Origin of the sequence: Promicromonospora sp. NPDC057138 (assembly GCF_042670845.1) — a bacterium.
GTDB lineage: Bacteria > Actinomycetota > Actinomycetes > Actinomycetales > Cellulomonadaceae > Promicromonospora.
In genome coordinates, this window is the sequence record NZ_JBHUUX010000001.1 from 111,309 (window position 1) to 168,979 (window position 57,671).

General features: G+C 69.5%; 50 protein-coding genes, 2 tRNA genes and 1 pseudogene (1 of these 53 only partly in view). 24 read left to right on the top strand and 29 right to left on the bottom strand.

The features are described 5' to 3' along the window. Nucleotides 1-238: 238 nt before the first annotated feature. Genes ACFT2C_RS00520 through pknB form a run of 7 tightly spaced genes read left to right on the top strand, consistent with a single transcriptional unit; the run spans nucleotide 239 to nucleotide 9,807 of the window. A complete protein-coding gene (locus tag ACFT2C_RS00520) occupies nucleotides 239-955 on the top strand; it encodes a DUF3662 and FHA domain-containing protein (RefSeq protein WP_020017306.1) in 717 nt (238 codons plus the stop codon). A gap of 10 nt (nucleotides 956-965) precedes the next feature. Next, nucleotides 966-1,454 (top strand): FHA domain-containing protein, encoded by a 489-nt coding sequence (locus ACFT2C_RS00525; protein ID WP_377205050.1) that lies wholly within the window; start codon nucleotides 966-968, stop codon nucleotides 1,452-1,454. Between the two features lie 7 nt (nucleotides 1,455-1,461). Beyond that, complete coding sequence (locus ACFT2C_RS00530; protein ID WP_377205051.1) at nucleotides 1,462-2,997, top strand: PP2C family protein-serine/threonine phosphatase; 1,536 nt, start codon at nucleotides 1,462-1,464, stop codon at nucleotides 2,995-2,997. Then, entirely contained in the window at nucleotides 2,994-4,484 is a 1,491-nt protein-coding gene (locus tag ACFT2C_RS00535; protein ID WP_377205052.1) for an FtsW/RodA/SpoVE family cell cycle protein, read from the top strand. Before ACFT2C_RS00530 ends, ACFT2C_RS00535 begins: the two co-directional genes overlap by 4 nt. Next, nucleotides 4,481-6,019: a peptidoglycan D,D-transpeptidase FtsI family protein gene (locus ACFT2C_RS00540; protein ID WP_377205053.1), complete on the top strand. Its 1,539-nt coding sequence runs from the start codon at nucleotides 4,481-4,483 to the stop codon at nucleotides 6,017-6,019. The genes ACFT2C_RS00535 and ACFT2C_RS00540 overlap by 4 nt, the downstream gene beginning before the upstream one ends. Continuing rightward, nucleotides 6,016-7,794, top strand: a complete 1,779-nt coding sequence (locus tag ACFT2C_RS00545) for a protein kinase (RefSeq protein ID WP_377205054.1) — start codon at nucleotides 6,016-6,018, stop codon at nucleotides 7,792-7,794. The genes ACFT2C_RS00540 and ACFT2C_RS00545 overlap by 4 nt, the downstream gene beginning before the upstream one ends. Further along, nucleotides 7,795-9,807, top strand: coding sequence for a Stk1 family PASTA domain-containing Ser/Thr kinase (pknB, locus tag ACFT2C_RS00550; RefSeq protein ID WP_377205055.1), 2,013 nt, complete (start codon nucleotides 7,795-7,797; stop codon nucleotides 9,805-9,807). 55 nt (nucleotides 9,808-9,862) lie between these two features. Here pknB and ACFT2C_RS00555 read toward each other — a convergent pair whose 3' ends face one another. Genes ACFT2C_RS00555 through ACFT2C_RS00570 form a run of 4 tightly spaced genes read right to left on the bottom strand, consistent with a single transcriptional unit; the run spans nucleotide 9,863 to nucleotide 12,338 of the window. Further along, entirely contained in the window at nucleotides 9,863-10,525 is a 663-nt protein-coding gene (locus ACFT2C_RS00555) for an aminodeoxychorismate/anthranilate synthase component II (RefSeq protein ID WP_377205056.1), read from the bottom strand. A gap of 9 nt (nucleotides 10,526-10,534) precedes the next feature. Further along, complete coding sequence (locus tag ACFT2C_RS00560) at nucleotides 10,535-10,693, bottom strand: hypothetical protein (RefSeq protein ID WP_377205057.1); 159 nt, start codon at nucleotides 10,691-10,693, stop codon at nucleotides 10,535-10,537. After that, nucleotides 10,693-11,526: a class E sortase gene (locus ACFT2C_RS00565; protein WP_377205058.1), complete on the bottom strand. Its 834-nt coding sequence runs from the start codon at nucleotides 11,524-11,526 to the stop codon at nucleotides 10,693-10,695. Before ACFT2C_RS00565 ends, ACFT2C_RS00560 begins: the two co-directional genes overlap by 1 nt. Then, a complete protein-coding gene (locus ACFT2C_RS00570) occupies nucleotides 11,523-12,338 on the bottom strand; it encodes a DUF881 domain-containing protein (protein ID WP_377205059.1) in 816 nt (271 codons plus the stop codon). The genes ACFT2C_RS00565 and ACFT2C_RS00570 overlap by 4 nt, the downstream gene beginning before the upstream one ends. Nucleotides 12,339-12,482: 144 nt before the next feature. Here ACFT2C_RS00570 and ACFT2C_RS00575 point away from each other — a divergent pair, with 144 nt between their 5' ends. Further along, nucleotides 12,483-12,755 (top strand): cell division protein CrgA, encoded by a 273-nt coding sequence (locus ACFT2C_RS00575; protein WP_377205060.1) that lies wholly within the window; start codon nucleotides 12,483-12,485, stop codon nucleotides 12,753-12,755. 161 nt (nucleotides 12,756-12,916) lie between these two features. Here the strand turns inward: ACFT2C_RS00575 and ACFT2C_RS00580 are convergent, their stop codons facing one another. After that, complete coding sequence (locus ACFT2C_RS00580) at nucleotides 12,917-13,804, bottom strand: rhomboid family intramembrane serine protease (RefSeq protein ID WP_377205260.1); 888 nt, start codon at nucleotides 13,802-13,804, stop codon at nucleotides 12,917-12,919. Between the two features lie 78 nt (nucleotides 13,805-13,882). Next, on the bottom strand, nucleotides 13,883-14,422 hold the full coding sequence (locus ACFT2C_RS00585; RefSeq protein ID WP_377205061.1) for a peptidylprolyl isomerase: 540 nt from the start codon (nucleotides 14,420-14,422) through the stop codon (nucleotides 13,883-13,885). A gap of 124 nt (nucleotides 14,423-14,546) precedes the next feature. On the opposite strand from ACFT2C_RS00585, the gene ACFT2C_RS00590 reads away from it, so the two are divergent. Beyond that, nucleotides 14,547-15,578, top strand: a complete 1,032-nt coding sequence (locus tag ACFT2C_RS00590) for a hypothetical protein (RefSeq protein WP_377205062.1) — start codon at nucleotides 14,547-14,549, stop codon at nucleotides 15,576-15,578. 88 nt (nucleotides 15,579-15,666) lie between these two features. Here the strand turns inward: ACFT2C_RS00590 and ACFT2C_RS00595 are convergent, their stop codons facing one another. Together ACFT2C_RS00595 and ACFT2C_RS00600 are read right to left on the bottom strand one after the other, a co-directional pair. Beyond that, a complete protein-coding gene (locus tag ACFT2C_RS00595) occupies nucleotides 15,667-16,869 on the bottom strand; it encodes a beta-1,3-glucanase family protein (protein ID WP_377205063.1) in 1,203 nt (400 codons plus the stop codon). Between the two features lie 204 nt (nucleotides 16,870-17,073). Continuing rightward, entirely contained in the window at nucleotides 17,074-17,643 is a 570-nt protein-coding gene (locus ACFT2C_RS00600; protein WP_377205064.1) for a helix-turn-helix domain-containing protein, read from the bottom strand. A 48-nt stretch (nucleotides 17,644-17,691) separates the two neighbouring features. Between ACFT2C_RS00600 and ACFT2C_RS00605 the strand changes: the two genes are divergently transcribed. From ACFT2C_RS00605 to ACFT2C_RS00625, 5 genes are all read left to right on the top strand, one after another. Further along, the gene (locus tag ACFT2C_RS00605) at nucleotides 17,692-18,213 is read left to right on the top strand and encodes a GNAT family N-acetyltransferase (RefSeq protein WP_377205065.1); all 522 of its coding nucleotides are present in this window, start codon (nucleotides 17,692-17,694) and stop codon (nucleotides 18,211-18,213) included. 185 nt (nucleotides 18,214-18,398) lie between these two features. Next, a complete protein-coding gene (locus ACFT2C_RS00610) occupies nucleotides 18,399-18,845 on the top strand; it encodes a hypothetical protein (protein WP_377205066.1) in 447 nt (148 codons plus the stop codon). Nucleotides 18,846-18,987: 142 nt separating this feature from the next. Beyond that, entirely contained in the window at nucleotides 18,988-19,716 is a 729-nt protein-coding gene (locus ACFT2C_RS00615; RefSeq protein ID WP_377205067.1) for a C40 family peptidase, read from the top strand. A 122-nt stretch (nucleotides 19,717-19,838) separates the two neighbouring features. Next, entirely contained in the window at nucleotides 19,839-19,973 is a 135-nt protein-coding gene (locus ACFT2C_RS00620; protein ID WP_377205068.1) for a hypothetical protein, read from the top strand. 336 nt (nucleotides 19,974-20,309) lie between these two features. Next, the gene (locus tag ACFT2C_RS00625; RefSeq protein WP_377205069.1) at nucleotides 20,310-21,926 is read left to right on the top strand and encodes an alpha/beta hydrolase; all 1,617 of its coding nucleotides are present in this window, start codon (nucleotides 20,310-20,312) and stop codon (nucleotides 21,924-21,926) included. 135 nt (nucleotides 21,927-22,061) lie between these two features. Here ACFT2C_RS00625 and ACFT2C_RS00630 read toward each other — a convergent pair. The 7 genes and pseudogenes from ACFT2C_RS00630 to gyrB form a co-directional block, all read right to left on the bottom strand. Further along, nucleotides 22,062-22,460: pseudogene (locus ACFT2C_RS00630) on the bottom strand (DUF6537 domain-containing protein); the annotation flags it as partial. A 115-nt stretch (nucleotides 22,461-22,575) separates the two neighbouring features. Further along, nucleotides 22,576-22,648: transfer RNA gene (locus tag ACFT2C_RS00635), tRNA-Ala, on the bottom strand. 12 nt (nucleotides 22,649-22,660) lie between these two features. Beyond that, on the bottom strand, nucleotides 22,661-22,780 hold the full coding sequence (locus ACFT2C_RS00640) for a DLW-39 family protein (protein ID WP_377205070.1): 120 nt from the start codon (nucleotides 22,778-22,780) through the stop codon (nucleotides 22,661-22,663). A 35-nt stretch (nucleotides 22,781-22,815) separates the two neighbouring features. Then, nucleotides 22,816-22,889 (bottom strand) — tRNA-Ile (locus ACFT2C_RS00645). A gap of 150 nt (nucleotides 22,890-23,039) precedes the next feature. After that, nucleotides 23,040-24,290, bottom strand: coding sequence for a DUF3566 domain-containing protein (locus ACFT2C_RS00650; RefSeq protein WP_377205071.1), 1,251 nt, complete (start codon nucleotides 24,288-24,290; stop codon nucleotides 23,040-23,042). Then, the gene (gene gyrA / locus ACFT2C_RS00655; protein ID WP_377205072.1) at nucleotides 24,290-26,950 is read right to left on the bottom strand and encodes a DNA gyrase subunit A; all 2,661 of its coding nucleotides are present in this window, start codon (nucleotides 26,948-26,950) and stop codon (nucleotides 24,290-24,292) included. Before gyrA ends, ACFT2C_RS00650 begins: the two co-directional genes overlap by 1 nt. Nucleotides 26,951-27,085: 135 nt before the next feature. Continuing rightward, nucleotides 27,086-29,170 (bottom strand): DNA topoisomerase (ATP-hydrolyzing) subunit B, encoded by a 2,085-nt coding sequence (gene gyrB / locus ACFT2C_RS00660; protein WP_377205073.1) that lies wholly within the window; start codon nucleotides 29,168-29,170, stop codon nucleotides 27,086-27,088. Nucleotides 29,171-29,746: 576 nt separating this feature from the next. Here gyrB and ACFT2C_RS00665 point away from each other — a divergent pair. After that, the gene (locus ACFT2C_RS00665; RefSeq protein ID WP_377205074.1) at nucleotides 29,747-30,415 is read left to right on the top strand and encodes a hypothetical protein; all 669 of its coding nucleotides are present in this window, start codon (nucleotides 29,747-29,749) and stop codon (nucleotides 30,413-30,415) included. Nucleotides 30,416-30,521: 106 nt separating this feature from the next. Here ACFT2C_RS00665 and ACFT2C_RS00670 read toward each other — a convergent pair whose 3' ends face one another. From ACFT2C_RS00670 to dnaA, 5 genes are all read right to left on the bottom strand, one after another. Beyond that, on the bottom strand, nucleotides 30,522-31,064 hold the full coding sequence (locus ACFT2C_RS00670; protein WP_377205075.1) for a DUF721 domain-containing protein: 543 nt from the start codon (nucleotides 31,062-31,064) through the stop codon (nucleotides 30,522-30,524). After that, entirely contained in the window at nucleotides 31,057-32,295 is a 1,239-nt protein-coding gene (gene recF, locus ACFT2C_RS00675; protein WP_377205076.1) for a DNA replication/repair protein RecF, read from the bottom strand. Before recF ends, ACFT2C_RS00670 begins: the two co-directional genes overlap by 8 nt. A gap of 28 nt (nucleotides 32,296-32,323) precedes the next feature. Continuing rightward, on the bottom strand, nucleotides 32,324-33,220 hold the full coding sequence (gene gnd / locus ACFT2C_RS00680) for a phosphogluconate dehydrogenase (NAD(+)-dependent, decarboxylating) (RefSeq protein ID WP_377205077.1): 897 nt from the start codon (nucleotides 33,218-33,220) through the stop codon (nucleotides 32,324-32,326). 129 nt (nucleotides 33,221-33,349) lie between these two features. Beyond that, nucleotides 33,350-34,480 (bottom strand): DNA polymerase III subunit beta, encoded by a 1,131-nt coding sequence (gene dnaN, locus ACFT2C_RS00685; RefSeq protein ID WP_377205078.1) that lies wholly within the window; start codon nucleotides 34,478-34,480, stop codon nucleotides 33,350-33,352. 657 nt (nucleotides 34,481-35,137) lie between these two features. Next, on the bottom strand, nucleotides 35,138-36,574 hold the full coding sequence (dnaA, locus tag ACFT2C_RS00690; protein ID WP_377205261.1) for a chromosomal replication initiator protein DnaA: 1,437 nt from the start codon (nucleotides 36,572-36,574) through the stop codon (nucleotides 35,138-35,140). 429 nt (nucleotides 36,575-37,003) lie between these two features. On the opposite strand from dnaA, the gene rpmH reads away from it, so the two are divergent. The 6 genes from rpmH (at nucleotide 37,004) to rsmG (ending at nucleotide 40,390) form a co-directional block, all read left to right on the top strand. Then, entirely contained in the window at nucleotides 37,004-37,141 is a 138-nt protein-coding gene (gene rpmH, locus ACFT2C_RS00695; protein WP_108493057.1) for a 50S ribosomal protein L34, read from the top strand. Nucleotides 37,142-37,144: 3 nt separating this feature from the next. Continuing rightward, the gene (rnpA, locus tag ACFT2C_RS00700; RefSeq protein ID WP_377205079.1) at nucleotides 37,145-37,522 is read left to right on the top strand and encodes a ribonuclease P protein component; all 378 of its coding nucleotides are present in this window, start codon (nucleotides 37,145-37,147) and stop codon (nucleotides 37,520-37,522) included. Next, nucleotides 37,519-37,827 carry a membrane protein insertion efficiency factor YidD gene (yidD, locus tag ACFT2C_RS00705; protein ID WP_377205080.1) on the top strand — a complete coding sequence of 103 codons (309 nt, stop codon included), beginning with the start codon at nucleotides 37,519-37,521 and terminating at the stop codon, nucleotides 37,825-37,827. Before rnpA ends, yidD begins: the two co-directional genes overlap by 4 nt. Nucleotides 37,828-37,906: 79 nt before the next feature. After that, nucleotides 37,907-39,049, top strand: a complete 1,143-nt coding sequence (gene yidC / locus ACFT2C_RS00710; protein ID WP_377205081.1) for a membrane protein insertase YidC — start codon at nucleotides 37,907-37,909, stop codon at nucleotides 39,047-39,049. A 12-nt stretch (nucleotides 39,050-39,061) separates the two neighbouring features. After that, a complete protein-coding gene (locus tag ACFT2C_RS00715) occupies nucleotides 39,062-39,604 on the top strand; it encodes a protein jag (protein WP_377205082.1) in 543 nt (180 codons plus the stop codon). A 111-nt stretch (nucleotides 39,605-39,715) separates the two neighbouring features. Beyond that, nucleotides 39,716-40,390, top strand: coding sequence for a 16S rRNA (guanine(527)-N(7))-methyltransferase RsmG (rsmG, locus tag ACFT2C_RS00720; RefSeq protein ID WP_377205083.1), 675 nt, complete (start codon nucleotides 39,716-39,718; stop codon nucleotides 40,388-40,390). Between the two features lie 111 nt (nucleotides 40,391-40,501). Here rsmG and ACFT2C_RS00725 read toward each other — a convergent pair whose 3' ends face one another. After that, nucleotides 40,502-40,999, bottom strand: coding sequence for a hypothetical protein (locus ACFT2C_RS00725; RefSeq protein ID WP_377205084.1), 498 nt, complete (start codon nucleotides 40,997-40,999; stop codon nucleotides 40,502-40,504). A gap of 1,890 nt (nucleotides 41,000-42,889) precedes the next feature. On the opposite strand from ACFT2C_RS00725, the gene ACFT2C_RS00730 reads away from it, so the two are divergent. Both ACFT2C_RS00730 and ACFT2C_RS00735 read left to right on the top strand, forming a co-directional pair. Beyond that, nucleotides 42,890-44,266, top strand: coding sequence for a ParA family protein (locus ACFT2C_RS00730; protein ID WP_377205262.1), 1,377 nt, complete (start codon nucleotides 42,890-42,892; stop codon nucleotides 44,264-44,266). Between the two features lie 97 nt (nucleotides 44,267-44,363). Then, nucleotides 44,364-45,632 carry a ParB/RepB/Spo0J family partition protein gene (locus tag ACFT2C_RS00735; protein ID WP_377205085.1) on the top strand — a complete coding sequence of 423 codons (1,269 nt, stop codon included), beginning with the start codon at nucleotides 44,364-44,366 and terminating at the stop codon, nucleotides 45,630-45,632. 113 nt (nucleotides 45,633-45,745) lie between these two features. Here the strand turns inward: ACFT2C_RS00735 and ACFT2C_RS00740 are convergent, their stop codons facing one another. From ACFT2C_RS00740 to ACFT2C_RS00775, 8 genes are all read right to left on the bottom strand, one after another. Further along, on the bottom strand, nucleotides 45,746-46,783 hold the full coding sequence (locus ACFT2C_RS00740; RefSeq protein ID WP_377205086.1) for a D-alanine--D-alanine ligase: 1,038 nt from the start codon (nucleotides 46,781-46,783) through the stop codon (nucleotides 45,746-45,748). 99 nt (nucleotides 46,784-46,882) lie between these two features. After that, nucleotides 46,883-48,118 carry a PLP-dependent aminotransferase family protein gene (locus tag ACFT2C_RS00745; protein ID WP_377205263.1) on the bottom strand — a complete coding sequence of 412 codons (1,236 nt, stop codon included), beginning with the start codon at nucleotides 48,116-48,118 and terminating at the stop codon, nucleotides 46,883-46,885. 282 nt (nucleotides 48,119-48,400) lie between these two features. Further along, on the bottom strand, nucleotides 48,401-48,727 hold the full coding sequence (trxA, locus tag ACFT2C_RS00750) for a thioredoxin (RefSeq protein WP_377205087.1): 327 nt from the start codon (nucleotides 48,725-48,727) through the stop codon (nucleotides 48,401-48,403). A gap of 69 nt (nucleotides 48,728-48,796) precedes the next feature. Beyond that, nucleotides 48,797-49,771: a thioredoxin-disulfide reductase gene (gene trxB / locus ACFT2C_RS00755; protein WP_377205088.1), complete on the bottom strand. Its 975-nt coding sequence runs from the start codon at nucleotides 49,769-49,771 to the stop codon at nucleotides 48,797-48,799. Between the two features lie 148 nt (nucleotides 49,772-49,919). Beyond that, entirely contained in the window at nucleotides 49,920-51,773 is a 1,854-nt protein-coding gene (locus ACFT2C_RS00760) for a hypothetical protein (protein ID WP_377205089.1), read from the bottom strand. A gap of 177 nt (nucleotides 51,774-51,950) precedes the next feature. Then, a complete protein-coding gene (gene murJ, locus ACFT2C_RS00765) occupies nucleotides 51,951-53,687 on the bottom strand; it encodes a murein biosynthesis integral membrane protein MurJ (RefSeq protein WP_377205090.1) in 1,737 nt (578 codons plus the stop codon). Between the two features lie 84 nt (nucleotides 53,688-53,771). Beyond that, entirely contained in the window at nucleotides 53,772-56,030 is a 2,259-nt protein-coding gene (locus ACFT2C_RS00770; protein WP_377205091.1) for a DUF6049 family protein, read from the bottom strand. After that, entirely contained in the window at nucleotides 56,027-56,656 is a 630-nt protein-coding gene (locus ACFT2C_RS00775) for an NUDIX hydrolase (protein WP_377205092.1), read from the bottom strand. Before ACFT2C_RS00775 ends, ACFT2C_RS00770 begins: the two co-directional genes overlap by 4 nt. Before the next feature lie 274 nt (nucleotides 56,657-56,930). Between ACFT2C_RS00775 and ACFT2C_RS00780 the strand changes: the two genes are divergently transcribed. After that, a protein-coding gene (locus ACFT2C_RS00780) for a CCA tRNA nucleotidyltransferase (RefSeq protein ID WP_377205093.1) crosses the window boundary here: on the top strand, nucleotides 56,931-57,671 show its 5' portion. Its footprint extends 696 nt past the window's final position; 741 of the gene's 1,437 nt are visible here — the first part of the coding sequence; its start codon is at nucleotides 56,931-56,933; the stop codon falls past the right edge of the window.

The window sequence follows — 57,671 nt, forward strand, 5'->3', positions numbered from 1 at the left end:
TGCTGGATGAGGCTAGCACGGCGCAGAGGGTGACTCCGAATCCAATAACGGTGAAGTGGTTCACGTCCCGCCGCAGGTCTAGTAGCGTGCGGATCCGCCCACACCTCCTCCTCACCGCGCCACCTGAGGGAAGATCGGAGAAGATCCGCAGGACATCCACAGTAATGGAGTCTGCGGGGACCTACCGGTCTATACGATCTAGGTAGTCTGCCCGGCGCAGACCCTGGAAGGAGGTGGCATGGGCGCCCTGGACCGCTTCGAGAAGAGCGTGGAGCGCATGATGAACAACGCGTTCGCCAAGGTGGGACGTGGCGAAGTGAAGCCCGTCGAACTGGCGAGCAGGCTGCGACGCGAGCTGGACGACCGTGCCGCGGTCGTCGGCCGCGACCGTACCGTCGCACCGAACGAGTTCACCATCGAGCTCGCTCCCGACGACTTCGCCCAGATCGAGGCGTGGGGTGCACAGACCCTCGCCGACGAGCTCGCGTCCAACATCACGGCGTATGCCGCGACGCAGCACTATGCGTTCGTGGGCCCCGTGAGCGTGACGTTCGACGAGCAGTACGAGCTGGTTCCCGGCCGCTTCACCGTGCGGTCGCGCAGCGTGCAGGGAAGCGTCGCCCCGGCGACGTCCGGCGCGCCGACCGGCCGGCACCCGCTCATCGACATCGACGGACAGCGATACCTGCTCACCGGGCCCGTGACCGTCATCGGACGCGACGCCGAGGCGGACATCGTGGTGGACGACCCGGGTGTCTCCCGGCGCCACCTCGAGATCCGCGTGACACCCGATGGTGTCGTCGCCACCGACATGGGCTCGACGAACGGCCTGTACGTGGAGGGCCATCAGGTCCCGGCCGCGACGCTGCTCGACGGCAACACGATGACCATCGGCCGTACCCGCATCATGTTCTGGACCGGCAGTGCTTCCGGCGCAGACAACGAGGACTGGTGAAGAACCCGAAATGAGCGAGCTGACGTTCACCCTGCTCCGGCTGGGCTACCTCGTGCTGCTGTGGGTGTTCGTGCTCTCCGCCGTCGCCGTGCTCCGGCGCGACCTGGCGGGACCACGCACAGCCGGCAGCCGACGGCGCCGGCCGGAGCTCGCGGGGCCGGCCCCGGCGGGAGCCGGTGGCAGCGCGCCTCGCGCGCCCCAGCGGGGTGGCCCGTCGCGGCTCGTCGTGGTGGCGGGCCCCCTCACGGGGACCACCATCCCGCTCACCTCGTCCGGCGTCCTGATCGGGCGCGCGCCAAGCTGCACCCTCGTGCTCGACGACGACTACTCGTCGTCGCGCCATGCGCGGATCTTCCCCCAGGGCGGCCAGTGGTTCGTGGAGGACCTCGGCTCCACGAACGGCACCTACATCGGCGAGGAGCGGGTGCAGGGCATCATCCCGCTCGCCCCAGGTGTGGGTGTGCAGATCGGACAGTCCGTCGTCGAGCTCCAGGGATGACCATCACGTGACCGTGACCTTGCGGTATGCCGCGCGCTCCGACGTCGGCCTCGTCCGCTCCAACAACCAGGACTCCGCCTACGCGGGTCCCAACCTCCTCGTCGTGGCAGACGGGATGGGCGGGCACGCAGGAGGCGACGTCGCCTCCGCGCTGACGATCGCGGCCCTGGTGGGCCTCGACCGCCCGGACCACAGCTCCGACCAGTCGATGTCCGAGCTGGAACGCTCGATCGACCGCGCCCGGCAGGACCTCGTCGACGCGACCACTGCCGACCCGGACCTCGCAGGCATGGGCACCACGGTGACGGCCGTGCTGAAGTCCGGCAACACGCTGGCCATGGCCCACCTGGGCGACTCGCGCGCGTACCTGCTGCGCGACGGCACGCTGGCGCAGGTCACGGTGGACCACACCTTCGTGCAGCACCTGGTCGACACCGGCCGCATCACGCCCGACGAGGCCGAGACCCACCCGCAGCGCAACGTCGTCATGCGGGTTCTCGGCGACTTCGACCTGGACCTCACGCCCGACCTCTCGATCCGCGAGGCGGTGCCCGGCGACCGCTGGATGCTCTGCTCCGACGGCCTGTCCGGGTTCGTCCCGGACGACGAGATCGCCGAGGTCCTCATCTCGGTCACCGCCCCGCAGGACGCCGTCGAGCGGCTCGTCTCGATGTCCATGCGCGCGGGCAGCACCGACAACATCACCGTCGTCGTGGCCGACGTCCTGGACGACGCCGCTGCGGCAACCACCGCAGCCACCGTCACCCCCGAGATCGTCGGCTCGGCCGCGCTCGCCGGAGTGACCGCGGCCGGCAACGACCCGCAGTCCCCCACGTCGCTGCCCGGCTCCGACATCGACGGCGACACCGTCACCTCCTTCACCCGGTCGGCGGTCCCGGCGGGCGGCCAGCCCGCCACCTCGCCGGTCGCGGTGAGCGTCCTGCCCGACGCCGTCGCGCAGGACGGCCTCGCCAACACGCTCGAGCAGGCCATGCTTGCGGGCGGGCCCGACGAGGAGCAGTACCAGCCGGACGTGCAGCCGGACGAGGACGACCTGGACGAGGATGCGGCCGACGAGGAGACGCCGCCGAGGCGTCGCGCCTGGCTGACCGTGCTCGGCGCCCTCCTCCTGGTCATCGGCCTCGTCCTGGCGGGCTGGGGCGGCTACCGCTGGACCCAGACCCAGTACTACGTCGGGGAGTCGGACGGCCAGGTCGCCGTGTTCCGCGGCATACCTGCCACGGCGGGCCCGCTGACCTTCTCGACGGCGGTCGAGCTCACCGGCACCCGAGTCGACGAGCTGCCCGGCTTCGTCGCCGACCGCGTGCACGAGACCATCCGCGCCACGTCCCTCGAGGACGCCCGGGGACGCGCCGACCGTCTCATCGAGGACGCCGCCGAGGAGACCGAGCCGACGTCGACGCCCAGCCAGTCGCCGAACCCCAGCACGAGCGACGAGCCGAGCGGTGACTCGTCGCCGAAGGGCGACTCCAGCTCGAACGACGCCAGCTCCAGCGACGCCGGCCAGGAGAACAACGGATGACCGCCCTCCGGCCCGAGGAGAACGCCCCGGCCCGTATCGCGGAGGCGGTGCTGCTCGTCGTCGCGCTCGCGCTCGGCATGGGCGGCATGTGGATGGTGGGCTACTCGCTCGAGGACGGCCTGCCCGACGGGTTCTGGACCTACTCGATAGTGCTCGCCGCCCTGGCGTTCACCGCGCACATCGTGCTGCGGCTGCGCGCGCCCTACGCCGACCAGGTGATCCTGCCGGCCGTGGTGCTGCTGAACAGCGTGAGCATGGCGATGATCCTGCGGCAGGACCTCGTCGACATCAGGGGTGCCAACGCGTCCCGCCACCTCATGTGGACGGCGCTGGGCATCGTCGTGGCCTGCGTGGTCATCTTCGTCATTCGCGACCACCGCAGCCTGCGCCGCCTGACGTACACGGCGATGATCGTCGGCATCGTCCTAGTGGTCCTGCCCCTGATCCCGGGCCTCGGCCAGGAGCTCAACGGCGCGAAGATCTGGATCTACATCGGCGGCTTTTCGCTGCAGCCTGCGGAGTTCGCCAAGATCGCGTTCGCCGTGTTCTTCGCGGGCTACCTGGTCGCGAACCGTGACACCCTGGCCCTGGCCGGCAAGAAGTTCATGGGTCTGCAGCTCCCGCGCCTGCGCGACCTCGGCCCCATCCTCATCGTCTGGGCCGTGTCGCTGGCGGTCCTCATCGGCGAGAAGGACCTCGGGACGTCGCTCCTGTTCTTCGGCCTGTTCGTGGGCATGCTGTACCTCGCTACCGACCGGGTCGGCTGGATAGTCATCGGCCTCGTGATGTTCGCGGCCGGCGCCGTCGTGGCGTGGTCGATCTTCAGCCACGTCCAGGCGCGCGTCGACGTCTGGCTCGATCCCCTCAACGCCGAGCTGTACGACCGCGACTTCGGCGGGTCGTACCAGATCGTCCAGGGCATGTTCGCCATGGCCTACGGCGGCATGTTCGGCGCCGGTTGGGGCGAGGGCTACCCGCAGTACGTGCCGTTCGCCTTCTCCGACTTCATCTATGCGGCGCTCGGCGAGGAGCTCGGCCTCACCGGCCTGCTCGCGATCCTGCTGATCTACCTGGTGATCGTGCAGCGCGGCCTGCGGCATGCGGTCGGCGTCCGCGACGGCTTCGGCAAGCTCCTCGCGGGCGGCCTCGCGTTCGTCATGGCGCTGCAGCTCTTCGTGGTGGTGGGTGGAATCACCCGCATCATCCCGCTCACCGGCCTGACCCTGCCGTTCATGGCACAGGGCGGATCGTCCCTGCTCGCGAACTGGATAGTCATCGCACTCATGCTGCGCATCTCCGATGCCGCACGGCGCCCGTCGTCCCTGCCCACCCGCGGCGCGCTGGCCGACCCGGCACCCGCACCGGTGGGCGGCGACGCCATCGAGGTCGGGGGCGGGAGCCCGGTGCAGGCGGGGACCGAGGCCGGTGCCGGCCGCGGCGCCACGCCTGACGACGCGACCCAGATCGTCCGGGGGGTGGACCGGTGAACGCGACCCTGCGCCGCCTGTCGACCATCGTGATGGTCATGTTCCTGGCCCTCATGGTGTCGACCACCTGGATCCAGTTCGTCTCCGCGGAGAGCCTGAACAGCGACGGGCGCAATGTGCGCACCATCTACAGCTCGCTGGCTCGGGACCGCGGGCCCATCGTGGTCGGCGGCGACCCGATCGTCACCTCGGTGCCTGTGGACGACAACTACAAGTACCTGCGCACCTACTCCGAGGGTGACGCCGGCGCCGCCAGCGTGTACGCGCCCGTCACCGGCTACTTCGCCATCAACGGCACGGTCACCGGGATGGAGCGCTACGCGAACAGCTATCTCGCGGGCGAGGACGACTCGCTGTGGCTCGACCGGCTGCAGAACCTCATCACGGGTGAGGAGGCGCAGGGCTCCTCGGTCGAGCTCACTATCGACCCCGAGGTGCAGAAGGCCGCCTGGGACGCGCTGGGTGACTACACCGGCGCCGCCGTGGCCCTCGACCCCAAGACGGGCGCCATCCTCGCGATGGTCTCCAAGCCCTCGTACGACCCGAACACGCTCGCCGTCCACGACTCGAAGAAGGTCACCGCGACCTCCGAGGCGCTGATCAACGACAAGCCGCAGGTCAACACGACGGACGGCTCAGAGCGCTACAGCGTCTACGGTCCGACGATCAACCGCACGATCAACGCGATCTACCCGCCCGGCTCCACGTTCAAGCTGCTCACCTCGGCCGCGGCCATCGAGTACGACGGCAAGACTCCGGACACCCAGATCCCTGCGCCAGACGTCTATCAGCTGCCGGGCACGTCCGACGACAACGGCAAGGTGCACAACTTCGGCGGCGAGACCTGCTCGGGCACCCAGCAGATGACGCTCAAGGACGCGCTCAAGATCTCCTGCAACACGGCGTTCACCGGCCTGGCCGCCGAGGTCGGCAAGGACGGGATGCAGAAGATGTTCGAGGACTTCGGGTTCACCGAGTCGCTGGACATCCCCATGTCGACCTCGGTCGGCGCCTACCCGGGTCTGTCCGACATCGCGAAGGACGACTCCGACGCCCGCATCGCGCTGTCCGGCATGGGCCAGGGCGACCTCCGGGTGACGCCGCTGCAGATCGCCATGATCTCGGCCGCGATCGCGAACGACGGCGAGCTCATGGAGCCGTACCTCATCGACAACGTGCGGGACAGCGACCTCGAGCTCGTCAGCCAGACCAAGCCGAACCGCTACAAGAGCCCGTTCTCGTCGTCCACGGCGGACGCGCTCACCGAGATGATGCTCTCCGTCGTGAACGACGACGGCGGCACCGGCTCCGGCGCGCAGATCCCGGGCGTCCAGGTGGCCGGCAAGACCGGCACCGCTGAGGACGACCCGCGCTCGCCCACGCTGTGGTTCACCTCGTTCGCGCCGGCCGACGACCCGCAGGTGGCCGTCGCCGTCGTGCTGGAGAACGAGGGCCAGTCCACCAACGAGTCCACGGGTGGCGCCCTCGCTGCCCCCATCGCCGCGCAGATCATGCAGGCGGCGATAGCGAAATGAGACCGGTCGAGGGTCTGACGCTCGGGGAGCGCTACACGCTCGTGCGGCGCATCGCCATGGGCGGCATGGGCGAGGTCTGGGTGGCGCGCGACGAGAAGCTCGCGCGCGAGATCGCCGTGAAGGTGCTCCGCGAGGAGTACACGGGCAACGAGGACTTCCTTCGTCGCCTGCGCACGGAGGCCCGGAACTCGTCGACCCTCGTGCACCCCAACATCGCCCAGATGTTCGACTACGGCGAGGAGCGCGGCGCCGGCTACCTCGTCATGGAGCTGGTCCTGGGCGAGCCGCTCGCCGACCTGCTCGAGCGCGAGCCGGTGCTGCAGCCGGCCCGGCTCCTGCCGATCCTGGCGCAGACGGCTCGCGGCCTGCACGCCGCGCACCTCGCCGGCGTCGTCCACCGTGACGTGAAGCCGGGCAACATCCTGCTGGAGCACACCGGCACGGTGAAGATCACCGACTTCGGCGTCTCGGTGGCGCAGAACCAGGTGCCCATGACGGCGACCGGCATGGTCATGGGGACCGCGCAGTACCTGTCCCCCGAGCAGGCGGTCGGCCAGTCGGCGACGGGTGCCTCGGACATCTATGCGCTCGGCGTGGTCGCCTACGAGGCCACCGCCGGGCGTCGGCCGTTCACCGGCCGGACGCCGGTCGACATCGCGATCGCGCACGTCAACGCGCCGGTGCCGCTGCTGCCGACGTCGGTCCACCCGGGCCTCGCCGAGACCATCACGAAGATGCTGGAGAAGGACCCGGCCCAGCGCATCGCCTCGGCGGACCAGCTCGCGCGGCACCTCGACGTGCTCGCGGCCGAGATCGCCGAGGACCCGTTCGGCAGCTCCCGCTACGCGCGCCGGACGCGCCGCGACGGCCAGCCGGCGTCGGCGCAGCGGTCGAGCGCCAGCCGGACCGGTGCGCCGCAGCCCGGCCCGTCGCACGCGCGCCGGCAGGCGCCGTTCGGCGGCGGCGGCCGGCACACCACGGTGGCCAACGCCCAGTCCGCGCCGCCGAGCCCCGACCAGGGGACACCGGCCGGCGGCTACGGCTCGGGCACGTCGGGCGGCTACGGCTCCGGCACCCCGGCAGGTGGTTACGGCTCGGGACCCTACGGTTCCGGAGCCTACGGTTCCGACTCGGCCGGGTACGGCACGACGTCGGGCGCCTACGGTACGGACGCCTACGGGCGTCCTTATTCGCCTGCGCCGGGAACACCGGCCGGCCCTCCGGGTTCCGGCTCCTACGGCACGGACTCCGCCGGGTACGGCAGCGACTCGGCCGGTTACGGCACGACGTCGGGCACCTACGGGACGGATGCCCAGGGCCGGCCGCACGGCTCGGGGTACATGCCACCGCCCGCGAGCGGCGCCGACGGAGCCGGGAACGGCGCGCGGGCCTATCCGTCGCGCCGCGATCTGCACTCGACACGCCAGGACGGGCGAAGGGTCCCCCAGCAGGGGCGGTCGGGAGGGCACCCTGGGAAGCGACGAAGTCTGTCGTCCGACATCCAACGCTGGGTGGGCGGGATCGAGGACCGAGTAGGGGTCCGGGTGTCCTGGCCGCTGGTCGCGCTGGTCGCGCTGCTGCTCGTGGTCCTCATCATCACGCTCGTCTCGGGGGGCGGCGACGACAACGCTCTGCGGGGCCCGTGGGGTTCCTCCGAAATCTACGCCGAAACACTGAATTCCCCGGCAGCGGCCTCGCTCGCCGCTTCTGGGATGATGCTCCTCAACGAGCCGTATGCCCTGAGGCAGACGGCCATGACATCAAAGGACGTATGAGTGGTGGAGAACACGCCCCGCGTACTCGCCGGCCGTTATGAGGTCGGCGAGCTTGTCGGCCGTGGCGGCATGGCCGAGGTACACATCGGCCACGACACCCGTCTCGGCCGTACCGTGGCGATCAAGGTGCTGCGTTCCGACCTCGCTCGCGACCCGTCCTTCCTGACCCGCTTCCGCCGTGAGGCGCAGTCCGCCGCCGCGCTGAACCACCCCGCGGTCGTCGCCGTGTACGACACGGGGGAGGACATCCACCAGGATGCCTCCGGCCAGGACGTGCACGTGCCGTTCATCGTCATGGAGTACGTCGAGGGCCACACGGTCCGCGATATCCTGACCGACGGCGCAGCGGTGCCCATCGAGGAGGCCGTCGAGATCACCGTGGGCGTGCTGAGCGCGCTGGAGTACTCGCACCACGCAGGCATCGTGCACCGCGACATCAAGCCCGCGAACGTGATGATCACGCCCACGGGCGCGGTCAAGGTGATGGACTTCGGCATCGCGCGCGCCATGGCGGACTCCGCCGCGACGATGACCGCGACGCACGCCGTGATCGGCACCGCGCAGTACCTCTCCCCGGAGCAGGCTCGCGGCGAGCAGGTGGACACCCGATCCGACCTGTACTCGACCGGGTGCATGCTGTTCGAGCTGCTCACCGGCCGCCCGCCGTTCCAGGGCGACTCGCCCGTGGCCGTCGCCTACCAGCACGTGGGCCAGGAGCCGCAGCGCCCGTCGGAGGTCGCCACCGACGTCCCCGACGTGCTCGACCGCATCACGCTCAAGGCGCTGACCAAGGACCGCGAGCAGCGGTACAGCACGGCCGCCGAGTTCCGGCGCGACCTGGAGGCCGCCATGCGCGGCGGCCAGATCAGCGCACCGATGGTCGGCGCGATGATGGGCGCCACGCAGGTCGCGGGCCCGCCCGCGTACGGCGCGACGCAGGTCATGACGCCGGGGCAGGCCTGGGGCCCGGCGACGGCGCAGCAGAGCCCGGTCACGCCCGGCGGCGGTTACCCCGGCCAGCCCACGCGCGCCGATCAGCGCCAGCCGGAGAAGAAGAGCCGGGCCCTCATGTGGTGGCTGCTCGGGATCGCCCTGGCCGCGGTCGCGGCCATCGCCATAGCCATGGCGCTGAACAACCAGACCCAGGCGCCGACGACGGTCGCCGTGCCCACCATCGCGGAGGGCATCACCGCCGAGGAGGCGAGGTCGCAGATCGAGGCGGCCGGCCTGACGTTCGAGCGCGCCATCGACAAGGACTCCGACCTCCCGGAGGGCCAGACCACCGGCAAGACCGATCCGGCGGCGAACACGGAGGTCGCCGAGAACTCGACGGTCACGGTCTACGTCGCCGGGGCACCGGGCCAGGTCACGATTCCCGACGTCAAGAACCTGTCCGAGGCCGACGCCCAGGCTGAGCTCGAGAAGCTCAACCTCACGGTCAGCAGCACCGAGTCGGAGAACAGCCCCGACGTCGCGAAGGGCGAGGCGACCAAGAGCGAGCCGGGCGCCGGGCAGACCGTGCAGGAGGGTTCGAACGTCGTGCTGTACCTCTCGACCGGTAACACGACGCTCCCGAACCTCGTCGGGCAGTCCAGGGAGGGCGCCGAGGCGCAGCTCGCCGACCTCGGACTCGGCACCATCCAGTGGGACGAGGAGCCGAGCGACCAGGTCGCCGAGGGCTCGGTCGCCCGCACCGATCCCGAGGCCGGTGACGTGCCGCAGGGCACGTCGGTCACCATCTACATCGCGACGGCGCCGGAGCCTACGGAGGCGACGGTTCCCGCGGACCTCTACGGCAAGACCGTCGAGGAGGCCCAGGTCGCGTGCACCGGTGTGCAGATCACCTGTGTGGAGGCGTCGCAGGAGCCTTCGGACACGTTCGCGGAGGGCACGGTGATCAGCTCGGACCCGGCGCCCGGCTCCACCGTCGACGTGGGTTCGTACGTCAACCTGGTGGTCTCGTCCGGCCCGGAAGACAAGGGCGCAGGGGACGGCCAGGACGTCTTCCCGTAAGCACCGCGCCGGCCGGGGAATCCCGGCCGGCGCTGGAAAGGCATGGCGTCGCAGGTCACGAGGTGACCAGCGGCGCCATTCCCTTTGCCCGCTCGACGGCGCCCTCGAGCCCGCAGGTCTCGAGCCAGTTCGCCAGCAGCCGGTGCCCGCCCTCGGTGAGCACGGACTCGGGGTGGAACTGGACGCCGTGCAGCGGCAGCTCGCGGTGCTGCAGCCCCATGACGATGCCCGACGCCGTCGTGCACGTCACCTGCAGCTCGGCCGGCACGCTGTCCGGCGTCACGGCGAGCGAGTGGTAGCGCGTGGCGGTGAACGGCGTCGGCAGGCCGGCGAGGACGCCGTCCCCGGAGTGCTCGACGAGGCTCGTCTTGCCGTGCATGAGCTCGGGCGCGTGCGTCACCTTGCCGCCGAACACCTCGGCGAGGGCCTGATGTCCCAGGCAGACGCCGAGCATCGGGGTGCGCGACCGGGCGCAGGCCCGGATGACGTCCTCGGAGGAGCCGGCCTCCGCGGGCGTCCCGGGGCCGGGCGAGACGAGCACGCCGTCGTAGGGCACGGGGGAGCCGTCGCCGCCGTCGTACCAGTAGCGGCCGTCGGCGTCGGGGGAGGGGACGGCGTCGTTCCGGACCACTACGGTCCGGGCGCCGATCTGGTCGAGGTAGCCGACGATCGTGTAGACGAACGAGTCGTAGTTGTCGACGACGAGGATGCGCGTCATGCAGGAATGCTACGCGCCGACGGTCGTGTCGTTGAACGGCATGTACTCGCTGAGCCACGGGAAGAACTCGGTGAAGCACACCGCGACGAGGCCGAACACGAGCACGACACAGACCAGGAACTTGAACCAGCCGGGGCCCGGGATGGCCCGCCACAGCAGTGCGTACATCAGCTCACCAGCTCCTTCGGCTCGCCCTCGCCCACAGGCGCCCAGTAGTCGAGCTCTCCGTGCACGATGTACCGCTGGGTCGCGGAGAACATCGGGTGGCACGACGTCAGCGTGATGAACCGCTGGGTCAGCTCGGGCATGGGCTCGTCGGCCGTCACACCGGGGACCGGTGCGATCACCTCGACGTTCTGCGGGTACACGATCTGCGACTCGGTCACCTTGTAGACGTACCAGGTCTTCTTGGTGCGGACCACCACGGCGTCGCCGTCCTTGAGCTCCGCGATCTGGTTGAACGGCTTGCCGTACGTGGTGCGGTGCGCGGCGACGGCGAAGTTGCCGAGGTCCCCCGGCATCGCCGTGCCGTCGTAGTGCCCGATGCCGATGGTGTCGAGCACCGTGGCCTTGTCGGTTCCTTCGGCGACGGGCTTGACGTAGTCGTCGCCGAACCGCGGGATGTACATCTGCGCGAAGAGGGTCCCGTCCTCCGGCGGCTCCTCCACGACGGGCGGCGGGCCGTCGTGCTCGGTCGCCGTCTCCGGACCGGTGGAGGGGGCGTCCCAGTCCATCTCGGCGATGATCTCGTTCTGTGCCCGCGCGCCTTCGACGTCGGTCCACCAGAGCTGCCACACGACGAAGAGGCCGAGCACCAGGCCGGCGGTCACGAGGAGCTCACCCATCACGCCGATCAGCCAGGCGACAGGACGCATCGGCGACGAGGACCCGCGCGGGCGCCGGGCGTTGCGCGGGCCCATGCCGGACGGGCCGCGCTGATACGCGATCGGGAAGACCTCCTGTGCCAGGGGCACGTTGTGGCCGGCCTGCGCGTGGGTCATCCAAAGACCTCCGTACCATCGGGAACCTTCGCGTACTGCAGACCGCCGCCGTCGTACGCGGGGAGGTCCAGGTGGTCGCTGCGTCGCACGTCCCAGCCGAGGTGCACCCAGTCGACGTACTCGAGGTACGTCTGGACGCCTTCGGAGCTCATCAGAGACGCCTCCATCTTCGCCGGGTCCCCGACCGCCGTCACCTTGTAGGGAGGTGAAAAGACCTTGCCGTGCAGCAGCAGGATGTTCCCGGAGCAACGGAAGGCCGACGTCGAGGTCACGCGCTCGCCCTGGAGCGTCATCGCCTCGGCACCGCCGCCCCACAGTGCGTTGATCACGTGCTGCAGGTCCTGCTGGTGCACCACGAGGTCATCGGGCTGCGGTTTCACGCCGCCTGTCCCGGCGTCCACCGACGTCGACGGCGCGTCGTCGAGGGTGACCGTCAGACCGGGACCCGCCACCGGTGCTGACCCCGACACCACGCCCTCACGCTCCACCAGGTCGGCATCGCGCTTCGGGACGGCGGTCCCCGCCCGCCCGCTGAGCACCTCGATCTCGCGGTCGAGCTCCCCCGTGCGTTCGGTGAGCTCCGTGACGCGCGCCGTCTCGGTGTCCACGAGCTGCGCGAGGTCCTGTGGATCGCGGGTGTCGGCGCCGCCGCCGTCGGCCAGCCGCGCGCTCGCGCTGAACATGAGGCCGGCCAGTACGGCGACCGCGCCGACGCTGATCCACGAACGCCAGCCGGCGTTCATCGGGGCACGGAAGAAGCCCGCCGCACCGCTCCTGGCGGATGGCGCGGGCGTCTCTTCGGCTCCGGTCACGCGTCACTCCTGCAACAATCGACAAACCCATGGACGCATCTGGTCACGACTGCGGCCTGTGGAGCACTACGCTAGTCCACGAGCAAGCAGACGTCGGCTCGGCACACCCGTCGGGACGACCACCCCAGGACAGGAGCCCGCCTCGTGCCCGAGTCGAAGTCCCGCAACAAGAAGAAGGCCACGGCCAAGCCTGCGAAGGCCGAGGCCAAGACCGCGCTGCCCGGTGAGGCGGTCAACCCGCGCTGGCTCGCCCCGGTGATGCTCGGCCTGATGATCCTCGGCCTCGTCTGGATCGTGACGTTCTACCTCACGAGCTCCGAGCTCGGCCTGCCGATCCCGCAGCTCGGCCAGTGGAACCTGGCGGTCGGCTTCGGCCTGATCATCGTTGGTTTCGGCCTCACGACACGCTGGAAGTGACGGCTCCGCGGCCGCGCTGAGGCGGCCGCGGAACTGTGTCCCCATTTATCCACAGCTGTGGGTAAAGCTGGGGAAAAGAGAGTGGTGACACACCGCCAGGTGCTCGGATCGGCCCAGCTCCGCGGTTTCGCGGGGGTACGTCCGGGGCATCACCAGCCTGTTCACAGGACTCCCAGCGAGCTGTAGCGCCACACCGCCAGGCCCACCAGGAGCGCGATGCCGACCACCGGGACGACCCAGGCGACGACGGCCCGGCGCTCCTTCGGCGCGTACGCGTAGGCGTAGGCCACCAGCGCTCCGGTGACGAGCCCGCCCAGGTGTGCCTGCCACGCGATGCCCGGCACGATGAACCCGATGGCGCCGTTGACCGCGAGCAGCACCACCACCTGCCCCATGCTCCGGCCCAGCCGGCGCATCACCGGGAGCATCGCCCCGAAGAGGCCGAACACCATGCCGGACGCACCCACCACGGGTGTCACCCAGGCGCTCGACGTGTACGGGTCGCCCGCCAGCAGCAGCACGCCGACCGAACCGCCGACGGCGGAGAGCAGGCACAGGACCGTGAAGCGCAGCCGCCCGAGCAGCGGCTCGAGGAACTGGCCGGTTATCCACAGCGCATACATGTTGAACAGGATGTGCAGCGGCGACGTCGAGTGCAGGAACGACGCCGTCAGGAACCGCCACGGCTCGACCGCGCCGCCCCAGGGCCAGAACCACAGCAGGTGAGTCCACCAACCCCCCGTCACGAGCTGCAGCAGCCAGCTCGCGACGCAGATCCCGATGATGGTGAACGTGACGACCGGGCGGCCGCCCGTACCCGTCTCGCCGGCCGAGCCGCCGAAGACCGTCCGTACGCGGGGTGCGGTGCGCTTCGACTCCCGCACACAGTCCACGCACTGCACGCCGACGGCGGCCGGCCGCTGGCACTCCGGACAGGCGGGCCGGCCACAGCGCTGGCAGCGCACGTAGGACACCCGGTCGGGGTGTCGCGGGCAGACGGGAGCCGCGGCCTCGGTCGGCTCCTCGGCGGCCGGGTCGTTCGTCGCGATACGTCCTCAGTCCCCTCGGTCCTCAGTGCTCAGGGTGGTGCCGGGTCCAGCCCGGGGCGGCGCGGTCGCCGCCGTACCTCAGGGCTCGATGGTGACGGACTCGATGGTGATGTCGTCGACCGGGCGGTCGCCGGGACGCGTGCGGGTCTTGCCGACCTCGTCGACGACCGCACGCGAGGCGTCGTCCGCCACCTTGCCGAAGATGGTGTGCTTGCCGTTCAGCCACGGGGTCTCGGCCGTGGTGAGGAAGAACTGCGAGCCGTTGGTGCCCTCGACCTCGCCCGTCACCGGGTTGCGCCGCTTGCCGGCGTTGGCCATCGCGAGGATGTACTTCTCGTTGAACTGGAGCTCGGGGTGGATCTCGTCGTTGAACGTATACCCCGGGCCGCCGGTTCCCGTCCCGAGCGGGCATCCGCCCTGGATCATGAAGTCTTCGATCACGCGGTGGAAGATGAGGCCGTCGTAGAACGGGTCCTTGCGCTCCTCGCCCGTCCGCGGGTCCGTCCAGGCCTTCTCACCGGTCGCGAGGCCGACGAAGTTCTCGACAGTCTTGGGCGCGTGGTTCGGGAAGAGCTCGATGCGGATGTCACCAGAGGTGGTGTGCAGGATTGCGAACATGCATCAATCCTCCCATGGAGCGGCCCGTTGGTGCTGCACCGACGTCCCCCCGCCCTCGCAAGTAAGGCCCAGCGGTGGCAGAGTGGCACCTTGAGGAGTATTTGAACCGTTCGGGGGGAGTTTCATGACCCGCAAGAAGGTGACCGACTACGTGGACACAAGCAAGATCGACACCGAGAAGGTCAAGGAGAAGGCCGCAGAGGCCACGGCTCTCCTTTCCGACGTCAGCTCCAAGGCCGCATCACAGGCCGGGTCCCTCGCGGCCCAGGCCAAGGACCGGGCAGTGAACGCCAAGGACTGGGCACAGCCCCGGGTGAACGACTTCATCGCCTGGCTGACGCCACGCGCGGAGAAGGCCTGGCAGGACAGCCTCCAGGCTGCCGCCCCACAGGTCGAGAAGGCCGCGAGCAAGGCTGCGCCGCTCATCGACTCGGCGCACGACAAGCTCGTGGACGACCTGCTGCCGAAGATGGTCTCCGCGTTCAACGCCGCCGCAGCCAACGCCGCGACGGCACAGAGCAAGGCATCGCTCGCCGAGACCGTCAGCAAGGCGGCGGACAAGGCTGGCAAGAAGGGCTCCAAGAAGGGCTGGCTCGTGGCGCTGGCCGCGGGCGGCGCCGCCGTCGCGGGCTATGTGTTCTGGAAGCGCGCACAGCCCCAGACCGACCCGTGGGCCGAACCCTGGGAGCAGGGCACGGGTGCCGACTACTCGAACGGCGCCGCTCGGCACTCGTCCGGCGTCGGCGCGGCGGCCGGTTCCGCCGTCGCCAAGGGCAAGGAAGCAGGGGCCAAGGCGGCGCAGACCGCCAAGGACCTCGGCGCCCGCGCCTACTCCGCGGCCGGCCCCGCGTTCGAGGCCGCCAAGGAGAAGGCCGGCCCCGTGCTGGAGAAGGCGGCACCGGTGTTCGACGCCGCGAAGGAGAAGGCCGCCCCGGTCATCGACGCCGCCAAGGAGAAGGCCGCCCCGGTCATCGACGCGGCGAAGGCGACGGCGCAGAAGGCGACCTCCGCGGTGTCCGAAGCCGCTCAGAAGAGCGGGCTCACCGGCGGCGACAGCCCGCCCACGGCGGACCAGCCGACCGTGGACGAGGCTCCGCCCGTCGAGGCCAAGCCGGCGGAGACCGAGCCGGCGGGGGAGGCCAAGCAGGAGGGCTGACCTCCCGCTTCTCCGCGTGCATGACGAGAGGGCCCGGCCGTGATGGCCGGGCCCTCTCGTCATGCTCGGTTCGGACGGCGGAGCGGCGTCACCCGCCGATGGGCGTCGCTGCCCCGGCGAACGGGTCGAGCTGGATGAACGCCGCGGTCGGGTCGCCGTCGTGCACGAGCGACTCCTGGTTGACGACGTCGTCGAACGCGAAGGCGTAGGCCTTGCCGTCCGCCATCTGCTCGTGGATGTACTTGGCGTAGTAGTTCGTCACCGAATCCTGGTAGAAGCCTGCCGGGTCCTGGGTGGGCTGCGTGGTGCTGTCGAGCAGCGAGGACCGGTTGAATCCGGCGCACAGCGTGCGTGCGATGGCACCGATGTCGTCGTTCGGCGCCGCCAGATCGCCGGCGCACCCGAAGATCGACTCGCCCGAGGGCTTCGGGAAGGTGGTGACGACGGCACCGGAGGTGTCCTTGAACGTCATGGTGTCGCCCGAGACCGTACCGAGGAACTTCTTCTCCGGCTGATCGCCGTAGGGCACCACCGTCAGGGTCTCGCTGGAGTACTTGCTCCACACGCGGTCGACGTAGTCGGACAGGATGTTCGCGTCGACCTGGCCGGTACCCACCCCGTGCCCGGGGGAGAGGACGCGGAGGACGGAGCCGTCGGGCCCGGTCTGGGCGAGCCCGTCCCAGCCTTCCTGCTGGGACAGGGCGGACACGACGTTGTCCCACCCGTCCGGCTTGAGCATCCCGGTGTGCATGAGCTCGCCGCTCGAGGACCGCAGGCCCGTCTGGTAAGGCGCGGAGAAGAAGTCGACCTGCGTGCTGTTGATCCACAGGCCGGAGTCGTTGAGCGTGTACTCAGTCCAGTTGAACAGGATGTTCCGGTTCGGGTCGCTCGGATTCTGCACCGCGGGCTGCACGAGCTGACCGTCGTTGACGATCTTGAAGTCGAGCTTGCTGCCATACGAGAAGTAGACGCGGCCCGACAGCTTGGGCATCTGGATGGTGACGTCCTGCCCGTTCGCGGGGCCCCCGATGGAGGCGTCCGGCGCCGGCTCGGGGACGCCCCCGGCGTCCGGCCAGGCATGGAACGTCCCCTCGGCGTCGGCGTAGCCGAGCTGGCCGCCCGACTCGCCCAGGACGTAGATGAAGACCTCGTCGCTGCGACCGGAGTCGTTGGTGATGGTGAGCGGGATCGTGTCGGGTACTGCGGTGGCCGTCGGCATGGCGACCACTGCGGCCGACAGGGCTGCGGTCAGCGCGGCGGCAGTGCCGATGAGTTTCCTGGTCAGGGACACGCGGTCCTCCTCGGATGGCGAGGGGCCGGTCAGGTGGATGGTGCGTGCCCCTCCGGTTCGACGATATGGAAGGAGTCCTGCCTTGTCAGCACTCAGAGCCAGATCGAGGGTGAAAAGTGGCCGAGCCGGGCAAACATAGGGGAATCCCACAGTCCCGACGTACGTGTTCCCCCCGATGCGGAGGGCGTCGCCCACCGGTTCCGATCAGCGGGGACCGCGGGGACGCATGATGAGCGCGGCGACGTAGTAGGCGCACGTGTCCTTGCCCGGATTGGCGTAGGCGTGCGGGACGTCGGCGGCGAAATAGACCGAGTCCCCGGCGGAGAGCTCCGTGACCTGGTCGGCGACGCGGAGCCGGAGGGTCCCGGTCTCGACGACCACGAACTCGTGCGAGCCCGGCGCGTAGGCGGGGAACTCGCCGGCGTCGCAGCCGCCCGGCAGGGTGGTCCGGATCCACTCGAAGTTCACGCCGGGCACGACCGGGCTGACGATGGTCCGGCGCCAGCCGCCGGGCTCGGCGACCGCGTCCTGGTCGGCGGCGCGACGGACGATCACGCGGCCGGGCTCGGTTTCAGCGATCAGGTCCGCCAGGCCGACGCCGAGCCCGCCGGCGATGCGGGAGAGCACCACGACGGTGGGGGCTTTCTGCCCGCGCTCGACCGACGACAACATGCTGACGCTCACCTCTGCCGCGGAGGCCAGCTCGGCCAGGGTCAGGCCGCGATCGTGACGCAGTCCCTGCACGTAGGTACCCAGCTTCGTCAGATCGAACATTCCGCTATAATACCAGTTGTGTTTACTATAGCGGAATGGATTTGAGAGATGTCCGCGCTCCCACCGACCATCCGGCCGGTAGTCCCAGGCTCCTCCGACCTCCTCGCGGTGACGGCGATCATGGCGCACTACGTCGAGCACACCGTCGCGACCTTTGCCGAGGTCCCGCCGACCGCCGACGACTGGGGCCGGCGGCATGCCGAGCTTGCCGCGCACGACCTCCCGTTCCTGGTCGCCGAGACCGGTGGGGAAGTGGTCGGCTTCGCCTACGTCGCGCCCTGGCGTTCCAAGTCCGCGTACCGGCACACCGTCGAGAACACGGTCTATCTCGCGCCGGGCGCGACGGGGCGCGGGATCGGCTCCGCGCTGCTCACGGAGCTGATCGATCGGTCCGCGGCGGCCGGATGTCGCCAGATGGTCGCGGTGATCGCCGACACCGGCAGCCCGGCATCCGCCCTGCTGCACCGGCGCCTCGGCTTCGTCGACGCCGGTCTGCTGCGCGCGGTCGGGTTCAAGCACGGCCGGTGGATCGACACCCGCCTCATGCAACGTGACCTGACCGAACCGTGACACGGCGGCGCGGACGATCCTCCATCTCGTGCTGCACGGGGTTGTGAGTCGGCCCGGTGGCGACGGCGGGCTGCAGAGGTTGCCTGCTCCAGGTCACTGAGCCGGGCCGGGGTTCCGACGGACGGTCGTCATCACAGCGGGGTGTTGCCCAGCATCGTGTCCATTCCGTTACTCTTGGGCTCGCCATGAACCTGACTCGTGCCGCCCGCTCGCCGCTCGCCGATCCTCGGCGTGGGTTCGCGAGCGTCCTGACAGTCATGTTCCTCGTGCTCGCCGTCCTGGGTGTGCAGGCCGCGTGCGGCGTCCATCTGGACGAGGCCGGCCACGGCAGCGCGGCGGCGTACGGCGCCGTCGGGCAGCACGCGTTGCCCGACGCGGCAACGGCGTCGGACCAGGCCGCGCAGGCGGACCCGGAGCACCCCGGCGAGGACCCGAACGTCTGCGCTGACGACAGCACAGTGACCGCGCGGCACGACCGAACCCTGTCGCCCTCCACGGACCTTGCCGGGGGGCCATCCTTGGCCTTGCAATGGCTGGTGCCCGACATGGCACACCACGGCCCCCGGGTGCCGGCGGGCTCGGCTGTAGCGGCAGCGCCGTCGCTGCATGCATTGGGGATCTCCCGGACGTAGACCACCACATCCCGTCGGCACCGCCCCCGCATGGGCGTCGACCGGTTCAGCGCGCCCCGAACCCGGGCCAGCGCGTGTGGTTCTACTCCGATCCCGAAAGGTCCCCGCTTTCATGGAGCCCAGCTTCAACCAGAATCCGACCATGCGCGGCCGTGGTCGTCATCGGGCGGCACGCCGCCCCGTCCTGGCCGATGTCGCTCGCGCCGCCACCGAGCAGGCCACCGCGTTCGCCGGTCGTACCGCCGTCGCGGCCGCGGCCGGTTCCGGCGTGCTGCTGTCCCTGGTCGCAGCACCCGCCCAGGCCGCACCGGCCACGGAGCTCAACACCTCACTGGCCGGCAAGCCCGTCAACGGCGCGCTCAACTCGGTCGACCTCGACGCCCTGACCGCCCAGGCCCGCGAAGCGGTCGCCGCTGCTCCCGTGGTGACCGTCGCCCCGGATGCGGAGCTGAAGGTCGAGACGGCTGCCGTCTCCGTCGTCTCGGCCGAGGAGAACGAGGAGTACCAGGCGCAGGTCGCCGCTGACGAGGCCGCCGAACGGGGTTCGGCCGTGGTGTCGATCGGTATGCGGTACCTCGGGGTGCCGTACCTGTGGGGCGGCTCGACCCCGGCGGGGATGGACTGCTCCGGGTTCACGTCTTACGTGTTCGCGCAGGTCGGGATCAACCTGCCCCGGACCTCGTCCGAGCAGCGGTACGCCGGGACCGAGGTGCCCTGGTCGCAGGCGCAACCCGGCGACCTGCTCTGGTCGCCCGGCCACATCGCGATCTACGCGGGCGACGGCATGCAGATCGAGGCACCCCTCCCGGGCAAGACCGTCCGGTACACCCAGGTCTGGCAGTCCAACCCGGTCGTCCTGCGCGTCGCCTGACCCGCCTCGCGTGAGGGGCGGGTACGCCCCGCCCCTCACGCCGCCACCCGCGAGCGGCGGGCTGTCACATCGTGGTTGCCCTACCGAGAGGCCCAGCCGTGGCTCGACGAAGGTCCGTTGTGATGGCAGTGGCCGCCGTGCTCGCGATCGGTCTCGTGGTGGCCGCGTTCGTGAACCTGAGGATGAACGATCAGGATCCGGTCGACGTCGGCGGCGGAGCGGCACCGGAGACTGGCTGTCGCTGGCGGCGGGCCTGACGATCATCGTTTTGAATGACGCGATGCGACTGGCGCCGGGAATCACGTTGCTGCCGGGCGGACATTCAGAGCTCTACCTGCCCTTGCCGGGAAAGATGCTATGTACGCGAGTGGCGCCCAACAAGGTGTGTGACAGCGGAGGTTGGGCGAGCGGCGGGGTTCAGGGTGGGGTTATCCCCACCCAGATCGTGTGGGGAAACTGTAGTGATTGTGTACCGCTCAACTTCTAGCATCGATTGCGTAAGACGGTGACCGGGCCGATGGATCTCCAGCCGACGGCCCTGGACGCCTCGTTCTCGCGCGCCTGAAGCGCGCCCCACCCCGAGGAACAGCACCTTGATCACAATACGTGCGGCGATATACCGCACCGCAGCAGCGGCTCTGGTTTTGGCGGGCCTCACGGCCTGCACCGCCGCCGGCCCAGAAGCCACCGGCACCAGCTCAGAAGCCACCGTCGCAGAACGCGAGGCTTCTACGGGCAAGAGCGCAGCCAGTGCCGTACCCGGGCTCGGCCGTTTCCATGATCAGCACCTTGCTTGGGAGAAGTGCGCACACGACCCCGACGACATCACCGGCCAGGACTTGGACAAGGCCGGCGCAGAGTGCGCGAACCTGACCGTGCCGCTTGACTACGCAGTCCCTCAAGGCCGAACGATCACCGTGGCGATGTCGCGCCTTCAGGCCACCGACACCCGTCGTCGTATCGGCTCGATTCTGATCAACAACGGTGGCCCTGGAGTTCCTGCCCTGGCCTCCCCGCCGGCCGTCCGAGCGGCGATGGGAGAAGTCGGGGCCCGCTACGACATCATCGGATTCGATCCGCGCTTTGTCGGACGCAGCACCCCGCTGGACTGTGGCTGGCCGATCGGCAACGCTCTTTTCTCGGCCGGCCTCAGCCGGGCCAGTTTCGATCGTCAGGTTGAGCTGCAAAAGAGCCTGGCCGACAAGTGCCGGGCCACCAACGCATCGGTGCTGCCGCACATCAACACACGTAACACGGCTCGCGACATGGACGTCATCCGGGGCGCGCTCGATGAACGGAGGATCTCCTACCTGGGCTACTCGTACGGCACCTACCTGGGCACGGTCTACACCCAGATGTTCCCCGGCCGCTTCGACCGCATGGTGCTCGACGGGTCCGTCGCCCCCAGCAGCTACACCCCTCAACTGCTGAAGGGTCTGGAACCGGAGAACGAGCAGGCCCTGTCCGCCTGGGCGACCTGGGCCGCGCAACGCCACGGCACCTACTCCCTCGGCCGCACCCGCGTCGAGGTGCTGGCCACCATCGACCGTGTCGTGTCGGCGGCCGCACGCAAGCCGCTGACCGTCGGGACCGCTCCCGATCTCTTCCGAATCGACGACACCCAGGTGCCGCTGCTGCTCTTCATGGGACTCTCGGACGACACGGACTCGGCCCGTGACGCCCTCGCCGGGCAGCTCTCCGTCCTCGCGAAAGCCGCGGACGGGCAACCGGCCCCGTTGACGCCAGAGTTCGCTGCGGTTCTCCGGGTCTTCCTGACCGACGATGACACGAACCTCGGCACCGTACAGACCGCTCTCGCCTGCGCGGACGGCACGGCTTCGCGCGATATCGAGCAGTACTGGCGGGACATCGAAGCCAGCCGCCGCACGCATCCCTTGTTCGGGCCCCTCGCCAACAACATCGTCCCGTGCGCCTTCTGGAAAACCCCGCCGGAGACACCCATCCGAGTGCGTGACGACGCCGCCATGCTGATCGTGGCCGCAACCGGCGATCCGCGGACCACGTACAAGAGCAGCTCTGAACTCCACCGGCTGCTGCCGAGTTCCAAGCTACTCACCCTGAAAGGTGCCAACCGGCACGGCCTCTACGGGCAGTACGGCAATGCGTGCATCGACCGCGAGGTCAACCAGTACTTGACCAGCGGGAAACTCCCGGCACGCGATGAGACATGCGAAGCGCAGGGCACTTGAGGGTGAACCGCCCCGGACCGCCCGGCCAGGTCGGTTTTGCGGAAGATCCGCCACCAGCCTTCCCACCTTCCCACGGCCGGGATCGAGGAGGCGGTCTCAACGAAGTCCGTCCGGGGAGGGGTGAAGGGTGACCGCTCACTGGCTACCCCGATCCGGCGAAGCGAGCTCGTCGAACCGTCGGAGTGCTCCGGCGACCGCGGTGCGGTACGACTCGACGTTGCGTTCCTTGATCGACTCGTAGCCACGGACCACGGCGGGCAGGGCGGCGATCTCCACGGGCACGCCGAGCGACGTAGCGTCGACGCGGTTCGAGAGGTCCAGGACCAGTTCGACGTACTCGTCGACGAGGCAACGCTAGGGACGCCTCAGCGCCGTGTATCCGAACAGGTCGAAGCGGGTCCCGCGTAGCCTTCGCATCCGGTGCAGCAGCCAGAAGGCGGGCGTGAACCACGGGTCGGGGCTCAGACGCGCCACCTCGTACTCGTCCTTGAACGCCATCAGCTTGAACAGCCCGTGGACGGTTGCCTCGGTGAACGCCGTGGATCCGGCCTGTCAGGAACCGTGTCATCCTCATCGCATCGCTCTTTCGTCGATGCCTCGCGAGGAACGTCGAAGGCCGTTGACCAGTAGGTCAACGGCCTTCACCACGTGGAGCCAGGGGGACTCGAACCCCCAACCCCCTGCTTGCAAAGCAGGTGCGCTACCAATTGCGCCATGGCCCCGCTGAGGACCGCTCAGTCGATCGAGTCGGTGACCTCGGACCAGAGATCGCGCCCTGCGGCGTCCTCGTTGAACTTGCGCCAGAGAACGTAGCCGGCGCCGGCAGCGAGCAGCACTATGAGCAGCTTCTTCACGAGTTCCTCCTGAGGAGCCTCTGCAGGTCCGGGAGTGGGGCTAGGAGGACTTGAACCTCCGACCTCTTCCTTATCAGGGAAGCGCTCTAACCGTCTGAGCTATAGCCCCGGGCGAGCGTTCCGCACGCTCACGCGACACTGGAGATTACCCCAGGTAGGGACGATGTCCCAAACCGAAATCACGGTCCGCGGTGTGACGTGCGTCGAGCCGTGCGCAGCAGCGCACGAGAACGCTCTGGGTGACGCCGAGAAGCGTCGGTCAGTCGTCGGTCAGCGTCATGTGCACGCCGCCGACGAGTGCTGCGGTGATGTTGTACAGGAACGCCATGATGGTCGCGATCGCCGTCAGCAGGACGATGTTGCAGATGCTGATCAGCGTCGCGAGCGAGATGACGCGGGGGAACTCCACGTACTGCGTGAGGTTCACATTGCTCTGCGGCCCGACGGCGTCCGCCACGAAGCTCTGCACCGTCGTGAACACACCGAGGCTGTTGAGCACCGACCAGAACACGGCGGTGGCGACCACCGTCATGATCGCGATGGCGACGGCCAGCAGGAACGCCAGCTTCATGACCGACCACGGGTCCACCCGGGAGATCGCGAGGCGCACGCGCCGCGGGCCCGCCGGTGCCGGACGCGGCACCTCGGGCGTCGGGACCGACGCCGGCCGTGCCTGCTGACCCGCCGCGCCCGCGGCGGAAGCGCCCGTGGGAGTGGCGGTACCGCGCACGCCGCCCGCCGTGTAGTGCATCTCGGGCCGGGGGCCGGGGGCCGTGCTCGGGGCCGTCCGCTCCGCGTCGTCCGGCATGATCGACGAGACCTTCTTCGCCGCGCTGCGGGCTGCGTCGAGGGCGGCCTGCGCCGCCTTCATCGCGCCCGCCCGGACGCCGTCCGCACCCTCGGTGCCGGAGGCCGGCGGAGCCGGCGGGACGTCGGGGGCCGAGACCCGGTTCCACGACTCCGCGCTCGCGCTCGGCTCCTGCGTGGCACTCGGCGAGGTCGGGGCGTCGGCCTTCGCCGAGGCACGCCCGATCGCCGACACGAGGCCGGGCGGTGCCTTGGCCTCGTCGGTCTCCGGCGCTGCCTGCGCCTTGTCCGACCGTCCCGCATCATAGGCGGACCGCCAGACACCACCCGTTGTCGGTACCGCCGGGCCCGAGTCGCTCGGCGCGGGCGGCACCGGGGGCTCCGCACCCGGGCGGGCCGCGGTCGGCTTGGGGGCCGGCGCACCAGGCGCGGCCGACGACGCCGCGGGCGCCGGCGCGGCCACAGTGATCGGCTCCGCCAGAGGGCCGTCATTCTCGATCGCGGCGGCGCCGTCCGGGCCGGCGGCGTCGGACGTCTCCGGCGTGGTCGACGCAGAACTCTTGGTCGAACTTGTCCGCTTCGTGTCGGGGGCCGCGGCCGGAGCCTGCTCCCCGTTCACGTCCTTGCGCACCCGGGTGTCATCCAGGTCTTCATTGAGCTCGGGCGTCGCCGTGCGCACGGGCCCGCTCTTGTCACTCGTCATCAGCTGTCCTCGCGTCCGGTGCTGTCCTGCTCAGGGGTGCTCGGAACTTCTTCAGGGTTCGGGATGTCTTCCACGGTAACCCGCTCTGCGGGCTCGCCGTCGGAGTTCTCGTCCACAACAGCCGTCGCCTCGCCCGCATCTTCACGTTCCGCGTTGCGCGCGACGGCGATGATTCTGTCGCCCTTGTCCGGCTTTGCGAAGGTTACTCCCTGGGTGTTCCGGCCGGTGAGGTTAACTTCCGCGACGGCCGAACGCACGATCTTGCCGCGCTCCATGATGACCAGCACCTCGTCGTCCGAGTGCGTGACGAGCGCCCCCACGAGGTCTCCGCGCGCCTCGACGAGGTTGGCGACCTTGATGCCGAGGCCGCCGCGGCCCTGGATCCGGTACTCCGAGATGCGGGTGCGCTTGGCGAAGCCACCCTCGGTGACCACGAAGAGGTCGGCACCATCGATGACCACCGCGGCGGACAGCAGCTCGTCGTCCTCCCGGAACTTCATCCCCGTGACGCCCGAGGTGGCACGGCCCAGGGGCCGGATCGACTCGTCGTCCGCGTGGAAGCGGATCGACTGGCCCTTGCGCGACACGAGGATGAGGTCGTCGTCGGCGTTGACGAGCCGGGCCGAGACCAGCTCGTCCGCGGCGCCGTCGGCATCCTCACGCAGGTTGATGGCGATGAGGCCGCCCGTGCGCGGCGAGTTGTACTCGCTCAGGCGGGTCTTCTTCACGAGCCCGCGGCGCGTGGCCAGGACCAGGTACTCGGCGGCCTCGTAGTCAGGGATGTCGAGCACCTGGGCGATCTTCTCGCCGGGCTGGAACGCCAGCAGGTTCGCGACGTGCTGGCCCTTGGCGTCCCGGCTGCCCTCAGGCAGCTCGTAGCCCTTGGCGCGGTAGACGCGGCCGAGGTTGGTGAAGAACAGCATCCAGTGGTGGGTCGTCGTCGTGAAGAAGTGGTCCACGATGTCGTCCTCGCGCAGCTGCGTGCCGCGCACCCCCTTGCCGCCACGCTTCTGGGAGCGGTAGTTGTCGGTCCGCGTCCGCTTGGCGTAGCCGCCGCGCGTGATCGTGACGACCACGTCCTCCTCGGGGATGAGGTCTTCCATGGACATGTCGCCGTCGTACGGCAGGATCGTCGTGCGCCGCTCGTCGCCCCAGCGCTCGGTGACCTCGTCGAGCTCCTCGCCGACGATGGACCGCTGGCGGTCCGGCTTGGCGAGGATGTCCAGGTAGTCGTCGATCTCGGCCTGGAGCTTGGCGTGGTCGTCGAGGATCTTCTGCCGCTCGAGGGCGGCCAGACGACGCAGCTGCAGCGCGAGGATCGCGTTCGCCTGCTGCTCGTCGATGGTGAGCAGCTCCATCAGCCCGGTCCGCGCCTCGTCGACGTCGGGGGAGCGGCGGATCAGTGCGATGACGTCGTCCAGCGCGTCGAGGGCCTTGAGGTAGCCCTCGTAGATGTGGATCTGGTCCTGCGCCTCCTTGAGGAGGTACTCGGTGCGCCGGCGCACGACCTCGATCTGGTGCGTGGTCCAGTGCCGGACGAAGGCGTCGACGCTGAGCGTGCGCGGCACCTCGTCGACGAGCGCGAGCATGTTCGCGCTGAAGTTCTCCTGGAGCGGGGTGTGCTTGTAGAGGTTGTTCAGCACCACCTTCGCCACGGCGTCGCGCTTCAGCACGATCACCAGGCGCTGCCCGGTGCGGCCCGACGTCTCGTCGCGGATGTCGGCGATCCCCTGGATGCGGCCGTCGTTGACGAGGTCCGCGATCTTCAACGCCAGGTTGTCCGGGTTGACCATGTACGGCAGCTCGGTGACGACCAGGCAGATCCGGTTCTGGATCTCCTCGACGCTCACCACCGCGCGCATCGTGATGGAGCCGCGGCCCGTGCGGTACGCGTCCTCGATGCCCTTGTGGCCGAGGATCTGCGCGCCCGACGGGAAGTCCGGGCCCTTGATGCGCTGCAGGAGCGCCTCGAGCAGCTCCTCGCGCGTGGCCTCGGGGTGCGCGAGGTGCCACCGCACGCCGTCTGCCACCTCGCGCAGGTTGTGCGGCGGGATGTTCGTGGCCATGCCGACGGCGATGCCGGCCGACCCGTTGACCAGCAGGTTCGGGATGCGCGCGGGGAGCACCACCGGCTCCTGCGTACGCCCGTCGTAGTTCGGCCGGAAGTCGACGGTGCCCTTCTCGATGTCGCGCACCATCTCCAGCGCGAGCGGCGCCATCTTGCACTCGGTGTACCGCGGGGCGGCCGCCGGGTCGTTGCCCGGCGAGCCGAAGTTGCCCTGGCCGGCCACCAGCGGGTAGCGCAGCACCCAGTCCTGGACCAGGCGGACCAGGGTGTCGTAGATCGCGGTGTCGCCGTGGGGGTGGTACTTACCCATGACGTCGCCCACGACACGTGAGCACTTGGAGAACGCGCGGTCCGGCCGGTAGCCGCCGTCGTACATCGCGTAGATGACGCGGCGGTGCACCGGCTTGAGGCCGTCGCGCACGTCGGGCAGCGCGCGGCCCACGATCACGCTCATCGCGTAGTCGAGGTACGACCGCTGCATCTCGAGCTGCAGGTCTACCTGCTCGACGCGGCCGTGATGCACCGCGACGCGTGCGTCGTCCATGGGAATGCCGTCGTCGGAGTTCTCCACGCCGGGGGTCTCGTCCGTCACCGTCTGTACTTCCTTTCCACGCCGATGGGCGTGTCACTTCGTCTCCTGGGCCGCCATGTCCGTGCCCGACGCCGCACGCCCGGGTGGGGCGGACGCTCCGGGGGCCCGCGAGCTCCTGGCTCGCGGGCTCACTCCTCAGATGTCGAGGAAGCGCACGTCCTTGGCGTTGCGCTGGATGAAGGTGCGGCGGGACTCGACGTCCTCGCCCATGAGCACGGAGAAGATCTCGTCGGCCGCGGCCGCGTCGTCCATGGTCACCTGCAGCAGCGTCCGGTGGTCCGGGTCCATGGTGGTGTCCCAGAGCTCGGAGTAGTCCATCTCACCCAGGCCCTTGTAGCGCTGGATGCCGTTGTCCTTCGGGATTCGCTTGCCCTGTGCGGCGCCGGCCTCGAGGAACGCGTCGCGCTCCCGGTCGGAGTACACGTAGTCGTGCGGGGCGTTGCTCCACTTGATCCGGTACAGCGGCGGCTGCGCGAGGTACACGTGGCCGTGCTCGATGAGCGGGCGCATGTACCGGAACAGCAGCGTGAGCAGCAGGGTGCAGATGTGCTGGCCGTCGACGTCGGCGTCGGCCATGAGCACGATCTTGTGGTACTTGAGCTTCGAGATGTCGAAGTCCTCGCCGATGCCCGTGCCGAACGACGTGATCAGCGCCTGGACCTCGGCGTTGGAGAGCGCCTTGTCGAGCCGGGCGCGCTCGACGTTCAGGATCTTGCCGCGCAGCGGGAGGATCGCCTGGTTGTGCGGGTTGCGCCCGCGCACCGCCGAACCGCCGGCCGAGTCGCCCTCGACGATGTAGATCTCGCACTCGTCGGGGAACCGGGACTGGCAGTCCTTGAGCTTGCCGGGCATCCCGCCGCCGTTCAGGATGCCCTTGCGGCGGGTGGCCTCGCGCGCCTTGCGCGCCGCGATCCGGGCCTGCGAGGCCGAGATCGCCTTGCGGATGACGTCGCGCGCCTCGTTCGGGTGCGCGTCGAACCAGTCGACGAGCTGCTCGCGGACCACGCGCTGCACGAAGGTCTTGGCCTCCGTGTTGCCGAGCTTGGTCTTGGTCTGGCCCTCGAACTGCGGCTCGCCGAGCTTGACGGAGATGACTGCCGTGAGGCCCTCGCGGATGTCGTCACCCGTGAGGTTGTCGTCCTTCTCCTTGATGATGCCCTTGTCCCGCGCGTAGCTGTTGACCAGCGTGGTCATCGCCGCACGGAACCCCTCCTCGTGCGTTCCGCCCTCGGTGGTCGAGATCGTGTTCGCGAACGTGTGCACCGACTCGCTGTAGGCGCTGGTCCACTGGAGCGCCACCTCGACGGCGATCTTGCGCTCCGTGTCCTCGCTCTCGAACGAGATCACGTCGGGGTGGATGAGCTCGACGCGCTTGGCGGAGTTGAGGTGGTGGACGTAGTCCATGAGGCCGTCGTCGTACTTGTAGGTGACGGTGCGCCAGTTCCCGTGGTCCTGGTCGGGGTCCTGCGGCTGCCCGTCCTCGGCCGGCCGGCTCTCGCCTCCGCCGACGACGTCGTCCGCCGCGACCTCGCGCTCGGCGCCCGTGACCTCGTCGGTCGCGGAGGAGTGCCCCGCGCGCTCGTCGGTCAGGGTGATCTTCAGGCCCTTGTTGAGGAACGCGTACTGCTGGAAGCGGGCGCGGAGCGTCTCGAAGTCGTACTCCGTGGTCTCGAAGATCGTCCCGTCCGCCCAGAACGTCTGCGTGGTTCCGGTGTGCTCGTCGGGGCCGAGCGGCTCGAGCCTCTCGACGCCGGTGATCGGGTTGCCGCCCTCGGTGTACTCCTGGCGCCAGTTGTACCCGTCGCGCCGCACCTCCGAGACGAACCGGTAGCTGAGTGCGTTCACCACGGACATGCCGACGCCGTGCAGACCGCCCGACACGGCATAACCGCCGCCGCCGAACTTTCCGCCGGCATGCAGGATCGTCATGACGACCTCGAGCGTGGGCTTGCCCTCGGTCGGGTGCATGGCGACCGGGATGCCTCGGCCGTCGTCGGTGACGCGCACTCCGCCGTCGGGCAGAAGGCGCACGTCGATCTCGGTGGCGTGGCCCGCGAGGGCCTCGTCCACAGCGTTATCCACAATCTCGTAGACGAGGTGGTGGAGCCCGCGCTCACCCGTCGATCCGATATACATGCCCGGTCGCTTACGAACGGCCTCGAGACCTTCCAGGACTGTGATGTTCCCGGCGTCGTAGCCGCCGTCGATTCGCTCTGTCACGGGCGGGGTTGCTCCTCGTCTTTCAGGCACACGATGTGCACGACGACGGACGTACCAGCGGCTGCACGAGCGGCTCGGACCCAGAGGGATCCATGCCGTGCTCGGGTGCTGACGTACGGTCCGACGGCTCGTCGGTGCTCAGCGTTCCGGGTCCTCAGGACGATCCTGGGAACCCGGCGCGGTTGACCCCCTCATACTACCTTCTGAGCGGCGAAAACCCGGGATCCTGGGGTGTTTGTGGCCACTCCTCCACAACCTTTCTCCACAGGGTGATTTTTGGGGTCCGGGCTGGGTTCCTAGGGGGTCCCCGGGGCCTTCATCGAGGGGCGGATCGAGGCCCCGGTCGGGCCCGTCGGCACAGGCGGGCGACGGCGGTCGACGGCGGGCTCGCACGTATGTTCGGGGTCCGAACGGATGCCCTCCGAATCGTCTACGGATCGTCATGCCCGTGGCTGTCGAAGGTCAGATAATTTGCGTACACAGGGTGACATTTCGTTGATTTGGGGTTTTCTGCTCTAATAGCGCCGACCGGTCATATGCGCAACTTGCGCCCAGTCTCTCTCGAAGGACTTCACTGTGAAGAAACTTCTCGCGGGCGGCGCCCTCGCCGCTCTCACCCTCGGCGGCGTTGTCGTCGGCGCGGCTTCCGCGTCCGCTCACATCCCTGGAGCCGAAGGGGCCTGCGACGCCACAGCCGGCGTCTCTGTCGTCTCGGCCGCCGCCAAGATGTACCCGGCCGACGCCACTGTCGTCGTGACCATCGACGGCGCCGAGGTCCAGTCCGGCGCGTTCGCCGAGGTTGGCTTCAAGTCTGGCCAGAACCAGCCCCAGTACGAATACAGCTACGAGAACAAGTGGGACACCCTCGACGCGACCACGGCGCACACCTGGGCCGTCTCGTACGACTCTCCTGACGGTCAAGGCGTCCAGGACTTCAGCGGCACCATCGAGCCCTGCGTCGTCGCGGAGCCGTCCCCGGAGCCGTCCGTGCCCCCCGTCACCGAGCCCGAGCCGTCGGAGGAGCCGACCGTTGAGCCCTCGGTGGAGCCCACCGAGGAGGCGTCTGTCGCGCCGGTCCCCGAGCCGTCCGACGAGCCCTCCGCCTCGCCGAGCCCGGCCGCTGACGAGCCCCCGGTGCTCGCCTCGACGGGTGCGACCGTCGGAGGCGCCATCGCGTTCGCCGCGCTGCTCGCGGCCGGTGGCATCGCCCTGGTCTGGGCCCGCAAGCGCATGCAGAACGCGTGAGCATGTAATACCTGGCTGACGCCTCGGCGCAGCTGAGCTAGGAGGGGCTCCCCGGCTTCGGCCGGGGAGCCCTTTGTGTTTCCCTCCGACCGGACGCCGTACCAGATCAGCCCCAGGTGTCCCGTGGCCCAGGTCCCCGCACGGCACGGGGCCCACGCCGGAAGCCCGGTCCGGCGGGCCCGAGCACTGTGACATCCTCGACCACGCCCTCGCCGATCTCCTCCGCCATGCGCCGGATCAGCGTCGGCACCAGCAGCCGGAGCTGGGTGGCCCAGGCCGTGGAGTCAGCGCGCACCAGGAGCACCTTGTCCTCGAAGGTCTCAGGGATGCAATGGTCGGCGATCTCCGGTCCGACGACCTCCCGCCACCGGCCCATCACACCGCCGACCGATACCTCCTCGGTCCAGCCCTTCTCTCGCAGGAGCCGACCGACGACCGCCCCGAGGAGCTGTGGATCGCGCGCACTAGGCCCCGACCCGCTCGACCGAGGCTCCGCAAGGGGAGAGCGGCGCGCGGGTGAACCAGGCCGCAGCCCACGGGCTCGAGCCGCTGCCTTGGCCCGGTTCAGGGCGGCTCGCGCCACCTCTGACGCCGGGGTCAGCGCGGGCTCAGAGTTATCCACAGGCCCCTGTGGAGATTCGTCAGTCACGGGTCACCGTCCCGGGTTCCACGTGAAACCGTACGCCGTCGAGCGCCACGGGGATGTCCTCGGCCACTGCCGCTGTCACCAGCACCTGGCGGGCCGGGAGCACCAGGTCCGCGAGCCGCTCCCGGCGTCGGACATCGAGCTCGGCAAACACGTCGTCGAGGATCAGTACCGGATCAGCATCGGTGCCGAGATCGGGGTCCCAAAAAGCGGGTGAATCCGCCGAATTCTGCGGATCTCCCCCGAGAAGACGGAACGACGCGAGTCGCAGCGCGAGCGCAAACGACCAGGACTCGCCGTGGCTCGCGTAACCCTTGGCGGGCAGCCCGCCAAGCGTCAGGACGAGGTCGTCCCGATGCGGGCCGACGAGGCTCACGCCGCGCTCCAACTCCTGCGGCCGGGCCGTGGCGAGGGCCTCCAGCAGCAGGTCACGCAGGTGTCCGACGTCGGTGAAGTTATCCCCAGACCCTGTGGACAACTCCGGTGGATTACCGGACGAGAGCGCCGGAAGCGATGACCGGTAGGTGATCTCCGCGTGGCCGTCGGCGTCGCTCACCTGCTCGTACGCCGCGGCAACCGCGGGGCGTAGCGCATCGATCAGCTGGACCCGGAGCGACAGGATCTCCGCGCCGAGCTCGGCGAGCCGGGCGTCCCAGACGTCAAGTGTCGCGAGCGCGGCGGCCGCCGCGCTCTCGGCCCGCGACGAGCTGCCCGAACGGCGCGACGCCCGCGCGGACTTCAGCAGTGCGGACCGCTGCCGGAGCACCCGTTCGTAGTCGGAGAGCACGGCGGACACGCGCGGCATCATCAGCACCAAGAGCTGGTCCATGAACCGCCGTCGACCGTCTGGCTCCCCCTTGACCAGCGCGAGATCCTCGGGCGCGAAGAGCACGGTCCGCAAGATGCCCAGCACGTCCCGCGCCCGGACCTGCTGTCCCCGATTGATCCGAGCGCGGTTCGCCTTGCCCTGGGTGATCTCCAGCTCGACGGTGCTCGCTCGGTCACCCCGGACGATTCGCGTCCGCACGATGGCTCGGTCCGCGCCCGATCGGATGAGCGGCGCGTCGGTGGCCACCCGGTGCGAACCGAGCGTCGCGACGTAGCCGATCGCCTCGACGAGGTTGGTCTTGCCCCGGCCGTTGCGCCCTACGAACGCGTTGACCCCGGGCTCGAGCTCCACGTCGGCCGAGGCATACGACCGAAAGTCCAGCAGGGAGAGGTGGGAGACGTACATCGGTAGGAGATCGTACGTGTCCCGGCGGCTACTCCGCTGACTTCACCGCGTGCCCGCCGAACTGCTGACGCAGCGCCGCGACGGCCTTCATCGCCGGCGACTGCTCCTGGCGGGAGGCGAACCGCGCGAAGAGCGCCGCGGAGATCACGGGCAGCGGGACTGCCATGTCGATGCCCTCGTCGACGGTCCAGCGGCCCTCGCCGGAGTCGTCGACCCAGTCGTCGAGGAGCGCGAGCTTCGGGTCCTCCTCGAGCGCCTTGACCATCAGGTCGAGCAGCCAGGAGCGGACGACGGTGCCGCGGCTCCAGGCTCGGACGGTGCCGTGAACGTCGGTGATGAGGTCCGACTTGGCCGCGAGCAGCTCGTAGCCCTCGGCGTACGCCTGCATGAGGCCGTACTCGATGCCGTTGTGGACCATCTTGGCGTAGTGACCTGCGCCGACGCCGCCGGCGTGCACGAAGCCCTCCTGGCGGGGGCCCTCGGGACGTAGCGCATCGAAGACGGGCATGACGCTCTCCACGTCCTCGGCCGCGCCGCCGACCATGAGGCCGTAGCCGTTCTCGAGACCCCAGACACCGCCGCTCACGCCGACGTCGAGGTAACCGATGCCGTTCTTCGCGAGGTCGGCGGCGCGCTCCTGGTCCTCGACGTAGTGCGAGTTGCCGCCCTCGATCACGATGTCGCCCTCGGCGAGGATCTCGGCGAGCTGGTCGAGCACGCCGCGCGTCGGCTCCCCTGCGGGGACCATGACCCAGACGACTCGCTTCTCCTCCGGGAGCGCGGCGGCGAGGTCGGCGAGCGTCGCGACGTCCGACACCTCCGGCCGCGGGTCGAACCCGGTGACCTCGATGCCGCCCTTGCGCAGGCGCGACCGCATGTTGTTGCCCATCTTCCCCAGGCCGACCAGGCCGATGTGGGTGACCATGTGCGTGCTTCCTCCAGGGTCGATCAAACAGGCTCGCTCGTGGCGGCCGTCCTTGGCGCAGGCTGACTGTCCGGCCTGACGATGAGGTGGCTGTGGACGCAGGGCCCGCCGGAAAGCGGGCCCGGGCGGTCAGCCGGTGAAACGGATCGGGACGAGCAGGTACCGGTAGGCGGAGTCGTCCTCGCCGTCCAGGCTGCCCTGTCCGGTGAACTCGACCGGCTTGTTGGGATGCGTGAACGACAGGCGAACGAAGTCGGTGCCCAGCGCGCCCAGTCCGTCGAGCAGGAACTGCGGGTTGAACGCTACCGCGATGTCCTCGCCCACGAGGACGGCCTCGAGGGCCTCTGACGCCTGCGCGTCGTCGCCGTGCCCGGCGTCGAGCACCACCTGTCCCTCGCTGAAGGAGAGCCGGATCGGGGTGTTGCGCTCCGCGACCAGGCTCACGCGCTTCGCGGCCTCGATCAGGGGGGCGGTGGCGACGACCGCATGGATCGGGGTGCTGTCCGGGAACAGCCGACGCACGGCCGGGTAGTCGCCCTCGACGAGCTGCGAGGTGGTCTGTCGGCCGCCCGCCTCGAATCCCACGAGGTCCACGCCCTGGCCTGTGGACAAGCCGACGTTGACGAGCCCGCCGGAGCCGAGGGACTTGGCGACGTCGTTCAGCGTGCGTGCACGGACCAGGGCGACCGCGGAGAAGCCCGGGGTGGCCGGGGTCCAGGTGAGCTCACGAAGCGCCAGCCGGTACCGGTCCGTGGACAGGAGCGTGATGCGTTCGCCCTCGATCTCCACGCGAACGCCGGTGAGCAGGGGCAGGGTGTCGTCGCGGCTGGCCGCCACCGTGACCTGTGCGACCGCGTGGGTGAACGCGTCGCCGGAGACGGTGCCGCTGACCTCGGGCAGCCCAGGCAGGGCGGGGTACTCGTCCACAGGCATGGTGAGGAGTGTGAACCGGCTGGCGCCACAGGTGACGATCACCTTGTTGCCCTCCAGAGCCACGTCCACCGGCTTGTTGGGCAGCGCACGCGAGATCTCGGCGAGCAGACGGCCAGAGACCAGCACGGTGCCGGGTTCCGCGACCTCAGCCGGGATCTCGGAACGTGCGGACGTCTCGTAGTCGAAGCTCGCGAGGTTGATCACACCCTGCGCGTCTGCCTCGATCCGGACGCCGGCGAGCACTGGAGCCGGCGGGCGCGTGGGGAGCGTGCGAGCGGTCCATGTCACGGCATCGGCGAGGACGTCGCGCTCGACCCTGAACTTCATGCCGTTGCATCTCCTCTGGTTCCTGGACTGTCGAGGGAAACCCTACGCGAGTTGCTGACCTCGTGGCACTCGATAGGCAGGGGCTGTGGGTGGACCCCACAAGGGGCTTCGTACTAATGTTCGAAGTGGTGGTCGAGCGCTCGGACCGCCTGATGAAGGCGTGTGGATTCCCCCTTAGAGATAGATCTCGTAGTAGTAGTCGGTGTTGTGGAAACTGGGGATATCCGGTCTTCGCGCAGGTCAGAGGCCTTTTTCTGCTGTGGAGGAGCTGTGGGCTCATCTGTGCATGAACTAGGGACCCCTGTGGAGGGCGGATTTGTACACACAGGCTGTCCACCGATTCGGGTGTCCCCGCCCACAGAATTCGGGGGTTCATCCACAGCCGTCCACAGGCTTGTCCCCAGGGGTGTATCAGCAGGTCAGAGCTTGGCGCCGGGTTCTGCACAGTCTGTGTCCACAGTGCTGGGGACGGGCGGAGGAGAACCGCAAGATTCCAGGGATCCACATGTGGATAGACCTGTGGAGGTGCGTATACGCAACACCCCTGCGCACCGATCAAGCTGTGCACAGGGGTGGGGATAGGTGCGGAAACGTGTGAGTTGTCCGATGTGGGGCCGTGCGACGGCCCGGAAAAATTCGAGAGGTCGGGATCGAGCGTCAGCCGCGCTGCTGCTGCTTGATCCGGCTCGTGAGCTCGGTGACCTGGTTGTAGGTCGACCTGCGTTCCGCCATCTGGCCGGCGATCTTCTTGTTGGCGTGCATGACCGTGGTGTGGTCGCGCCCGCCGAACTGCTGGCCGATCTTCGGCAGCGACAGGTCCGTGAGCTCGCGACACAGGTACATGGCGATCTGCCGGGCGGTCACCAGCACGCGGGACCGTGACGAGCCGCACAGGTCGTCGATGGTGAGGCCGAAGTACGCGGCGGTCTGCGCGATGACGACGGCGGGAGTGATCTCGGCGGTGTCGTCGTCATCGGTGATGAGGTCCTTGAGGACGATCTCCGCGAGGGCCAGGTCCACCTGCTGCCGGTTGAGGTTCGCGAACGCGGTGACCCGGATCAGCGCACCCTCGAGCTCCCGGATGTTCGTCGAGATCCGGGAGCCGATGTAGGAGAGCACGTCCGCCGGGACATTGAGGTGCTCGCTCGCGGCCTTCTTGCGCATGATCGCGATGCGAGTCTCGAGGTCGGGCGGCTGGACGTCGGTGATGAGCCCCCACTCGAAGCGCGAGCGCAGGCGGTCCTCGAACCCGTTGAGCTGCTTGGGCGGGACGTCGGAGGTGATCACCACCTGCTTGTTCGCGTTGTGCAGCGCGTTGAACGTGTGGAAGAACTCCTCCATCGTCTGTTCCTTGCCCTGCAGGAACTGGATGTCGTCGATGAGGAGGACGTCGACGTCGCGGTAGCGGCGCTGGAACGCGCCCGCCTTGCCCTCGCCGATGCTGTTGATGAAGTCGTTGGTGAACTCCTCGGAGTTCACGTACCGCACCCGGATGTGGGGGTACAGGTTGTGGGCGTAGTGGCCGATGGCGTGGAGCAGGTGAGTCTTGCCCAGCCCGGAGTCGCCGTAGATGAAGAGCGGGTTGTACGCCTTGGCCGGCGCCTCGGCGACCGCGACGGCGGCCGCGTGCGCGAACCTGTTGGACGAGCCGATGACGAACGTCTCGAAGATGTACTTCGGGTTCAGCCGGGTGGGCTCGGCCGAGGGCTTCGGTGCCGGCTGGGGCGCGATGGGCATCTGCGCCTGCTCGGGCTCCGGTGGCTCGTGCTCGAGAGAGAGCGCCGCAGGCCCGGAGATCTGGGACGGGCCGGCAAGCGTGCTGCTGCTCAGCTCGGGATCCACCGTGATGCCGAAGCGGACGTCGCGGCCCAGCACCGACGACATGGCGGAGACGAGATCGTCGCGGACCGCCGTCTCCAGGTAGGTACGGGTCTGCTCGTGGGGGACGGCGATGAACACCATGTCGTCCAGCACGGCCATCGGCTTGGCCAGTCGGATGAAGGCGAGCTGCCGGGGGCTCATATCGGGCCGGGCCTCGAGCGCCGTCAGGGTCTGTGCCCAGACGTCGCCGATGTTCTCGTCCGGGTTGGCCACTGGCTTTCCTTCGTCTCGTGCGTGGGGGTGCAGCGCATGCTGGGGGTGCTTGGAGTCTGCCATGATGGGGCACCGTCCACACAGTTGTCCACAGGTTGTGGATTGCGCGGATCGCCGCTGAATCAGTGGTACACGAGCTGCTCACCGGGCCCTCGCGAGAGGAGTCATGGCGCGCGATGTGGCGCGTCCGACACGCAGGATCCCGCCGTTCTGGTTTGACCCGGAGGGCCTCGTCGGCGTAACGTCATACAGCCGTTCCAGGTACTTCTGCGCGCCCACACACGGACTCGGGCCACGTCCTTCGACGTCGGCCACGACCAGTGGGGCAGGCCCCGGGTCGGCTAGGCCGATCGCTGTACTGAACGGCCAACTTTCACTGCATCGTCGAGGACAGACGGTGTGCCTACCCCGACGTTCTTGGAGTACCTCGTGAGCAAGCGGACCTTCCAGCCGAACACCCGCCGTCGTGCAAAGACCCACGGTTTCCGGCTGCGCATGCGCACCCGCGCCGGCCGCGCCATCCTGGCGGACCGTCGTCGCAAGGGTCGCGCCGAGCTCTCAGCCTGAGCCATGTTGCCCGCGGCGCACCGTCTGCGCCGTTCCGTCGACTTCGAGCGGACGGTGCGCCGCGGCACGCGTGCAGGTCGATCGACCGTGGTGGTTCACCTCCTGGTACCGGACGAAAACGTCGCGGATCCAGGATCGGGAACTCCACAGGTCGGTTTTGTCGTTTCCAAGGCTGTGGGTAACTCCGTGCAGCGCAATCTGGTGAAGCGTCGGCTCCGTGCCGCCGCGGCCGAGCACCTCTCGGCGTTGCCGACCGCTGCCCGCGCCGTCGTGCGTGCGCTTCCGCCGTCGGCCGCCGCCACGTATGCGGACCTCGATCGTGACCTCGACTCGTGCTTGCGCCGTGCGGTCGCACGAGCGACCGGAGACGGGACGAGATGACCACCATCCCCGTACCCGAGGGTCAGGCACCGCCGCGCGAGCCCTCGCTGATCGGCCGGCTCCCGGTGACCCTCCTCGTGGGGATGGTCCGCTTCTACCAGGCGTTCATCAGCCCGATGAGCCCCCCGAGCTGTAAGTACTACCCGTCCTGCTCGCAGTACACCGTGATCGCGCTACGGCGGCACGGTGCGGTGCGTGGGCTGGGTCTCGCGCTGTGGCGCCTGCTGCGGTGCAACCCGTGGAGTCTCGGCGGCGTCGACGACGTGCCGCCTGTGCGCGGCGCACACACTCACGCCGAGGGCTGACCTGCCCCGGCTCGTGCCGCTGACACGAGAACCGCACCCCCGCAGACTTTGCGTCATCAACTCTGGAGCTTCTTGACCGATGGACTTCTTCGCATTCCTCTGGCCGATCGAATGGGTCGTCGCCTGGATCATCTACGGATCACACTGGCTCTTCACGACACTGGGGATGGCGTCCGGCCCCGGTACGGCATGGGTGCTGTCGATCGCCGCCCTCGTGATCGTCATCCGTGTGGTGCTCATCCCGCTCTTCTTCAGGCAGATCAAGGCTTCGCGCGGGATGCAGATGATCCAGCCCGAGCTGCAGGCCGTGCAGAAGAAGTACAAGGGCAAGACGGACCCGGCGTCCCGCGAGAACATGACTCGCGAGACCATGGAGCTGTACAAGAAGCACGGGACCAACCCGTTCGCCTCCTGCATGCCGATCCTGCTGCAGTCGCCGATCTTCTTCGCGCTGTTCCGCGTGCTGAACAGCCTCAAGCAGATCTCTGAGGGCACCGCTGACCCGATCGGCCCGATCACCCGGGACGTCGCCGGCGACATCGAGTCGTCGACGCTCTTCGGCGCCCAGCTGAGCGACGTCTTCCTGCAGACGGACTCCATGACCTCGCGCATCGTGGTCATCGTGCTGATCGTCGCGATGAGCGTCACGACCTTCACCACGCAGCGCCAGCTGACGATGAAGAACATGCCGCCGTCGGCCCTCGAGGGCCCGATGGCGCAGACGCAGAAGCTGATGCTGTACATGCTGCCGCTCGTCTTCGCGATCTCCGGCGTGAACTTCCCGGTCGGCGTCCTCATCTACTGGACGGTGACCAACCTCTGGTCGATGGGGCAGCAGTACTACACGATCAAGCGGATGCCGACGCCGGGATCTGTCGCCGAGAAGCAGATGAAGGAGCGGCAGGCGGCGAAGGCAGCGAAGCGCGCGGCGAAGAGCGGCGAGACCATCGAGGACGAGACCCCAGTGGTCGAGGAGCCGAAGAGCGGCCAGCGGGTCCAGCCGAAGCGGAAGGACCGGCAGAAGGGGGCGACGCCTCCTCGTCCGGCGCTCGCGCAGTCGGCACCGCAGGACGCCCCCGACACGACGAGCGGGAAGCCCGGACCCAAGCCCAAGCAGTCGGGCACGACGTCCGGCACGCAGCCGGGTTCGAAGCCGAAGCCGTCCGGCACGACTCCGGGGACTACCCCGTCGTCGTCGGGCAAGCGCAAGCAGAAGAAGTAGGAGGAAGACGCGATGAACGCGAGCACAGGTACGGCCGCGCCCGATCCCGCGGCCCCGGTCGTGGATCCGGAGGACCGGACCAAGCGCCTCGAGGAAGAGGGCGAGATCGCTGCGGACTATCTCGAAGAGTTCCTCGACATCGCTGACCTCGACGGCGACATCGACCTTGACATCAAACATGACCGTGCCGCGGTCGAGGTCGTCGCTGACGACCCGGCCTCGCTCGCGCACCTCATCGGCAGCGAGGGTGAGGTGCTCGACGCGATGCAGGAGCTCACGCGCCTGGCCGTGCAGACGCGGACGGGGGAACGCAGCCGGCTGATGCTCGACATCGGCGGCTACCGCGCCGCGCGTCGGGTCGAGCTGACGCGAATTGCCGACGAGGCGGCCGAGCAGGTGCGAGCCTCCGGCAAGGAGGTCGAGCTCGACCCGCTGAACGCCTTCGAGCGGAAGGTCGTGCACGACGCCGTCGCGGCGGCCGGCCTGGTCAGCGACTCGCGGGGCGTCGAGCCGGAGCGGTATGTGGTGGTCCAGCCGGCCACGGCCACCGACTGAGTCGCTGGTTTCGGCCGAGGGCCGGTGTGCGTCCCGAGGACGTGCGCCGGCCCTCGGTGTGTTTGGCTTCTTTCGACAATGAGTGGGGGACGGGACGTGCAAAGTTCGGACGTGACAGGGCCGGAGGAACCCGGTGCTCTCGCTGAGGTGTTTGACGGCGAGACCCTCGGCGCCAGCGATGCGGTCAAGGCGTACCTGGGCGACGCGTACGACGGCGTCGCCCGGTACGCCGAGCTGCTCCGTGACCAGGGCGAGCTGCGCGGGCTGATCGGGCCTCGCGAAGTGCCGCGGATCTGGGAACGGCACATCCTCAACTCCGCTGCGGTCGTGCAGTACCTGCCGACGTCAGGTTCGGTGGCGGACATCGGTTCGGGGGCCGGGCTGCCGGGCGTGGTGGTCGCCGTGATGCGCCCGGGCCTGGAAGTGATTCTCGTGGAGCCGATGGAGCGCCGCACGACGTGGCTCACGGAGGTCGTTGCGGAGCTCGGCCTGACGAATGTCCAGGTGAAGCGGGGGCGCGCCGAGGAGTTCCACGATGCGTTTGAGGTCGACGCCGTGACTTCGCGTGCGGTGGCCCCGCTGTCGAAGCTGGTCCGAATGAGCATGCCGCTCGTCCGGGTGGGTGGCGAGATGGTGATCCTCAAGGGGCGCAACGTCGCGCAGGAGGTGGAGCCGGCGCGGAAGGTGCTGCGCAAGTACGGTGTGGGTGACCCGGAAGTCCTGGAGGGCGCCACGGTCGACGGTGTCGAGTCGACGACGATCGTGCGGGCGCGGCGCGGGAAGTAAGCGGGTCTCCGCAGATGTTTCACGTGGAACGGGAGCGGTTGCCCAAGGGCGACCACTCCCGTTCTTGCTGAGTTCTGCGGGCCGGCGTGCGGCCCGGCCGGGTGTGCGGCGTCAGCAGCCGCCGCAGTTGTAGAAGAGGATGTCCCAGTGGTTGCCCTCGTCGGTGTACAGGTTGCCCGCGCCGGAACGGTATTGGTAGCCCCATCCGGAGATGTATCCGACGTACGTGAAGTTACTCGTGATGTAGCTGTCGATGCAGGCGGTCTGGCTGATGTCGAGCTTGTAGCCGTTCCAGTGGCTGTACGTGCCGCTGGAGTGCCCGGTCTCGGTGCCGCCCGTGATGGTGATGGCGCAGCCGCTCGCTGAGCGGAGCGTCCGGATTCCGTCGATGGTCGTCTGGCGGACCTGTTCGAACGAGGTGCAGGTGGAGACGTTGCGGTCGCTGCAGCCGCCGCTCGACGTCCAGCTGATCCCCGCGGCGCTCAGCTGACTGGTGGCTTGAGCATGGGTGAGGAATGTAGCGGCGGTTGCGGGCGCGGCGAAGGCGAGTACGAGTGCGGCGGTGAACGCCGTGATCAGCGCGGTGGCTCGAGCGGTGTGTCTGGACAAGATGCCTCCTGCGTGGAGTCAGACGTGCCTGGGCGCATCGAGGATATGTGGCGCACGGGGGCGCCGGGACATATCAGATTGGCCATATCGTCGGCTGCGGTGCGTGGGGCCGTGGGGCGCGTAGCTCTGGGGAGAGGCCCGGATCCGTTTCACGTGAAACGGCCACGAGCTTGGGCAACGGCTCTCCGCGGTGCGCGTGAAGGAGGACGGAAGGGTGTGGCGAGGATGGTGGAATCGATGAGGGGGTAGATGAGGGTAGGGGCCAGGTGAGGACGAGGAGGTCCGCAGCCCGATCGCGGGATCACCCGCGATATCTGGGCCGGAGTGGAGACTCCAGCGCTTGCGAATCCGTCGCTCGGATCGGCTGGCGCAGGATGGTGGGCCGCGCGGTCACGACAGCGAGGCCTTGCTCATTCGGCGGGAGACTGGCGAAGGTGGGCTGCGAGTCCCGAGGCCGGCTCATCATGGAGGCGACATCTCGACGCGTTTCACGTGAAACGGGCGAGTGAGGCGGGGCGGGTCTTCGATCAGCGACATTGGGGTCCTCCGAATTCGGAGCGCTGGGACTCGACCGGCCGCGTCAGCGCGGTGCGCAGACGGGACCCGGGTAGGGACGCGTAGGCTGGCACCCGCGATGAACGATGCTCGCGACCCGGTCCATACAGCACGCGCGATGCAGCACGCGCGATGCAGCACGCGCGATCCGGAACCGGTCGACGGCGACGGCTCCAGCGATCCGCGCCAAGGGGACATGAGGTCGTCGCGCCGATGCGCCGACCTGCCGCGTTTCACGTGAAACACGTTGGTGCCGCCAGAGCCAAGGCCTCGATGAGATGGGCGTAGAGAGCAGCTCGGATCTGTCGGCACGGAGGGTTGGGGCCAACTCGGGTCGGATCCAGCTGCCGAGCTGGGATCTGATCCCCTGAGGGTCGGCGTTTCGGCACGCTTGAGCAGGGCCCCGACCGTAGCGTTACACGGGTGTGCTTCTTCAGACGAAAGTCCAAGCGAGCAGCGGCAGCCGCGCCTGTTGCGGCGCCGACTGCCTCGACAACGGCGCCCGACTCGTCCGCTTCCGAACCGCCCTCCGCTGTGGGGGAGCCCGCGGCAGAGAAGGGCGGCGGCGAGACGTCGCCTGCGGTCGTGCTCACGGATCGATCGATCGGCGTGACCGACGCGACCCCCGAACATCAGGCCGCGTACGATCCTGTCCCCGAACCGCGGCAAGGGCCGGCCGAAGAGGACGCGCCCGCGAAGTTGCACAAGACATCGGAATCGCCGTCGGTGGTGTCTCCCAGTGGGGATTCGTCGGCGAGCGATCGCGACGACAGCGGGCTGCCCGCGGAGACTCATCTGCCCGGCTTGGCCCTGGAGGCTCCGGTCGCCGTGACTCGCGAGCGTGCGAGCGGCTCCGCGGATCGTCCCGACCGGGCAGCAGGGGAGTCCGACGCTGGTTCAGCTGGGGGTGCAGACCGGGCACCAACACCGGCCGCCGACGGAACACGGACCGAATCGGCAGAGCCCGGGGTATCCACTGCCATTGCAGAGCCGGAAACTCCGCCGGAGTCCGCAGTCCCGTCCGAGTCCGCAGCTCCCGCGGAGTCCGCGACCCCCGCCGAGTCCACAACAATCGCGGAGTCCACAACCCCGGCCGGCTCGGTGCCGTCGTCCGAGAGGATGGCACTGCCACAACCTGCGATCGTGGACGGAGCACCTCGCGACCAGGTCTGGGGGCAGGATCGTCTCGGTCAGAAGGGCACGGATGTCGCCACGCTGAACCATCTGATCGAGGCCGTGACGATGTCGGCTTCGGAGGTCGACGAGCAGGCTTCGAGCGCCGTCCAGCCAGATCAGACCACCGCCGTGATGGGCACTCGGGAGCTTGGATCCACCATGACCGCGACGACCCGGGCAACGGAGGTGGCACAAGCGGAAGTGGATCCCGACCTGATGGAGGAGCTGCCATCGGACCGCCCCGTCCCCGCCGACGCGATCAAGCGAGCGAGCGAGGCACTTGACGCGGCGGTCAACGCCGCCCCGGCGGTCATTGGAGCGACCTCGCGAGTGACCGACGACGAGGCTGTTACCTTCGTCGACGCGGAATTCACACATTTCGACGGAGAAAGTGAGCTGGAGTCCGAGCCAGAAGCGGTGGCCAGCGATTACAGTGTCCGCGTGACGGATCCGATTCCTGTGCAGAGCCTCTCCGCTCCCGGCGTTTCACGTGAAACGTCCGGGTCCGTGCAGACGCCCAATGGCACGCAGCAGCCCACGGGCGGCCCGCACGGTGGCGATGACGAGCGCCGGTCAGCCCTCATCGCAACCGTCCCGGCCGTTGACGATACGACGCCCGTCGCCGCCGAGCTCGCGATGGACGCTCGCCGACGCATCGAGCTCCAGGGGCGGAAGTTCCCGCGCCCACCCAAGACACGCATCATCACGGTGGCCAACCAGAAGGGCGGCGTCGGCAAGACGACGACCACGGTGAATGTCGCGGCTGGCTTGGCGCAGTCCGGTCTGAACGTCCTGGTCATCGACAACGACCCGCAGGGCAACGCGTCGACGGCGCTGGGCATCGAGCACCGCGCGGGCACGCCGTCCGTCTACGAGGTCCTCGTCGAAGGCGAGTCCCTGGCGAGCACCGTGCAGGCCTGCCCGGACGTCCCCAACCTCTGGGGTGTGCCGGCGACTATCGATCTGTCGGGATCCGAGATCGAGCTCGTCTCGCTCGTTTCACGTGAAACGAGGCTTCGCAAGGCGATCGACAAGTACCTCGCCGACCGGCTCGCGGCAGGCGAGGAGCGAATCGACTACGTGCTCATTGACTGCCCGCCGAGCCTGGGTCTCCTGACGGTCAACGCCTTCGTCGCGGGCCGCGAGGTCTTCATCCCCATCCAGTGCGAGTACTACGCACTGGAGGGCCTGAGCCAGCTGCTCAAGACGATCGACCTGATCCGCTCGCACCTCAACCCGGAGCTGCGTGTCTCGTCGATCCTGCTGACCATGTACGACGGTCGCACCAACCTCGCGCAGCAGGTGGCCGGCGAAGTTCGCTCGCACTTCCCGGCCGAGACGTTCAAGACGACGATCCCGCGTTCGGTGCGGATCTCCGAGGCTCCGAGCTATGGCCAGACGGTGATGACGTACGACGCGACCTCGACGGGTGCACTGGCGTACCTTCAGGCATCCCGTGAGCTCGCCGAGCGCGGCCAGGGCGGCTCGAGCCCGCGGCGCACGATGAAGGCGGAGACGGTCGGGGCGCAGGACTGATGGTCCGCAGTGACGTACGGGGCGCGCTGCGCACCGTGATGGTGGAGATGAAGCCCGTCCGCGCTCGGCGTCGGACCGGAACCGACGAGGAGACACGATGAGTGCGAAGCGACGCGGGCTCGGGCGGGGCCTGGGCGCCCTGATCCCGACGGGTCCTGAGCTGGATGAGCAGGCCCCCGGATCGGGCGAGTCGGACGGCGCCGAAGGCGCGCTGGGCGGCTCGGTCGCGACGGCGGTCCAGGAGCGACCCGCACCTGCGCTCGATCAGACGGACGAGTTGTCGGTGGGCACGGTCTCGATCGGAACGGCCCCTGCGGAACCGCAGCCGGAGAGGAAGCCGGCAAAGAACAACGGCCCCCGTCCCAGCACCGTGAAGTGGGACTCCGCGATCGCGAGCGGTCGGCTGTCCGTCGCGAACGAGGCTGTGGAGGGCGGCAGCGCCTCAGCGCTGGACGACACGTTCTTCAGCCGGGATCAGGGCGACGTGAACACCGTTTCACGTGAAACACCCGAGCTCCTCCCCGTGCCGGGAGCGCGCTTCGCCGAGCTTCCCGTCACCGCGATCCGGCCGAACACGTGGCAGCCGCGCACGGTCTTCGACGAGAGCGATCTCGACGAGCTCGTCGACTCGATCAGGGAGATCGGCGTGCTCCAGCCGATCGTCGTCCGCCCGGACAAGGAGCACCCGGGCGAGTACGAGCTCATCATGGGCGAGCGGCGCTGGCGTGCGACGCAGGCCGCGGAGCTCGAGACCATCCCGGCGATCGTCCGTGACACCGACGACGGCGACATGCTCCGCGATGCGCTGCTGGAGAACCTGCACCGCTCGGACCTGAACCCGCTCGAGGAGGCGGCGGCGTACCGCCAGCTCCTGGACGACTTCGGCTGCACGCACGAAGAGCTCGCCACCCGGATCGCGCGCAGCCGTCCGCAGATCTCGAACACGCTCCGCCTGCTCCGCCTGCCCCCGTTGGTCCAGCGCCGAGTCGCCGCGGGTGTGCTGTCCGCCGGCCACGCGCGTGCACTGCTCGGCCTGAGCGACGGCGCGGAGATCGAGCGGCTCGCGCAGCGCATCGTGTCGGAAGGCCTCTCGGTTCGCGCGACCGAAGAGATAGTGATGCTCACGGAGTCGGACGGGAGCACCGGCAAGGCGCGCAAGGCTCCGCGAGCCGGAACGCGCAGCGAAGCGGTGGACGAGCTCGCAACCCGCCTCTCCGACCGATTCGAGACGCGGGTCAAGGTAGCGCTCGGCAAGAGCAAGGGCCGAATGACTGTCGAGTTCGCCTCGGTCGAGGATCTCAACCGCATCCTCAACGTCATGGCGCCGGACGAACGGGGGCTGCTCAAGCCGCCGTCCGACGGCTGACGGCCGAGCACGACCGCGGACGGTACTCCAGCACACGAGCACACACGGCTCCGGGCCGGCACCTCCCACGGGGGATGCCAGCCCGGAGCCGTTTTGTGTGTCCGCGTGACGCGCTACCGCGCGGGAGCCAGCGCGGTGTCGATGATCGTGCGGTACAGGGCCGCGAGATCGTGGCCGCTCGCAGCCACCGCCTGCGGCAGGAGCGACATCTCCGTCATACCGGGAGCGACGTTGACCTCGAGGATGTGAGCCGTACCGGACCGGTCGAGGATCATGTCAGTGCGGGACAGGTGACGCAGGTGCAGGGCCTGGTGCGCGCGTATCGCGACGTCGGACACCAGGGTTGCCTGTGCCGCGGTGAGGCGAGCCGGTGCGAAGAACTCGGTCTCCCCGGCGACGTAGCGGGCCGCGTAGTCGTAACCGCCTTCGGCCACAATCTCCACCGCCGGGAGGGCCTCGGGTCCGTCGGCCCCGTCGATCACGCTGATCGCCAGCTCGATGCCATCGATCGCCTGCTCGATGAGTGCGGTCTCGCCGTAGGCGAAGCACTCGACCATCGCCCGGGGCAGGTCTGCGGCGCGGGTCACCACAGTGACGCCGAGCGCCGAGCCGCCCTCGGTCGGCTTGACGACCAGGGGGAGTCCCAGGCGGCGCACTATCGTGTCCAGCACGGGCTGCGCGCCGAGGTCCCGGAAGAGGCTCTGGGGGAGCGTCACGTAGTCCGGCGTCGCAAGACCGGCCTCGAGCAGGGCGGCCTTGGCGATCGGCTTGTTCCACACGACGCGGCTGGCACGCGGGCCGGTGCCCACGTAGGGCAGGCCGAGCATGTCGAGCACATCGCGCACGGACCCGTCCTCGCCCGAGGCTCCGTGCAGCAGCGGCCAGACGACGTCGGGCCTGGTCTCGCGCAGGAACGTCAGGAGATCCGCGTCGACGTCGTGCAGCAGGACCTCGATGCCGATGGACCGCAGCGCCTCGGCGACCCGGCGCCCGGATCGGAGCGATACGTCCCGTTCGTGCGAGAGGCCGCCGGAGAGGACGACCACCAGCGGGCCACCGTCCGCGGCGTCGGGGCCGGCCGGAGCCGAGGGAGAACCCGTGGGGTCGCCGGACGACGTCGGTGCGGACGGGGCGGGAGCGGAACTGGTCATCGAGGAACTCACTCGGTCGGGATCGGGGGGTCACCTGCCATCGTGTCAGAAGCGCGGCCACCCGGGTGACCCGCGCGCCTGACACGTGGTCGCGACGGATCAGGCCAGGTCGGGAGCCGGACCCTCGACGTCGTCCGCGTCCGGGTCCGGCTGCGCCGAGGTGCCGAAGATCTGCACCAGCTCGGACTCGCTGTTGACGACGCCGGCGAGCCGGCGCACACCCTCGCGGATACGTTCCGGCGTGGGGTAGCAGAAGGACAGCCGCATGTGGTCCGAGCCGCTGCCGTCGTAGTAGAACGCGGTGCCGGGGACGTACGCGACGCGCGCGGTGACGGCACGGGGCAGCATCGCGCGGGCGTCGAGCCCCTCGGGGAGCCGCACCCACACGAAGAAGCCTCCGTCGGGCACATTCCATGACGCGCTGGGGAGGTGCTCGCCGAGTGCGCCGACCAGGGCGTCGCGCCGCTCGCGGTACATCTCGCGGTAGGCCTTGATCTGCGCCTTCCAGTCGCACGTCTCGAGATACGTCGCCACGGCGAGCTGCGAGGCGTTCGACGGCGACAGGACCGCCGACTCGCTCGCGAGCACCAGCTTCTCGCGCACGGCGTGGGGCGCGATCACGAAGCCGACGCGATAGCCGGGGGCGAACGTCTTGGAGAACGAGCCCAGGTACAGCACGCCGTCCGTGTCGTAGGAGCGCAGCGCGGGCATCGGCTCGTCGTCGAAACCGAGGAGGCCGTAGGGGTTGTCCTCGACCACGAGGACGTTGTGCCGGCGGCAGATCTCCAGCACCTGCGGGCGGCGCTCGGCGGACAGCGAGACACCCGCGGGGTTCTGGAACGTCGGAACCGTATAGAGGAACTTCACGCGACGGCCCTCGGCCGCCAGGCGGGCGAGCGTCGCGTCGAGCTCGGACGGGACAAGCCCGTCGGCATCGAGCGGCACCTGGACGACGTCGGCCTGGTAGGAGCGGAAGACGCCGAGCGCTCCGACGTACGACGGCGCCTCGGCGATCACGACGTCGCCCGGGTCCACGAAGATGCGGGTCACGAGGTCGAGCGCGGACTGCGAGCCGGTGGTGACCACCACGTCGTCCGGGTGGGCGGACACGCCCTCGAGCGCGACGACCTGCGTGATGTGCTCGCGCAGCACCTCCTCGCCCTGACCCGAGCCGTACTGGAGGGCGGTGGTGCCCTTGGTGGCGATGAGCCGCTGCATGGTGTCTGCGATGACGTCGAGGGGGAGGCCCTCGAGATACGGCATGCCACCCGCGAGCGACACGACCTCCGGCCGGTTCGCGACCGAGAAGAGTGCCCGAATCTCCGAGGCGCGCATGCCGTGCGCTCGCGCCGCGTACGAACCGAACCACGGGTCGAGGCGGTTACCGGGAGTCTCGGGAAGCTCGTTCACGCGCCCCAGTCTCGCACGCGGGTCGTGTGCGGCCCAGTGCCCGTTCGTGGGGAAACGGTGAGATTGCGCGGCTCCGACGGTGCTTCGGGTCGGTTCGGGCGTCGTTCCGGCGGAGCCGTGACGCAGCAGAGCGCGTGTCCGATACCGCACCCGGTCGTTCTCCGGGGCGGGACGGACACGCGCTCTGTCAGACGGCGCGAGCGGTGGTCAGTCCGCGAGGACCTCGTCGATCTCCGAGGTCAGCGCACGCTTCGGGCGCGCGCCGATGATCGACTTCACGACCTCGCCACCCTTGTAGACGTTGAGCGTCGGGATCGACACGATGCCGTAGTCCATCGCGGTCTGGCGGTTCTCGTCGGTGTCGAGCTTGACGATCTTGATCTTGCCCTCGTACTCCTCGGAAAGCTCCTCGAGGATCGGCGCGACCATGCGGCACGGCCCGCACCAGGTGGCCCAGAAGTCGACGAAGACGGGAATGTCAGAGTCGAGGACCTCGCTCTTGAAGGTGTCGTCGGTGACCTTGATGGTGCTCATCCAGCATCTCCTTGTTCATGGTCCCGTGGGGGCCGAATGGGGCATGGTCGGTTGGCGCCGGCCGAGAGATCAGTCGTTCAGGGAGTCCAGGAAGGCCTGCGCGTCGAGCGCCGCGGAGCAGCCCGAGCCGGCCGCCGTGATCGCCTGGCGGTACGTGTGGTCGACGGCGTCGCCGCAGGCGAAGACGCCGGGAAGGTTGGTGCGCGTGCTGCGGCCCTCGACGAGGATGTAGCCGTCCTCGTCCAGGTCGACCTGGCCCTTGACCAGGTCGGTGCGGGGCTCGTGGCCGATCGCGACGAACAGCCCGGTCGCGTCCAGGTCTCGCACCTCGCCGGTGACTGTGTCGCGCAGGCTGATGCCCGCGACCTTGTTCTCGCCGTTGATGCCCGCGACCTCGCTGTTCCACGCGAACTCGATCTTCGGGTCCGCGATGGCGCGCTCGGCCATGATCTTCGAGGCGCGCAGGTCGTCGCGGCGGTGCACGACGGTCACCTTGGACGCGAACCGCGTGAGGAAGGTGGCCTCCTCCATCGCGGAGTCGCCGCCGCCGACGACGGCGATGTCCTGGTCGCGGAAGAAGAAGCCGTCGCAGGTCGCGCACCACGAGACGCCGCGGCCGGAGAGGCGCTTCTCGTCAGAGAGTCCCAGTTCGCGGTACGCCGATCCGGTCGCCAGGATCACCGAGCGGGCGCGGTAGGTGTCGCCGCCACCCGTGACCACTGTCTTGATGTCGCCGGTGAGCTCGACCTGTTCGGCGTCGTCCCAGATGACCTGGGCACCGAACTTCTCCGCCTGCTCGCGCATGGCGTCCATCATGTCCGGACCCTGGATCCCGGCGGGGAAGCCGGGGAAGTTCTCCACCTCGGTGGTGTTCATCAGGGCGCCGCCCGCGGTGACCGAGCCCGCGATGACCACTGGTGCGAAACCAGCACGCGCCGCATAGATGGCTGCGGTATATCCCGCGGGGCCGGACCCTACGATGACGACGTCGAGCACGGGGGCGTCGGTCGTCCCGGCAGCCGGAGCGGTGGTCTGTTCGGTCAAGGTGGTCTCCTCGATTTCCATGGGCACACGCAACAACACGCAGGCAGGCCCCAGTGTTCCAGCCGATGTGGTCTACGGCTCGATCGTGAACGTGAGTCGCGCCACATAATATCGACAGATCTCGATGGGTGGGAGTGGCGCGGTCAGGTCAGCTGAGCACTACCTCGTTCAGCTCCAGCCGGAAACCGTCCGAGACCTGCGGCAGCTCGGTGATCCAGATGGTGAACGCGTCACTCTCGACCGGCTCGGTCAGCTCGAACGTCGTGGTGTCCGCGAAGGTGCCCTCGGCGAGCACCTCGCCGCCCGCGCCACCCTTGAGGATCTGCACCTTGCCGCCGGGGGTGTTGGTGAGCAGCTCCACCTTGGTGACCGTGGCCGGCTCCCGGAGCTTGAGCTCCATCCCCAGCGAGTCCTTGAACCCGCCGAAATCGGCCTGCTGGTACGTGGTCGTGTAGTAGAAGGACTGGGGATCGGCGTCGAAGGCGCGCTCGACCGCTTCGGGGTGGTCGATGGTCTGACCCTCCCACTCGAGGGTCCCCAGCAGCGCCGCCGAGTCGATCACTGGCCGCGCCTCCGTCGGCGGCGGTGCGGACGGCTGGGTGCTGCCCTCACCTTCAGTACCCGCGGATGCGGACACCGACGGCGTCGGGGTCGCGTCGGCGATCAGCTCGGGAGGCGGAGTGAGCACGGAGTTGATCGCCCAGATCAGGCCCGCCACGACCGCGACACCGACGAGGCCGAGCACGATCGGCGTCGGGTTCACGCCGCGCCGCGTGGGCGCGGGCTGGGTGGCGAAACCGCCGTCCTGCTCGTAGTAGCCGCCGTTGGGGTCATAGCCGCCGGGGGCGAACTGCGGCGGGTACTGCTGCGGCGCGCCCTCGGGCGCGTACTGGGTCTGGTCGTACCCGGGCTGGGCCGGCGCGAGCGGGTGGCCGAACTGGTCGTAGCCCTGCGGTGCGGCCTCGGGGGGAGGCGGCGGCACCGGGGCATGCTGTTCGTAGGCCTGCGGCTCGTACGTGTATTCGTTCTGCGGCTCCGGGTAGCCGGCGGGCACGCTGCCCGCTCCCGTCGCGATTGTCTCGTCAGTGCGTGCGATCCGGCCGGAGACGGGGCGCCGCACAGGCGGTGTTCCCTCGCCGCTGAAAGCGTCTGCGATGGACTGTCGTCGCGGACCCTCCGGCTCAGGCTGCACAAATCCAGGCAGCGATGCCACTACGGAAACCTCTCCCCACGGCGTCAGGGCCGTGGTCACGTCGTCGGGGTTCATCGGTCCGTCGGTGCCGCCGGACGTGTCGAACGTCCGGCTGACCAGGGCATCGATGTGGATGTCCACGTGGGGGACCAGCGTGGACAGCGGCGCAACAGCGCCGGAAGCGTCGAGCTGCGCGGGCAGCGGGATCAGTGTGTCTCTTGCGATCCAGTCGGCCTCGAGGTCCTGGCCAGGCCAGCGCGCCGTCATCGCGTAGTAGAGGAGAGCCACCAGACCCTGGGCGTCGAGCTGCGCGGGCTTGACGTTGAGGGTATCGCCTGAGGCGAGGCCGCCGTCGAGGCCCAGGCCCGTGACCCGGACCCGGTGGCCGTCGACCCGGACGGCCTCCGGGCGCAGCGCGGTGTGGTGCACGCCGCGGGCGTGCGCCACCGAGAGCGCGGCAGCGGCCTCACCGACGATCGCCCGGGCCTGCTGCTCGTCCACCAGGCCGCTCGAGACGATCTCGGTGAGCGTCGTGCCGGTGTGCGGTTCGGTGACGACATACTTGCGATTGTCGGCGTCGGACCCGGCGTCGAGCACCCGGACCAGGCGCGGATCCGTCACGAGCGCGGCACGCCGCGCCGAGTCCAGGGCGTCGCCCGCATAGGGCCCGGTCACCAGCGTGACGCGGACCTCGCGGTCCAGGATCAGGTCGTGTGCCTCCCAGGCGGTCGCCGCGGCAAGGTCGGTAGACGACTGCTGGCCGAGCCGGTATCTCTCGACCAGCACGCTGCCTGGCTCGACAGTGCTCACGCGGACCTCCTCGCTCGGTCGGGGGACAGTAGCAGGTGCGTAACCAACCGGGTCAGGCACGGTCGCCATGCTACGCGGAACCGCTGACAACCCGCCGAAACGTCTCCTGAACGCAACGAAAGCGCAGATCAACGATCTGCGCTTTCGTTGCGCCCCCGGGCGCGACAGCGGAGCGGGTCAGCGCTTGAGACGAGACAGCACGGGGCTGAGCAGCCGGTCGAGCTCCTTGACCCGCAGCAGCCGGAGCAGCACCACGTACACGAGGAGCATGACCAGGCCGCAGAGCGCCGACACCCACAGGCCGCTGAGCATGGTGAGCACCCAGCCCCTGCCGAACGACAGCACGTCGAACCCGCCGACGAGCTGATAGACGCCCCACCCGGCGAGGCCGGAGAGGACGGCGGCCAGGAGCGCCTTGGCGTGCAGGAGGAGGACGCGGCCGCCGTCGAGCCGCCCGCCGAGCTTGGTTCGCAGGCCGCGGGTGCGCAGGAGCACCGTGATCCAGTTCGACAGGGCGTAGGCGCCGCCCGCGGCGATCACCCACGTCTCGATCGGCAGCCAGATCCGCGCGGCGATCAGGCCGATCACCAGCATGGACGTGGACGGCACAGTGATCCAGAAGACGGAGCGGCCGTCCTCGTAGGCGTAGTAGACCCACTTCATGAGGGCCATCCCGCCGAGGGGCACCAGGCCGAACGAGAGCGCGACCAGCACGGGGGCGATCAGGGCCGTACCCTCCTCGCCCGCCGTCGGGACGATGAACGCCGTGGCCGGCGCGGCCAGCACGGTGAGCGCGGCCGTGGCGAACACGGTGAAGACGCCGATGGTGCGCAGGCCCAGGGAGAGGTCGTCGCGGACGCGGTCGGTGTCGCCCTCCTGGGCGGCCTTGCTGATCCCCGTGAACAGCGCGGTGGCGATGGAGACCGTGACGAGGGAGTGCGGCAGCAGGTAGATGAGGAGCGCCTGCGTGTAGGAGCCGTTGCCCGCTACCGCGACGGGCGGGATGCTCGCGGCGCCCGCGGCGCCCGCCTCGGACGCCACCCGGGTCAGGTAGAGGATGCCTGCCTGCTCGAGGACCACGGCGGCGAACGTCCACAGGGCCACCGACCCTGCCGCGCGCAGCCCGATGCCGCGCAGGCCGAAGCGGAAGTTCCAGCGGAAGCCCGAGCGCAGCAGCGGGACCAGGAGCACCAGCGCCTGCGCGACGATGCCGAGGGTCGCGGTGCCCGCCAGCAGGATCGTGCGCGGCGTGTCCCATTCCGACAGGTCGTTGATGCCGCGCTCGGGCGCGGTGCCGAACGCCAGGAGGAAGATGCCGAACCCGATGACCGAGACCACGTTGTTGGCCACAGGCGCCCACATGAACGGACCGAACTGCTCGCGTGCGTTCAGCACCTGGCCCAGCAGGGTGTACAGGCCGTAGAAGAAGAGCTGGGGGATGCACCAGTAGGCGAACACGGTGCCGAGCGCGAGCTCCTCGGCGCTCAAGCCGTTTGTGTACAGCATGACCACCCACGCGGAGGCGCCCGTGAGCAGGGACGTGATGGCGAGGATGCCGACGGCCGACACCGTGAGCAGCTTGTCGATCCGCTCCTGCGCGTTGTGCGCCCGGAATGCCTTGACGATCTGCGGCACCAGGACGGCGTTCAGCGCACCGCCGGCGAGGATCGCGAACAGCACGTTGGGCAGCTTGTTCGCGACGTCGAACGTGATGGCGACGCTGCCGAACGAGCCGATGGCGGCGACCAGCATCATGTTCCGGACCAGCCCGCCCAGGCGGGAGGCGGCCGTGCCGGCCGCCATCACTATCGAGTTGCGGCCCAGGCCGCGGGACGACGGCGGTGCGGCGGGCGTGCCCGCACCGCTCACGCCCTCGGGGGTGGGGTCCGACGCTGGGTCGGCTGCTGCGGTCACGGCGTTCTCCTGGGTCAAGCGACTACTCCCGTGGTCTGGGCCTTGCCCGGTGTCGATCGGCCGACGTGTGCGGCGGCCGAAACACTACTCTGCCCGGACGGTCACGGAGTCCACGGTGTCCCCGGACGCCACGGGTGCGGGCTCCGCCGGGGCCGCGGGTTCCGGCGCCTCGGCGGCCGTTCCGGTCGCCTCCTCGACGTCCTCGCGGGTCGCCCGGTACGGCGAGCGGCCGCGGCGCACCGTGCGCCAGATCCCGGACAGGAACAGCAGCGCCACGAGACCCGCGGCGATCCACGTGCCGACCTCCTCCCAGCCCGCGCGGACGCGAACCTGGAACGACGAGTCGTCGCTGATCTTGGCGCCGGTCGGCGTGAGGACCTGCGCGGTCACCTCGACGTCGCCGGAGCCGATGGCGCGCACCGGCACCTGCACGTCGATCTCCTGGCCGGCCGGGATCGTCTCCGTGGTGCGGTCGTCGACGGTGAGCCGGGGGTGGTCGGGGCGCAGCACCACGGTGATCGTCACGTCCACGCCGAGCCCGTTGCGCACGCGGACGGGGATCTTGCCGACGTCGGTGATGAAGTTGATGTCCTGGCGCGGCACCACCGTCACAGACTTCTGCGTGAGCTTGGTCGTCGAGCGCAGCGCCTGCCGCACGAACAGGTCCCGGAGGCCGGGATCGCGGCGCTGCGCGACGGCGAGCGGAGCGGCCAGGCGAGCGACACCCGGCCGCCAGATCTGGGAGGAGTCCTCGGTGGCGACCGACGAGAACGTGACGACGGCGTCGCGCGCCCGCTCGAGCTCCGCCACCTCGGTGGTGCCGAGCTCGGCCTTGGACGCGCTGTGGCTCGGGAGGGGCGTGCGAGGCACCTCCTGCGCGTCCTGCGCGAGCAGCGTGTTCAGGGTCGTGGTGTCGACCCAGTCCGCGCCGTCGAGCTCCTTCAGGATCGTGGACGCGCCCTCCGCGTCGGGCGTCCAGGTGCGCGGCGCCACGATCGACAGGCTCGGCGGGTCGTACGGCGTCTGGCTCACGATGGCCGCCGTCTCGGCGAGGAGGCGCTGCGTGCCTTCCGCCGTGGTCGCGCCCGTCGTGACCGCCGCGTCGGCGCCGTTCTCGGTGGACGAGACGGTCTCGGCGCCGGACAGGTCGGTCGCCGAGACGAAGGCCTGCGTGAGGATCGTGTCGGTCACGACGGCGCGCGCGGTGCCGGACGGCGTGTTGACGTCCGCCCGGCCCGTCACCGTGCCGTCGCCCTCGTACGCCAGGCCGCCGTTGTTGACGACCACGTTCGGGCGGTCGGCGGCGACCGCGAGGTCGACGGTCTCGGTGTCGGGCACTATGCCGTCGGCGGGCCAGGCCAGGCTCGAGCTCCAGCTCGCCGGCACCTCCCAGTCGCCGGTGCGGGGCGCCTGGAGGAAGCTGCGCGAACCTGTGGTGCGCACGTTGGCGTGCGCCAGGGCGGCGAGGTCGGGGTCATGGTCGGGAAGCGTGTAGGTAGCGGTGTTCCTGGCCGCGGCGAGCATGCGCTTGGACCACTCCTTGAGCGCCTCGTCCTTCGACGTGGCGGCGACGCCCATGACGTCGGGATCGATCGCGAGCGACAGGTCGGTCTTCTCGGCGACCCGCAGCACGCCGTCGAGCCGCTGGCCGTCGGCGGTGCGCCGCGCCAGCTCGATCTCGGCGGTGCTCGGGTCTGCGGGATCGGTGGGCGGGCTCGTCACCGAGGCCAGGACGCTGAGCTTCATGGGCTCACGCTCGAGGCCGTCGGCGTCGTACATGAGGAACGAGCGGGCGATGCCGAGGCGCCCCGTGGCGTCGCCGACGGCGATCGCGAGCCGACGGGCGCCGAAGCCCTGCAGCGCCTGGACACCCGGGTCGTACGTGAAGGTGACGTTCGTGGACGCGCCCGGCGCCAGGTCCGGGATCGACTGCGACGTCGGTACGCCCCTGACCGGGTCGAGCAGGTCGGCCGTCGACCACTCGGCGATGTCCGAGCGCGACGTGAGCGCCTCCCAGTCGACCATCATCTGGGCCACGGCGTCGGTCACCGGAGCGTGGGTCGTGTTGGTGACCTTCGCCCTGATGGTCACCTCGTCGCCCGGCTTCGCGACCGGGTGGGAGACGTCGACGACCGAAACCCGCACCGGTCCCTGAGCGGAAGCCGTAGCCGGGACGCCGCCGGCGAACGCCGTGCTCGCCGGGGCGCGCTCTGCCGTCGGACCGGTGGCGGACGCCGGAAGGGTGGTCGGCCCGACGAGCGCCACGACCGCCAGGAGCACGGCGCTGATCGTGCCGGTGCGGCGGGGGGCGGAACTGCGGGAAGAGTCGGGCTGCTGCGTCATGGCAGGTCGGGGCGCTCCGTGGGGAAGGCGTCGGCGCGCAGCGCGTCCCGGAGATTCCTCGACGACTCGAGGAGGTCCAGGGCGGCAGCGGCCAGTCGCTGCTCGTTCGGGTACGACAGGCGCTCGGCGAGCTCGTCGATCCTGACCCAGAGAGCGTCCTCGGCTTCGCCGTCCGGATCGTCCTCCACGGTCAGGCGACCGCCCTCCGCGCGCAAGAGGTAATGGTGCACCACCTTGTGGACTCGCCGGTCCTCACCGGTGAACCAGTAGTCGATCACGCCCAGCTCCGCCTGGATGGAGCCGCGGATCCCGGTCTCCTCGCGGATCTCACGGATCGCGGCCTCCTGCGGCGTCTCGCGCCCCTCGAGGTGCCCTTTGGGCAGGCACCACTCCAGCCGGCCCGTGCGGTTCCGGCGCAGGAGCACCGCGGCGCTGAAGTCCTCGGGATCCTCCGGGCCGGCCCGCAGCACCAGCCCCCCGGCCGACGTCTCGTCCACGATCGGGAGATGCGCCGGGGCGGTCGCGAGCCGCCGGGCAGGATTCACCCGCAAAGGCGCCCCGCCGGGTGGCGGTGGCACCTCCGGGCGGCCGTCGGGACGGTCGCTCGCCGGAACAGGGGTGGACATGCCCCAACACTACCGACTGAGCACGGTTGGTCTGGTCAGGGGGTGTGGGCGGTTTCGGGCATTGGCTCGTTGTGGGGGTCGGCCGGAGGGCGGGAATGTCTTGGCGCCGCCTCGCTCACGCTCGCTCGTCCCTCGCTCGCTCCGCTACGGCTTTACGGCGGCGCCAAGACATTCCCGCCCTCCGACCTTGTACACCGAGTCCGGCCGCGAGGTGGTTGGCTTTGTTGGCTGGGCGTGCTGTCAATGGGTGGGGTGTCTGGGAGAATGGGCGGCTGTGTCTACCCCTGAGCAGGACCTGTTGCGGCGCGCGCTCGGCGTGCTGACCGAGATGGCGCCCGCCGCGCTCGAGCTGGGCGAGCAGTTTCGTGCCGCCGGGCACGAGCTCTCGCTGGTCGGCGGTCCGGTCCGGGACGCGTTCCTCGGCCGCACGAGCAACGACCTCGACTTCGCGACGTCGGCGTCGCCGAGCCAGACGCAGAAGATCCTCGCGCGCTGGGGCGACGCGAACTGGGACATCGGCCGCGAGTTCGGCACCATCGGGGCGCGCCGGGGCGACGTCGTCGTCGAGGTGACGACGTACCGCACCGACAAGTACGACCCGGCGTCGCGCAAGCCGCTCGTCGAGTTCGGCGACACGCTCGACGGCGACCTGTCGCGCCGCGACTTCACCGTGAACGCGATGGCCGTGCGGGTGCCCGAGCTGGCCTTCGTCGATCCGTTCGACGGGCTGGGCGACCTCGCGGCCGGGGTGCTGCGCACGCCGATCGCCCCCGAGCGGTCGTTCGACGACGACCCACTGCGCATGATGCGCGCCGCGCGGTTCGCCGCGCAGCTGTCGTTTCACGTGGAACCAGGAACCCTCGCCGCGCTGGTCGCGATGGCCGGCCGGATCGAGATCGTGTCGGCCGAGCGCGTGCAGGCGGAGATCACCAAGCTGCTCCTGAGCGACAACCCGCGCGCGGGCCTCGAGGTCCTGGTCGACACCGGGCTCGCCGAGCACGTGCTGCCCGAGCTG

Coding starts and splice junctions, on each gene's coding strand:
- ACFT2C_RS00620 (WP_377205068.1), top strand. CDS start 19,839: ATGGCAGTGGCCGCCGTGCTCGCGATCGGTCTCGTGGTGGCCGCGTTC.
- ACFT2C_RS00715 (WP_377205082.1), top strand. CDS start 39,062: ATGAACGCGAGCACAGGTACGGCCGCGCCCGATCCCGCGGCCCCGGTC.
- dnaN (WP_377205078.1), bottom strand. CDS start 34,480: ATGAAGTTCAGGGTCGAGCGCGACGTCCTCGCCGATGCCGTGACATGG.
- ACFT2C_RS00770 (WP_377205091.1), bottom strand. CDS start 56,030: ATGACGCAGCAGCCCGACTCTTCCCGCAGTTCCGCCCCCCGCCGCACC.
- trxA (WP_377205087.1), bottom strand. CDS start 48,727: ATGAGCACCATCAAGGTCACCGACGACACCTTCAAGAGCGAGGTCCTC.
- gnd (WP_377205077.1), bottom strand. CDS start 33,220: ATGGTCACCCACATCGGCCTGGTCGGCCTGGGGAAGATGGGCAACAAC.
- ACFT2C_RS00740 (WP_377205086.1), bottom strand. CDS start 46,783: ATGACCAGTTCCGCTCCCGCCCCGTCCGCACCGACGTCGTCCGGCGAC.
- ACFT2C_RS00605 (WP_377205065.1), top strand. CDS start 17,692: ATGTCCGCGCTCCCACCGACCATCCGGCCGGTAGTCCCAGGCTCCTCC.
- yidC (WP_377205081.1), top strand. CDS start 37,907: ATGGACTTCTTCGCATTCCTCTGGCCGATCGAATGGGTCGTCGCCTGG.
- ACFT2C_RS00615 (WP_377205067.1), top strand. CDS start 18,988: ATGCGCGGCCGTGGTCGTCATCGGGCGGCACGCCGCCCCGTCCTGGCC.
- ACFT2C_RS00590 (WP_377205062.1), top strand. CDS start 14,547: ATGACCCGCAAGAAGGTGACCGACTACGTGGACACAAGCAAGATCGAC.
- ACFT2C_RS00585 (WP_377205061.1), bottom strand. CDS start 14,422: ATGTTCGCAATCCTGCACACCACCTCTGGTGACATCCGCATCGAGCTC.
- rnpA (WP_377205079.1), top strand. CDS start 37,145: ATGTTGCCCGCGGCGCACCGTCTGCGCCGTTCCGTCGACTTCGAGCGG.
- ACFT2C_RS00730 (WP_377205262.1), top strand. CDS start 42,890: ATGACCGCGACGACCCGGGCAACGGAGGTGGCACAAGCGGAAGTGGAT.
- ACFT2C_RS00650 (WP_377205071.1), bottom strand. CDS start 24,290: ATGACGAGTGACAAGAGCGGGCCCGTGCGCACGGCGACGCCCGAGCTC.
- ACFT2C_RS00735 (WP_377205085.1), top strand. CDS start 44,364: ATGAGTGCGAAGCGACGCGGGCTCGGGCGGGGCCTGGGCGCCCTGATC.
- ACFT2C_RS00535 (WP_377205052.1), top strand. CDS start 2,994: ATGACCGCCCTCCGGCCCGAGGAGAACGCCCCGGCCCGTATCGCGGAG.
- ACFT2C_RS00775 (WP_377205092.1), bottom strand. CDS start 56,656: ATGTCCACCCCTGTTCCGGCGAGCGACCGTCCCGACGGCCGCCCGGAG.
- ACFT2C_RS00610 (WP_377205066.1), top strand. CDS start 18,399: ATGAACCTGACTCGTGCCGCCCGCTCGCCGCTCGCCGATCCTCGGCGT.
- recF (WP_377205076.1), bottom strand. CDS start 32,295: ATGTACGTCTCCCACCTCTCCCTGCTGGACTTTCGGTCGTATGCCTCG.
- ACFT2C_RS00520 (WP_020017306.1), top strand. CDS start 239: ATGGGCGCCCTGGACCGCTTCGAGAAGAGCGTGGAGCGCATGATGAAC.
- ACFT2C_RS00555 (WP_377205056.1), bottom strand. CDS start 10,525: ATGACGCGCATCCTCGTCGTCGACAACTACGACTCGTTCGTCTACACG.
- ACFT2C_RS00525 (WP_377205050.1), top strand. CDS start 966: ATGAGCGAGCTGACGTTCACCCTGCTCCGGCTGGGCTACCTCGTGCTG.
- ACFT2C_RS00565 (WP_377205058.1), bottom strand. CDS start 11,526: ATGACCCACGCGCAGGCCGGCCACAACGTGCCCCTGGCACAGGAGGTC.
- yidD (WP_377205080.1), top strand. CDS start 37,519: ATGACCACCATCCCCGTACCCGAGGGTCAGGCACCGCCGCGCGAGCCC.
- ACFT2C_RS00745 (WP_377205263.1), bottom strand. CDS start 48,118: ATGCGCGCCTCGGAGATTCGGGCACTCTTCTCGGTCGCGAACCGGCCG.
- ACFT2C_RS00560 (WP_377205057.1), bottom strand. CDS start 10,693: ATGTACGCACTGCTGTGGCGGGCCATCCCGGGCCCCGGCTGGTTCAAG.
- ACFT2C_RS00600 (WP_377205064.1), bottom strand. CDS start 17,643: ATGTTCGATCTGACGAAGCTGGGTACCTACGTGCAGGGACTGCGTCAC.
- ACFT2C_RS00545 (WP_377205054.1), top strand. CDS start 6,016: ATGAGACCGGTCGAGGGTCTGACGCTCGGGGAGCGCTACACGCTCGTG.